We start from the raw sequence: 57,359 nt of genomic DNA, 5'->3' as shown, positions 1-57,359 counted from the left end.
CGTGCAGGTCTGGGGTGCGGTGCCGACGATGGCAGTGCGGGTCCTGCAACACCCCGCGTTCGGCACCTACGACCTGAGCAGTCTGCGGTCATGGCCGCTGGGCGGCGCCCCGGTCAGCGCCGAACTGCTCGACCGCATCCGCACCGCACTCCCCAATCTGCGGGACCGCGGATTGAGCAACACCTGGGGGATGACGGAGGCCGGGGGTTTCCTCACCGTCGCCGACAGCCGCGATCTGCGCGACCGGCCGGGCACCGTCGGCAGGCCCTATCCGGTCGTCGAGCTGCGTATCGACCGCGCCGACCCCGCCGGCCGCGGCGAGGTGCTGGTCCGGTCCCCCACCGTCATGCTCGGTTACGCGGGACGCCCACCCGGCGACGGCACCGTCGACGCCGACGGCTGGCTGCGCACCGGGGACCTCGGACACCTCGACGACGAGGGGTATCTGTTCGTCGACGGCCGCAGCAAGGACATCGTGATCCGCGGCGGCGAGAACATCGCCTGCCCGCATGTGGAGGCCGCCCTGAGCAGCCATCCCGCCGTCGTCGAGGCGGCCGCGTTCGGTGTGCCGCACCCAGATCTCGGCGAGGAACTGGTGGCGGTCGTCGTCTACCGGGATGGCGCGGAGCCACCCACGGTCGAGGAGCTGCGAGGCCATCTGACGTCGGCCGTATCGTCGTTCGCGATCCCCTCGGACTGGCGGCTGACTGCCGAACCGCTGCCGACCCTGGCCGGCGAGAAGGTGGACAAGCGGGCGCTGGCGGCGGCCTTCACCGCCGAAAGGGAGCCACTTACCCATACCCCCTAGAGGTATAGGATGGGTGTCATGAGTCTACGTCTGAATGTCGACGGAATGAGTTGCGAGCACTGCGTCGCGAGCATCACCAAGGCCGTCACCGCGATCCCCGGGGTCACCGACGTGCGCGTGGATCTGGCGGACAAGTCCGTCACCGTCGGCGGTGACGCCGACGAGGCCCGCGTCGTCGACGCCATCGAGGACTGCGGATACGACGTGCACCGCGCGGCATGACCTCGGTCACGCTCACCGTCGGCGGGATGACGTGTGCGTCCTGCGCGGCGCGCGTGGAGAAGAAGCTGAACCGGATCGACGGCGTCACCGCGGCGGTCAACTACGCCACCGAACAGGCCACCGTCTCTTATCCCGACAACGTGAGCCCCGAGGAGCTGGTGGCCGCGGTCGAGGCCACCGGCTACACCGCCACCCTGCCGTCCGAGGAATCGGAACCCGACTCCGCCCGCGACGACGAGGCCGCGCAGTGGCGGCAACGGTTGCTGATCTCGGCGGCGCTCAGCCTGCCAGTAGTAGTGCTGTCGATGGTGCCCCTGCTGCAGTTCGACAACTGGCAGTGGTTGACGCTGACGCTGGCCTCGCCGGTCGTCGTGTGGGGCGCCTGGCCGTTCCACCGCGCGGCCGTGGCCAATCTGCGCCACCGCGCGGCCACGATGGACACCCTGATCTCGGTCGGCGTCACCGCGGCATACCTGTGGTCGCTGTGGGCGCTGTTCTTCACCCATGCCGGGATGACCGGTATGAGAATGCCCTTCGAGCTGCTGCCGTCCGGCACTGCGGAGCCGCACCTCTATCTCGAGGTGGCCGCGGCGGTGACGACGTTCATCCTCGCCGGGCGGTACTTCGAGGCGCGAGCCAAACGGCGGTCCGGCGCCGCCCTGCGGGCGTTGCTCGACATGGGAGCCAAAGACGTTGCGGTGCTTCGCGACTCCCACGAGGTGCGTATCCCGGTCGACCAGCTCGCGGTGGGCGACGAATTCGTGGTGCGACCGGGCGAGAAGATCGCCACCGACGGGGTGGTGATCACCGGCTCCTCGGCGGTCGACGCCGCGATGCTGACCGGTGAGTCGGTGCCGGAGGAGAAGGCGCCCGGCGACACCGTGGTGGGCGCCACCGTGAACGTCGGTGGCCGCCTGACTGTGCGCGCCACCCGGGTCGGCGCCGACACCCAGTTGGCGCAGATGGCTCGAATGGTGACCGAGGCGCAGAGCGGTAAAGCCGACGTGTCGCGGCTGGCCGACCGGGTCTCGGCGGTGTTCGTCCCCGTGGTGATCGCGCTGGCCCTGCTGACGCTGGTCGGCTGGCTGATCACCGGCGCGGCGCCGAGTACGGCGTTCACCGCGGCGGTCGCCGTGCTGATCATCGCGTGTCCGTGCGCGCTCGGTCTGGCCACTCCGACAGCCCTGCTGGTCGGCACCGGACGGGGGGCGCAACTCGGCATCCTCATCAAGGGCCCGCAGATCCTCGAGTCGACACGACGGGTCGACACCGTCGTGCTCGACAAGACCGGGACGGTGACCACCGGCCGGATGTCGGTCGTGGTGGTCCACCCCGCGGACGACGACGCGCTCCGGTTGGTCGGTGCGCTCGAGAATGCCTCCGAACACCCGATCGCCCGCGCGATCGCCGACCACGCCGCCGCGGTGACGACCCTGCCCCCGGTGCAGGAGTTCGAGAACCACGGCGGCCGCGGGGTCAGCGGTGTGGTCGAAGGACGCCGCGTGGCCGCCGGCCGGCTGGGCTGGCTCGGCGAGACTGCGCCCGACGCGCTGTTGGCCGTGGCCGATGCCGCCGAGGAGCGTGGCCAGACCCCGGTGTGGTTCGCGGCCGACGGCAGGATCGCGGGGGTGGTCATCGTCGCCGACACCGTCAAGGACGGCGCCGCCGACGCGATCGGCGACCTGCGTCAGCTCGGGTTGACGCCGGTCCTGCTCACCGGCGACAACCGGCGCGCCGCGCAGACCGTCGCCGCCGCGGTCGGAATCGAAATCGCACCCGACACAGTGATCGCCGAGGTGCTGCCGGAGGGCAAGGTCGACGCGATTCGCCGGCTGCAGGACGAGGGCAAGGTCGTGGCGATGGTGGGCGACGGGGTGAACGACGCACCGGCGCTGGCCCAGGCGGATCTGGGGCTGGCGATGGGCACCGGCACCGACGTGGCGATCGAGGCCGCCGACCTCACCCTGGTGACCGGCGATCTGCGCGCGGTGCCCGACGCGATCCGGTTGTCGCGGGCCACCCTGCGCACGATCAAAGGCAACCTGTTCTGGGCGTTCGCCTACAACGTCGCCGCATTGCCGCTGGCCGCCGCCGGCTTGCTCAACCCGATGATCGCCGGCGCGGCGATGGCCGCCAGCTCGGTGTTCGTGGTGACCAACAGCCTTCGGCTGCGACGGTTCCGGCCCACGCGCTGACGGTTCGGTCAGGGCCGTCGCGCGCGGAACAGCTTGGTGTCCCCCTTGAGCCCTTTGAGATGACGGGCGCCGGCGAACGACCAGCTGAACCGGTCGTCGTCGCCGACGGCCTCCCGGGTCGACTCGGCCACCAGCACCGTGCCGGGGCGGGCCGCGCCCGTGACGCGGCTGGCCAGGTTCACCGGGCTGCCGAACCAGTCGCCCACGCGGCTGACCGCCTCACCGGTGGCGATCCCGATGCGCAGCCGCGGAAAGTCCTGCACGGTGTCGGTGGCGTCGAGCATGTTCAACGCCAGCTCCAACAGGGCCGCCGGTTCGGTGCTGACCAGCATGACGGCGTCGCCGATCGTCTTGACGAAGTGAACGGGAGCCACGGCCAGTTCGCGGGCCAGATCGCCGAGGCGGCGGGCCAGCTGTTCGAGCTCCTCGGGCGGCACCGCCTCACCCAGCCGGGTGAACCCGACCAGATCGGCGAACAGCACCGACACCATGCGGGCCCCCGGCAGCGGAACGCCCTCCGCGCGTTCGGCCGCAGTGACCGCCTCGGTCTCCATCGAATGGCGCAGCTGGAGCAGCAGCATCTCGCTGATCATCGGGCTGAGCATGGGCGCGATCTCGCGAACCAGCGCCTCAGAGGCCTGCGCCAGCTCGAGCTCCGTCGCCCCGGGCGTGAGGATCGCGGCGAAGGCGGTGTAGCGCATCACCTCAGCAGTCTTGGCCAACCCTTCGGAGAGCACCCGCAACACCTGGATCACCTGATCGGCGTCGAGTCCGTACCGGATGAACCGCTGCGCCCCCGCGGCGGCCTCGACGTCCGCGCGCAGATGCACCGCGGCATCGGGATCGTCGACTCGCGACAGCCCCATGGCCCGTTGGAAGCGTTGCAACAGTTCCAGGTCGACGCCGTACTTCTCACTGATCTCACGCGCCGACACGTACACCCCGTCGTCACCGATGAGGCGACGTGACGCGAGAAGCATGGGCGCGACGGCCTCACGGATCTCCTCGGCGGTGATCCCGCGCTGCATCAGCCACTGGATCAACTCGGCGCGCTCGTCGCGCGCCTTGCCGGACAATCCGTCGAGCAACCCGGCCGACTCGATGTTCTCGACTTCGGTCACGTCGTCACGGTATACCGGTTCGGGTGCGCAGAATCGACGATGGTGAGGCGCCGCTGCTGCACGGATTCCCACCGATCGTCGGAGCCGACCCGCGGGTGCTCATTCTCGGCAATGCACCGAGCGTGCTTGCGCTGGCCCGAGTTCAGTACTACGGCAACCCGCAGAACGCGTTCTGGCGCATCACCGGTGAGCTCTACGGCTTCGACCCCGCCGACCCCTACGAACAGCGCACCGCAGCGCTGATCGCCCACGGTGTCGCGGTGTGGGATGTCCTCGCCTCGTGCAGGCGCAAAGGCAGCCTGGACTCCGCGGTGGAACCGAAGAGCATGGTGGCCAACGACTTCCACACGTTCTTCGAGGCGCATCCGACGATTCGTCGGGTGCTGTTCAACGGCGCGGCGGCGGAGAAGAACTTCCATCGCCTGGTCAGGGGTGACTTCGGTGTGCCGTTCGAGCGGCTGCCGTCGACGAGTCCGGCGCAGACGATGCGCTACGCGGCGAAACTCGCGGCGTGGCGCGCCGCGCTGGCACGGTGAGACCTCAGCTCACCGATGGCCGGTGTTGCGTCCAGGGCCGGGCCCGCTCGATCTGCCCGCTGAGGGAGAGCAGCGTCGCCTCCCCGAAGGGCCGGCCGACAAGTTGCACCGAGGTGGGCAGACCCGCGCCGTCGAAACCCCACGGCACCACCGCGGCGGGCTGACCCGTGGCGTTGAACAGCACCTGGAACGGCACCCGCGCCGACACCAGCGCCAGCGTGGACACCCCGCCGCGGCGGCGGTAGGCGTCGATCCGCGACGGACCCATCGCCGCGCCCGGCGTGATCACCACGTCGACGTCATCGAAGATCCGCATGATCCGGTCCGCGACCGTCTTCTCCGCCTCCCGGATCCGGGCCATCCGCCGGTCGGAGAACAGGCCGCCGATGCGGGCCATGGTCTTGGTGCGCGGATCCAGACGGTCGGGGCGCGGCAGGGCGGCCGCGGAGTCGGCGACTCCGCGCAGCATCCGCGGCAGTGCGTGGCCATAGACGGCCGTCACCGGATACTCCGGGTCGCGGTGCACCACCTCGTGTCCGAGATCGCGCAGCACCTCACCGGCCTGTTCGACCGCGGCGCGCTGAGCGCGACCCACCCGGGCCGTCAGTGTCGGCGGCACCTTCCAGCTCAGCGCGATGCGCAACCGGCCCGGCAACCGGGTGGCGGCGGTGACGAACCCGCCCGCAGGCACCGGCTCGTTGGCCGTGACGTCGAGGAACAGTGCCGCGTCCTCGACGGTGCGGGTGATCGGCCCGTTCACACTCATCCCGCACCACGTCCCGTCCTGCGGCGCGAGCGGCACACGGTCACGCTGCGGTTTGAGGCCGAACACCCCGCACCACGTCGACGGGATGCGGATGGACCCCGCACCGTCCGAGCCCAGTGCCATCGCGGCCAGACCGGCGGCCACCGCCGCCGCACTGCCCCCGCTGCTGCCGCCCGGGGTGTAGTCGGTGTTCCAGGGGTTGCGGGTTGCGCCGAACGTGACGGATTCGGTGAACGGCCACACCATCAGCTCGGGAACGGCCGTCTTGCCCACGATGACCGCGCCCGCCGCCCTCAGCCGGCGCACCACCTCGGCGTCCTCATCGGATGCCGAGCCGTGCGCGCTGCTGCCCAGCGTGGTGAGCTCGCCGGCGACGTCGACGTCGTCCTTGACGGCAATCGGCACGCCGAGCAGTGGCAGCCGCTCACCGGCGTCCAGCCGGGTCTGCGCCTCCGCGGCGTCCGCGCGGGCGCGTTCGGCCAGCACCACGCGGTAGGACCGCAACTCCGGGTCCAGGCGGGCGATCCGGTCGAGGTAGAGGTCGAGCAGCGCGGGGGCCGATACGTTCCCGGCGGCGAGTCGCCGGGCCTGTTCGGCCGCGCCGGCGAAGGCCAGGTCTGACGCGGTCACCTCGGCCAGCGTAATACGGTGGCGGGGTGTCCTGTGTGTTCTGCGAGATCGTCGCCGGGGAGGCGCCCGCCATCCGAATCTACGAGGACGACGGGTACCTGGGCATCCTCGACATCCGTCCGTTCGCCCGCGGCCACACGCTGGTGATCCCCAAGCGCCACAGCGTGGACATGACCGACACCCCGCCCGAGACGGTCGCCGACATGGCCCGCATCGGTCAGCGCATCGCCCGCGCGGCGCGACGATCCGGGCTGCATGCCGACGGCAACAACATCGTGATCAACGACGGCAAGGCCGCGTTCCAGACGGTGTTCCACATCCATCTGCACGTGCTGCCTCGCCGCAGCGGCGACAAACTGTCGTTCGCCAAGAACATGATGCTGCGGCGCGATCCGGACCGCGAGGAGTCCGGCCGGCTGCTCCGGGAGGCGCTGGCCGACCTCGATCGCACGCCGTAGCTACCAGGCGGGGCCGTGCAGGCCGAACCGGTTCGCGGGGTCGGCCGGGTCCCAGCTGCAGGACACCTGCGAGCGGGCGGCCATCTCCCTGGCCCGGGTGAACAACTGCCGGGCCAGCGCCAGCTGCGCGGGCTCCCACCGCCCCAGCGCGGTGCCGATGTCGGTGGTCTCGGCCAGTGCGTCGTGCAGGGCCCATGCGTCGGCCGCCGCCTTGGCGGTGGCCGCGGCGGGATGCGGTCGCACCGCGCAGGCGGCGTCGCCGAGGAGTACTGCCCGGCCCAGCACCATCCGGTCGGCCGCGACGTCGAAAACCGCCTGCACGAACGGGAACTCGGTGCGGGCCACCAGCTCCGCGACGGCCGGTGCGAGCAGTTGCGCTGCCGCCGAGCGCATTTCGTCGACGTAGCGGTCCTGGACCGCGCCCGGGTGCAGCGACACCTTCGCCGGCACGCCGCGCCGGTCGGTCATCAGTTCGTCGAGCTGATACCCGTCGGCCACGTTGCGGTACCAGACGTAATTCATCAGCCGGTCGCCGATTTCGAGGCCGCCCCCGGGCGCCGGGATCGGGTAGGCGACCAGGTGGGTGTGCGGGGCGAAGCTGTAGGTGATCGCATCGTGCAGCCGAGCGAACGTGTCCGGTGAGAGCCGCTTCTCGGGGACGGTGCCGCGCCAGCCGACGTAGCCGGCGTAGGTCAGCTCGGTGGCCGGGGAGATGCGCCGGCGCGCCGCCGAGGTGACGCCGTCGGCGAACACCACCAGATCGGCGCGTTCCCGCCGACCCGAGGCGAACCGCACCTCGACGCCGTCGGCGTCCTGGTCGAATCCGGCGGCGTACTCGCCGAGGTGGTAGTCGCCGTCACCGAAGTCGGCCAGCAGAGCGTGATGGAAGGTGCCCCACGATGTGAAGGTCCACGCCAGCGGCTCGGTGTGCACCACCGCGTCGCCCTCGCCGAGGTATTGCACGCACCGCGCCGAGGTGCTCACCCGTTCGGGGCGCTGGCTGCTGCACTCGGCGAACCAGCGCACCGTCTCCGGATGCAGCGCGATGCCGCCGCCGCGGCCGTCGAGACCCTCGAGGGTGCGCTCGAAGACGGAGACGTCGAACCCCAGCCGACGCAACAGCAACGCGGTGGTCAGACCGCCGATGGAGCCCCCCACCACCACCGCGCGGTGGCCGGTCCAGTCGTGCATGCGGGACACCCTACGGTCGCTGCGGCTGACAGACTGGGGCGATGGATCATCTGTCCCCGCTCGAAAAGATCGGTATCCGGTTGCTGCGGATGCACGATCTCATCTACAAGAAGTCGGGCGGCCGCATCGGCCATCACATCCCCGGCGCGCCGCCAAGCCTGTTGCTGCACACCACCGGCGCCAAGACCGGCATCGCCCGCAGCAACACCCTCACCTACGCGGAGGACGGCGGGAAGTACTACATCGTCGCGTCGCTGGGCGGTGCGCCGAAGGCACCCGGCTGGTACCACAACCTCAAGGCGAACCCGCAGGTCGAGATCAACATCGGCCCGCGCCGGCTCGCGGCGACGGCGCGGCCGATCCTGCCCGAGGACCCCGACTATGCGCGGCTGTGGCGGTTGGTCAACGACAACAACTCCGGCCGCTACGACGCCTACCAGAAGCGGACGACGCGGGCGATCCCGATCGTCGAGCTGCTCCCGCGTTGACGCCCTAGAACAGTTCCTTGGCCAGCAGCTCGAGGGTGGTGTCGCGGCCGGGGGCGGTCGCGGGATCGGTGCCGCGGCGGGCGGAGGCCACCGGGTTGATCATCACCTCGTCGACGTCGAACTCCGCGGCCAGCGCCCGCACCTGATCGGCCGCCTCGGCAGGCGCACCCACCACCGCGCGCTGCAGACCGCTCTGCACCACGGCCTGGGCCTGCGGGCTGAGCTCCTTGGCCTCGGCATCCTCGACGAGGTCGAGTGCGGTGAGCGGCTGACCGGTGCGTAGCTGGGCCATCATGTGCAGATTCGGCAGCATCAGCGCCATCGCCTCGTCCCGGGTGTCGGCGACGACGGCGTTGACCGTGAGGAAGGTGACCGGTTCGGTGGCCAGATCGCTGGGCCGGAACTCCGAGCGGTAGACCTCCAGCGCCTCCCTGGTGCCCTGTCCGGAGAAGTGGTGGGCGAATACGTACGGCAGCCCCTTGGCCGCCGCGAGGTGCGCCGAGTACATCGACGACCCGAGCAGCCACAGCCGCGGTTCGGTGGCCGCTGCTGGTGTCGCCTTGAGGATGTAGTTCTCCCGCATCAGGTTCCGCGGCAGCGAGACCCGTACGCCGTGGGTGCTCATCAGCGCGGCGACGTCGTCGAGGTACTGGGGGAAACGTTCGATGTCGGTGTCGTCGCGGCCCGCCGCCCCGCGCAGTGCCATCGACGTCACCGGATCCGAACCCGGCGCCCGGCCGATGCCGAGGTCGATGCGGCCGGGGTGGGCGGCCTCGAGGAGGGCGAACTGCTCGGCCACCGCGAGAGGCGCGTGGTTGGGCAGCATGACGCCGCCCGAACCCAGCCGCAGCTGCGAGGTCTGCGCGGCGAGGTGGGCGATCACCACCGGCGGGCTGGTGGCCGCGACGGCTGGCATGTTGTGGTGCTCGGCGATCCAGAAGCGGGTGTAGCCCAGGCGGTCGGCGGTCTGCGCGAGGCGCGTGGTCGCGGCCAGCGCGTCCGACGTGGTCTGATCGCTGCGCACGGGAACGAGATCGAGGACGGATAGGCGCATAGGAGGCACAACGCCGTCCGGGCGCCGGACGTTCCCGTCAGCGCACCTCGAATGCGTTGATCACCGGATAGAAGCGGTCCCACCAGGTGGCGTCGTCGCTGCTGTCCTCGAACGCCAGCGCCTGGTTGTCCACGACGTACTGCCGCAGGGCGGCCTCGTACGCGGCGAATCCGCCGTCGTGATCGCCCGCGTCGAACAGTTCGGTGGCCAACGTGTGGGCGCCGAGCAGCGCCAGACTGGTCCCCTGTCCGGACAGCGGTGACGCGCAGTGCGCGGCGTCGCCGACCAGCACGACCCGGCCGCGGGACCAGGAGTCCATGACGATCTGTGCCGACTCGTCGCAGTAGAAGTCCGAGGCTCGGCGCGCCTCCGCGAGCAGCGACTCGGGAAAGGCACCGGCCTCGCCGAACCGCCGCCCGAGCTCATCCCACTGAGCGTCCTCGTCGCGGTGATCGAGCCGTAGCTGCGAATCGGTGAACCCGAACATCACCCGCGCCTCGCTGTTGCCCCGGGCGCTGTAGACCCCGCAGAACAGTTCGGGCTCGTGCTCGCTGAACCACACCTGCCAGCGGTCCAGTTCGAGGAAGTTCCGCGTCGTGCACACGGCGAGGAACATGCCCATGCGTCTGACGTAGCGATCCTCGGGGCCGAACGCCAAGCGGCGGACCGCCGAGTGCAGACCGTCGGCCCCCACCACGAAGTCGAAATCGCGTACGGAACCGCCACGGAACTCGACCCGCACGGCGTCGCCGATGTCGTCGATGGCGGCGGCGCTGTCATCGAATACGAACTCGACATCCTCGGTCGCGGTGAACAACACGTCGACCAGATCGTCCCGCAGGATCTCGACATCGGGGTTGCCGAGGAGCCCCCCGGTCGCCGTCTTCTCGGTGTCCCTGGATGTTTCAGTCCCGTCCGCGTCGACGGTGGACATACCGCGGAAGACGATGGCCCGGGCGCGGACCGTCTCCAGCAGGCCCATCCGGTCGAGCACCGTCAGGGCCGGCCCACGGACGTCGACGGCCTGACCACCCGGTCGCAGTTCCGGATACCGTTCCACGACGGTGACCGAATCACCCTGTCGGGCAAGCAAGTACGCTGTCGCCATCCCTGCCACGCTCGCGCCGGAGACCAGCACGGTGGCCATCAGGTACCCGCCCTTCGCTTCGCTTCGGAAAAGACGGCGTCCATCATGTCGGGAGTCAGCCTGCCGGTAAAGGTATTTTGCTGGCTCGGATGGAAGCAGCCGAGCAGCGTGACGTCCCCGATCTCGACGGCTGCGAGATGGCCGAACTTCGGCGCCGGGACCGGAATGTCGGCGCCGCCGCGGCGCAGCATGTCCAGCGCCGCCTTCCACGCGAACCCGCCCAGCGCGATGACGACCCGCATCTGTGGGGCGAGCAGCCGCCACTCGGCGTCCAGCCACGGCGCACACGTCGTCCGCTCGGCGGGCGTGGGCGCATTGGCCGGCGGTGCGCACCGGACCGCGGCCGCCACCCGGGCGCCGGACAGGACCAGACCGTCGGCCGCGTCGACGCACAGCGCCTGATTGGCCAGCCCGGCCCGGTGCAGCGCGGCGAACAGGAAGTCCCCCGAGCGGTCGCCGGTGAACACCCGGCCGGTGCGGTTGGCGCCGTGCGCGGCGGGGGCCAATCCGACGATCATGATGCGGGCGTGGGCGGCACCGAGCCCGGGAGCGGGCCGGCCCCAGTACGGTTGATCGGCGAAGGCCTTACGGCGGGCCACCGTCTTGCGGGCCACGTCTTCGCGCCACTCGACCAGGCGGGGGCAGGCACGACACACGGACACCAGCGCGTCGAGTTCGTCGAGCGTCTCGACAGCTGCGGCCAACGACTGCACGGTCGCCGCCGACGTGGCGACCGCGGTGTGCGGCGTCGCGGGCTCCGAGGGCCAGCCGGAGCCCGGCGGGACGGGCGATGCGAACCGCGCGCCGGTGCGCGGATGGGGCAACTGCACCGCTCCACTGTGCCCTCCGGGCTGCGCCGCTGCTACATTCGGCGCGATATCCCATGATCACCGGCAAGCGCGGTCCGCTGTTCCTCATCCTGTTCTCGGCGTTGACCGCGGGCGCGGGCAACGGCATCTCGCTGGTCGCCTTTCCGTGGCTGGTGTTGCAGCGCAACGGATCCGCGGTGGACGCGTCGATCGTGGCGATGGCGGGCACGCTGCCGCTGCTGGTGGCGACCCTGATCGCGGGCGCCGCCGTGGACTATCTGGGCCGACGTCGGGTCTCGATGATCGCTGATGGTCTATCCGCGCTGTCCGTCTTCGCCGTACCGGTGCTGGCGCTGACGTTCGGTGTGCAGGTGATCGACGTGGCCGTACTCGCCGCGCTCGCCGCCCTGGGCGCGTTCTTCGACCCGGCGGGGATGACGGCGCGCGAGACCATGCTGCCCGAGGCGGCCTTGCGCGCCGGCTGGACGCTCGACCGCGCCAACAGCGTGTACGAGGCGGTGTTCAACCTGGCCTACATCGTCGGGCCGGGAATCGGCGGGCTGCTGATCGCGACGCTGGGCGGGGTGGACACCATGTGGGTGACCGCGGGCGCGTTCACGCTGTCGATCGCGGCGATATCGGTGCTGCGGCTCGAGGGCACGGGCGCTCCGGACCGCAGCCAGATTCCCGAGCGGGTGTGGGCGGGCATCGTCGAGGGTCTGGCGTTCGTCTGGCGCACACCGGTATTGCGCACGCTGGCGCTGGTCGACCTCATCGTCACCGGGCTGTACATGCCGATGGAAAGCGTGCTGTTCCCGAAATACTTCACCGATCGGGATGAACCCGTCCAACTGGGCTGGGTGCTGATGGCGCTGTCGATCGGCGGACTGATCGGCGCCCTGGGCTACGCCGTGCTGTCGAAATACACCAACCGTCGAGCGGTGATGCTCACCGCGGTGCTCACGCTGGGCGTCGCGATGACCGTCATCGCGTTCCTTCCACCCCTGCCGGTGATCCTGCTCCTGTCGGTGATCGTGGGGTTGGTCTACGGCCCGATCGCACCCATCTACAACTACGTCATGCAGACCCGTGCACCGTCGCATCTGCGGGGCCGGGTCGTGGGAGTCATGGGTTCGCTCGCCTACGCCGCGGGCCCGCTCGGGCTGGTGGTCGCCGGTCCACTCGCCGACAACGCCGGCCTGCGCGTCACGTTCTTCGCGCTGGCGCTGCCCATGCTGCTGTTGGGCCTGGCCGCGATCGCCATGCCCGCGTTGAGGGAGCTGGATCGTCCGTAGCATCGGATCATGGACGCACTGGCCGAGCTGATCGCAGAACTGCCCGACGGTGTTGTGGTCACCGATCCGGACATCGTCAGCTCCTACCGGCAGGACCGCGCGGCCGACCCGGCGGCAGGCACCGCGTTGGCCGTCGTCAGACCGACCCGCACCGAGGAGGTGCAGACCGTCCTGCGCTGGGCGTCGACCCACCGCATCGCCGTGGTGCCGCGCGGCATGGGCACCGGGTTGTCCGGCGGGGCAACGGCGCTCGACGGTGCGGTGGTGCTGACGACGGAGAAGATGCGCGACATCGCCGTCGACCCCGTGACCCGTACCGCGGTGGTGCAGCCCGGTCTGCTCAACGCGGAGGTCAAGAAGGCGGTGGCCCAGCATGGCCTCTGGTATCCGCCGGATCCGTCGTCGTACGAGATCTGCAGCATCGGCGGCAACGTCGCCACCAACGCCGGCGGCCTGTGCTGCGTGAAATACGGCGTGACGACCGACTACGTACTCGGGCTGCAGGTGGTCCTCGCCGACGGCACCGCGGTGCGCCTGGGCGGCCCCCGCCTCAAAGATGTCGCCGGCCTCTCGCTGACGAAGCTGTTCGTCGGCAGCGAGGGCACTCTCGGGGTGATCACCGAGGTGACGCTGCGGCTGCTGCCCCCGCAGCATTCGCCCTGCACCGTGGTCGCCACCTTCGACTCGGTGGAGGCCGCCGCTGGCGCGGTGGTCACCATCACCGGCCGGATCCGGCCCTCGATGCTCGAGTTCATGGACAAGGTGGCCATCAACGCCGTCGAGGACAAACTCCGCATGGGCCTGGACCGGGACGCCGCCGCGATGATGGTGGCCGCCTCCGACGATCGCGGCGCGGCCGGTGCCCAGGACGCCGAGTACATGGCGCAGGTGTTCGCCGAGGCCGGCGCCAAGGAGGTGTTCTCCACCGCCGATCCCGACGAGGGTGAGGCGTTCGTCGCGGCGCGGCGGTTCGCGATCCCGGCCGTGGAGGCGAAGGGCGCGCTGCTACTCGAGGACGTCGGTGTGCCACTGCCCGCCCTGGCCGAGCTCGTCGCCGGCGTGGAGAAGATCGCCGCCGACCGCGACGTGATGATCTCGGTGATCGCGCACGCCGGAGACGGAAACACCCATCCGCTGATCGTGTTCGATCCCGCCGACGCCGCGATGGCCGAACGCGCCGAGACGGCGTTCGGCGAGATCATGGATCTGGCCGTCAGCCTGGGCGGCACCATCACCGGCGAGCACGGGGTCGGGCGGTTGAAGCGACCATGGCTGGCCGGGCAGATCGGGCCGGAGGCCATGGAGCTCAACCGCCGGATCAAGGCCGCGCTCGACCCGGAGGCGATCCTCAACCCCGGTGCGGCGTTCTGATCCGGACCGTCAACGGCCGGTGGTCAGCATCGCCCGCACCGTCAGCGCGACGGCCATCGGGAGCAATTGCTGCGCATCGTCGAGGTTGCACCCGGTGAGCCGCTGGATCTGGTCCAGCCGGTAGTACAGCGACTGCCGCCGGATGTGGAGTCGGCGGGCGGCTTCGACCTTATTGCCCGCGCACGCCACCAGCATTTCGAGGGTGGGCAGGAGCTGGCCGCTGCGGCGCCGGTCTGCGTCATCGAGCACCCCGATCTGTTCGTCGACGAACTGGCGCAACGCTTCCCGGTCGCTGTATCCGTCGAGCAGCCGTTGCAGCGCCAATTGCTGCACCTCGATGACCGGTTCAGCCTGGTGCAGTTCCCGCGCCAGCTCGAGGGTGGCGTGCGCGTCCGCCATCGCGCGGGGCAGATCGGCCACGTCACTGACCCGACGGCCCACCACCGCGCGGACACGTTTCTCTCGCGCCAGCTCCCGGTGCACCACCCGCCGCACCACATCGCCGAACGCCTCACCCTCGACATCCCGACTGCGGGCCACCACCGCGCACAGCGCGCCCTGCACCAGACCGAAGATCCCGTGCCCGCACTGCCGGATGACCTTATCGACCACATGCTCGGCCGACGGGATGCGGTGCACGTCGGCGATCAGGCAGACGTACTCGTGTCCGTCGACGGCCACGCCTGCGGCCTGCATCCGGGCCGCGAGCAGTCCGCGCGCCACCGACCGATTGCCCACGAGTTGCTCGAGCAGGAGCTGCTGAGTGCGCACCGCGTCGGCGACGTCCTTGTGCTCGCGGATGAGGCACAGGCCCAGCACCACCGGCGCGCGGTCCAGGACCGCTTCGCCGAGCAGCTGGGGTGCACCGTCCGTACCGATCAACAACCGTCCCCATGCGGCGCCGTCGACCAGGACCGGGGCCTCGGCACTCGGTGCGTCCGGGCCGTGCGGGGCGCCGGCCTGTTCGACCAGCCGGCCCGTCCGGTCGTGCAGTTGCGCCCAGGTGCCCAGGGTGGCCGCGACCTGACCGACGAGTTCGCGCAACGACGCGCCCCGCGCCAACGCCACCGACAGCGCGCGTGACGTCTCGTCGGCATGGCGCAGCCGGATCACCGACCGGTCGATGAGCTCGCTGTTCACCGTCTCGGCCACCTCGGTGAACCGCAGCACCGGTTGCACCTGCACGACCGTCAGCCCCGCCTCCGCGGCCTCGTCGACCATCTCCTCCGGTACGGCGACGAAGGTGCGGCCCACCTCGAAAAGCAGTGCGGCAACGCCGATCTCGGCGAGACTGCGGATGTAATGCCGCCGCGTCGGCTGATCCACCCCGACCAGGCCGACGCCGTTGGTCAGCAGCACCTCGCCACCACGCAGCAACGGTGCGATGTCGAGTAGGTCGGCCGAGTGCACCCACCGCACGGGGTGGCCGAGGTTGCCGTGGCCGCTGAGGATGACGGGTTCGGCAACCTGTAGCAACGGATGCTCGAGCACCTCGCCCAGGATCAAGCTCATAGGACAGTATGTCCCACGGACGGGCCCCTGATTGCTGACACCGCGCCCGTTGCCGTGGCGACTGAACCAGACGATCGTTGGCGTCAACATCAGACAGGAGCCCGATGACCGCCGAACAACATCGCGACTGGCGCAACGGGGCTGCGGCGGTGGCCATGCTGACCTTCGCCGTGGACGGCGTGACCCCGGTGCTGGCCGCAGGCCGGCGGCACGCCGACAACGCGATGGCGATCACCCATCAGCAGTTCGACGCCCGGCGCGGTGTTCCCCGCCTGCTCGGCATCCTGGACGAATTCGACATCAAGGCCACGTTCTTCGTGCCGGGCATCTCCGCCGAACTGTGGCCCGCCCTGGTCACCGACATCGTCGAACGGGGCCACGACGTCGCCCACCACAGCTATTCGCACCGCCCTGCCACCCAGCTCTCCGCCGCCGAAGAACGCGAAGAGTTCGAGCGTGGGTGTGAAGCCCTTGCGGCCCTGGACATCACGCCCAGCGGCTACCGCTCCCCCATGTGGGCCGCCACGTGGAACAGTGCCGAGCTGGCCACCGAGTACGGGCTGAGCTACGACACCAGCCTGATGGACGACGACCGGCCGTACGTCATCGAGACCGCCCGCGGCCCGCTGGTGGAGCTTCCGCCGCACTGGTCCCTCGACGACTGGGAACAGTATGCGTTCCTGCCCGAACCACACCTCGGCTATGTCATCGAACCCCCGGAGAAGGCGCTGGCCGTGTGGACCGCCGAACTCGACGGGTTACGCGAGTTCGGCGGACTCTTCCAGCTGACCGCGCACTCCTTCCTGTCCGGACGCGCAGGTCGGGCACGCAATCTGCGCCGGATGATCGAGATCATCTGCGAGCGGGGAGATGTCACCTTCATGACCGGCACCCAGCTGCGCGACGCCGTGCTCGCCGACCCGTCCGTCGAGCACCGCCGGCTCGAACCGCTGACCGTCGATCCCGCCGTCTACCGCCACTGGTGATTGGAGTACCACATGACCACGCTCGTGACGGGCGGCCGCGGATTCGTCGGCAGACACCTCGTCGACCAGTTGATCGGCACCGGCGAACCGGTGATCAGCTACAACCGTGACTTCGCCGTCGATGCACGCGACGGGCTCACGATGGTGCAAGGGGAACTGTTCGACATCCCCCGGCTGGTGCAGACCCTGCGCGACCACGGCGTGGAGCGCATCATCCACACCGCCGGACAGAGCCATCCGGGACTGTCCATCGAGCTGCCGACGACGACATTCGCCGCCAATGCCGAGGGCACCTTCTCGGTGCTCGAAGCCGCCCGGATGGCCGGGGTGGGCCGAGTGGTCAACTTCTCCTCGGAGTGCGCGCTAGGCAACGTCGGTGCGGGCACAGTCATCGGGGAGGCCGTCACCCCGGCACCCACCACGGTCTACGGCGTCACGAAGGTCACCGGTGAGTTGCTCGGCGAGGTCTACACCTCCCTGTACGCGGTGCACGTGGTGTCGCTGCGCATCACCGAGGTGTACGGCCCGGGGTTGTGGATGCCGAGCCTGCTCGGCGACATGATCCGCGCGGCCCTGCGCGACGAGCCGTTCCACCGCGCCCAGGGGGGAGACCATCCGTTCCAGTTCGTCCACGTCGAGGATGTCGCCACCGCGGCGCGGCTGGCGGCGACGGCGCCGGCCCCGTCCCAGCCGGCCTACAACATCTCCGGCGGCAGGCAGGTCACCGTCAGGGAGACCGCGGCGCTACTCGCGGATCTCCTTCCGGACGCGAAGTTCGACATCGGTCCCGGCCTGCTGCCGGCTTGGGATCACATGGGCGCCTTCGACATCACCGCGGCCGAGCGTGATCTCGGCTACCGGCCACAGTGGGATCTCGACCGCGGTCTGCGGAGCCAGATCGAGTGGTTGCGCTCATGACGTCGGCGAAGCGACGGGTCGCACTGGTGACCGGTGCCGCATCGGGTATCGGGCTGGCCACGGCCGCCGCGCTCGCCCGCGACGGCGCCGACGTGGCGCTGCTGTCGCGTGCCGAGGACGACTTCGGTGCTGCTGTCGATCTCGTCGAACGCCACGGCGGACGCGCGCTGACCGTCGGGGTCGATGTCGGTGACGCGCAGGGGGTCCGGGACGCCTTCGAGCGCGTCGAGCGCGACCTCGGCGCCGTGGACGCGGTGTACAACAACGCAGGCATCTCGATCGTGGCGCCGCTGGTCGACACCACCGACGAGATCTTCGACCGGCTGATCCGCACCAACCTGGCAGGCAGCTTCCACACGCTGCGCGAGGCCGCCCGTGTCATGCAACCCCGCCGCCGTGGCGCGATCGTCAACACCGCCTCGGAACTCGCGCTGATCGGCCAGACCGGTTACGTCGCGTACACCGCGACCAAAGGGGCCATCCTGGCGATGACCCGTAGCGCGGCCGCCGAACTGGCCTCGTGGGGTATCCGGGTGAACTCGGTGTGCCCCGGCACCACCAAGACCCCGATGTTCCTCGCCGAGTTCGACGGCGTCGAGGACCCCGAAGCCGAACTCGCTGACAACGCGGCGAGCGTGGCGTTGCAGCGCATCGCCGAACCCGAGGAGATCGCCGAGGTCGTCGCGTTCCTGCTCTCCGATCGCGCCAGCTATGTCACCGGCGCTCACATGGTCGCTGACGGCGGCCGCACCAACTGCGTACCCGTGGGCACCATCGGCGTTGCCGCCCAATAGAAGCCGATTCAGGAGAGCGAGACCACGACGATGACCCAACAGGAACGGGGCGGTGCCCCGACACGACTGGAGCAGCTGGGCTACACCCAGGATCTGCGTCGGCGGCTGAATGTGGCCGAGGTGGTCGGCCTGGCCATGGCCGACGTCTCCCCCACGATGGCCGTGCTGTTCCTCTCCGCCGGCGTATTCGTCGTCGGCGGCACCTTCTCGATCGGCGCGGGCCTGCTGCTGTCGGTCGTGGTGGTGCTGATCTCGTTGTGCCTGGCCGAACTGGCCGGCATGTTCCCCATCGCGGGCGGGATGTACTCGCTCGTCCGGAAGGTCCTGCCCGGGCCGCTGTCGTGGATCACGATGTTCAACTACCTGATCCAGGGCGTTGTCATCCCCGCGAGCATCGCGCTGGGCATCGGGGCGTTCCTCAAACACCTGATCCCGGCGATCACGCTGTCCGATGGCGTCATCGCCATCATTCTGCTGGCGCTGGCCACCGCGCTCGCTTTGACCACCGTCGAGATCGGTGCGTGGTCGACGGCGCTGATGGTCGTCGTCGAACTCGTCGTGCTGGGCATCATCACCGTCGCCGCGTTCGCCAATCCGCATCAGTCCTTCACCGAGGTGACCTTCCATCCCACCGTGCTGAACAACGGCGAACTCGTCGCGGTGGGGTTCGCGGTGATGCTGGCGACGCTGGCTCCGGCGTTCAACGTCATCAACGGCTACGACGCATCACTCGGATTCTCCGAGGAACTCAAAGGCGGGGAGCGCAACATCGGTAAGGCCGTGATCATCTCGGCCGTGCTCGCCTGCGTGTTCATCATGGTTCCGCTCATCGCAGCCGTCATCGCAGCGCCGGACCTCAAGGAGTTCTTCAGCGCCCCTGCGCCGGTGGTGTATTCAGTGGAGGCGTCGCTCGGCTCGAAGGCCAGCGCCATCGTCGACATCGGCGCCATCGTCGCGCTGTTCAACGCCATGCTCTCGCTGCTGATGTATTTCGGCCGCGGTGTCTACACCACGGGACGCGACGGCGCCTGGCCGGCAGCGGTCAACCGCAGGGTCGGCAGCCTGAACCGGTTCCGCGCGCCGGGCGTGGGTGTGCTCGTGCTGGCCGTGCCTGCCGCAGTGCTGGTGTTCACCTCCGCGCTGAACTTCCTGATCATCTTCGCCGGCACCGTGATCGCCGCCGTCTACCTGTGCATCGGGCTGGCCGCACTGCGCAGCCGCCGGTCCATGCCGGATGAGCCGCGGCCGTTCAAGATGCCGCTGTGGCCGCTGCCGCCGCTGGTGGTTGTGGCGTTCACCGCTGTCGCTCTGGCCATGCAGGAGACGCCCTACCTGATCGCCGAAGTGGTCCTGATCGCGCTGGCGCTGCTGGCCTGGGCCGGATCGAAGGTGTGGTCGCGAACCGAACCGAACACCCCCACGGCCGTCGAGAACGTGGACCTGGAGCCCACGCCGTGACCAGTGTTCTCTATCAACACATGACGTGGCCGGAGATCGCCGAGGCCGCCGCGGCAGACGTGCCGGTGGTGATCCCCATCGGAGCCACCGAACAACACGGCCACCACCTGCCGGTGTGCACCGATTGGGTCCTGCCGGAACGGATTCTGGTCGAGGCGGCGGCTCAGCGCCGCATCGTCGTCGGGCCCTTCATCCCGTTCGGATACCGGAGCAGGCCCGGCAGCGGTGGCGGACAGCACTTTCCGGGCACCGTGTCGCTGCGGGCAACGACGTTGATCAGCGTGCTGGAGGACGTCCTCGACGAACTCGCGCGGGCCGGGTTCCGCAATATCGTGTTGTACAACTGGCACTTCGAGAACAGCGGCTTCGTCTACGAACCGGCGTTCCTGGTCAGCGAGCGGCGTCCCGAGGTGAAGATCGTCGTGATCGAGGACGTCAACCCGGAATACACCGAGCAACGCCGCCAGACTCTGTGGCCCGACGCGTTTCCCGGGCTGGCGCTCGAACACGCCGCGGTGATCGAGACCTCGCTGTGGTTGCACCACCAGCCCGATATGGTGCGCGTCGAGCGCATCGCCGCCGATCACCCCGAGCGGGTGGTCAATCACGACGTCCTGCCCATCGACACGCGGTTGTCCACTGCCAGTGGAGCGCTCTCCTCACCGGTACCGGCCAGCGCCGAGAAAGGCCGCATCCTGACCGGGTGGTTCGTCGAGCGGGTGCTCGACGTGCTCGACGAGGAGTTCCCGCGAACGGACACCGACCGATGAGCGGGCCCGAGCCGATCGGCGCGGTGCCGGCCGTCGAGGTGCCGCGGTACGCCGGTAAGGGCACGTTCGCCCGTATCGCCGACATCCATGAGGTGGGCGACTACGGCATCGCCATCCTCGGGGTGCCGTTCGACGGCGGCACCTCCTACCGGCCCGGGGCGCGGTTCGGCCCGATGGCCGTCCGTCAGGCCGCACGCACCCTGCGGCCGGGTTACCACGTCGAACTCGGCGTCGCCCCACTGGAAGTCGTGCAGGTCGTCGATGCCGGCGATGTCACGGTCACGCCGTTCGACATCGAGGAGGCGTGCCGTCAGATTCAACACCACGCGGCCGACGTGCTGGGCGGGGGCGGGCGCCGCCGGATCGTCTCGATCGGCGGAGACCACACCATCGCGTTGCCCAATCTGCGTGCCCTGCGCGAGGTGCACGGGCCCGTCGCGCTGGTGCACTTCGACGCCCACCTCGACACCTGGGACACGTATTTCAACGCCCCGGTCACCCACGGCACCATCTTCCGGCGCGCCTTCGAGGAAGGCCTGCTGATCGAGGACCATTCGATTCACATCGGCATCCGCGGACCCATCTACGACCGCGCGGACCTCGACGACGATGCCGCGATGGGATTCCGCATCATCCGGGCCGGCGACCTCGACGTCATGGGCATCGATGCCGCCGTCGACGTCATCCGGCGGCGCGTGGGCGACGAACCGGTGTATCTGTCGGTGGACATCGACGTCCTCGACCCGGCCTTCGCGCCGGGGACGGGCACTCCCGAGTCCGGCGGGCTGACGGCGCGAGAGTTGCTGCGGATGCTGCGGCGGCTCACCGGCCTGAACCTCGTCGGCGCAGACGTGGTCGAGGTGGCGCCGGCCTACGACCACGCCGAGATCACCTCGATCGCTGCGGCAACGGTCGTCTTCGATCTGGTGTCGCTGATGGTGGATTGACATACTTACTCGAGTGTCGTACACATGAGACATGTCGGTCGATATGTCTCGTGCAGTGCCTGCCCGGTTCGAGCCGGCCTCGGCCGGCACCTGGGCTGAGCCGTGGCCGATGTACGCCGCACTGCGTGAGCACGATCCGGTGCACCACGTGGTCCCGGCCGACGATCCGGAGCTCGACTACTACGTGCTGTCCCGGCATGCCGACGTCTGGCGCGCGGCCCGCGACCACGAGACGTTCTCGTCAGCGCAGGGTCTGACCGTCAACTACGGCGAGCTGGAGATGATCGGGCTGGCGGACAACCCGCCGTTCGTCATGCAGGACCCGCCGACGCACACGGCGTTCCGCAAGCTGGTGTCCCGCGGATTCACGCCGCGCCAGGTTGAAGCCGTCGAACCCGCGGTCCGCGCCTTCGTCATCGAGCGCATCGAGGGGTTGCGGTCGAACGGTGGGGGCGACATCGTCACCGAGCTGTTCAAACCACTGCCCTCGATGGTGGTCGCGCACTACCTCGGGGTGCCCGAGGCCGACCGAGACCAGTTCGACGGCTGGACCGAGGCGATCGTCGCGGCCAATACCCAAACCGGTGGAGTGGCCGCCGCCGGCGAGGCGATCGGCGCGATGGCCGGCTACTTCGCCGAGCTGATCGAGCGGCGCCGCCGCGAACCCGGTGACGATACGATCAGCCACCTGGTCGCGGCAGGCGTCGACGTGCTCCCGGTGCTGGCCTTCACGTTCACGATGGTCACCGGCGGAAACGACACCACCACCGGAATGCTCGGCGGCACCGTGCAATTGCTGCATCAACGTCCCGATCAACGGCAACTGCTGGTCGACCGGCCGGAGCTCGTCGCCGACGCGATCGACGAATTCCTCCGACTCACCTCCCCGGTGCAGGGGTTGGCCCGCACCACGACGCGTGACGTCACCATCGGTGGCACCACCATCCCGGCCGGCCGCAAGGTGCTGCTGCTCTACGGCTCCGCGAACCGCGATGAGCGCGAATTCGGCTCCGATGCGGGCGAACTCGATGTCACCCGACGGCCGCGCAACATCCTCACGTTCAGCCACGGCGCCCACTTCTGCCTCGGGGCGGCTGCGGCCCGGATGCAGTCGCGGGTCGCGCTGAGCGAACTCCTCGCCCGGATCCCCGAGTTCAGCGTCGACGAGAGCGGAATCGTCTGGGCCGGTGGCAGTTACGTGCGGCGCCCGCTGTCCGTCCCGGTGACGGTACCGGGCTGATGCCGGCCGACTGGCTGGCCGACCGGCGCACCGAGGCGGCCGCCGACCGCATCCTCGACGCCGCGGAGGACCTGTTCCGCCAGCGCGACGCCGCCGACGTCGGGATGAACGAGATCGCCAGGGCCGCAGGGTGTTCACGCGCCACGCTGTACCGGTACTTCGAGAACCGCGACGCGCTGCACACCGCGTACGTCCACCGCGAGGCGCAGCGGCTCTACGGGACCCTCACCGACCGCGTCGCCGCGATCCCCGACCCGGCCGAGCGACTCGTCGAAGGCATGCTCACCGCCGTCGCCAGTGTGCGCGCGAACCCGGCACTGTCCTCGTGGTTCGCGCCGACGGCCCGTCCGATCGGCGGTGAGATGGCCGAACGATCCGAGGTGGTCCCGGCGATGGTCGCGGCGTTCGTCCGGTCCCTCGGTGCCGCGGACGACGACTCCGCCGATCGGCAGGCCCGCTGGTTGGTGCGGGTCCTGACGTCGCTGCTGATGTTCCCGGGACGCAATGCTTCCGAGGAGCGGGCGATGCTCGAGGAATTCGTCGCCCCGGTGGTGCTCAGGCTTCCCAGTACCCCTGGGCCTTGATCGACTTCTTCGGGATCTTGTAGTCCTCGCGGAAGATCTTGGCCACCGCGCGTGTGGTCCGGTTGTCGCACGCGACCCAGCCGAAGTGGTCGGCGGCGTCGAACGCGGCGGCGGCAACCGTCTCGATCAGGGCTTCGCCGTTGTTCTTGCGATCGACCCAGTTCACCTCGGCCGAACGCAGTACCGGCAGTTGCTTGTCCTCCTCGTGCTGGGACTCGAGGAAGATGCGCGCCGGAGCGTCACCGATCGCGGCGAGCAGCGAGTTGATCGCCGGCAGCGATGCGGTGTCGCCGACGATGACGTAACCGGCGGGACGCGGATCGGGCAGGTTGAAGTTGCTGCCCAGTACCGTCACCTCGATGGTGTCCCCGGGCTGGGCGGCCTGCGCCCAGCGGGCGGCGGGACCGTCGTGCAGCGCGAATTCGATGTCGACCGTGTCGGCCGCCGGATCCGGGTTGACGAGCGTGTAACCGCGCTGGTGCAGTTTCTCGCCGTCGTTGAACCACATCCGGATCCACTGCGTGGGATGGAGCGGTTTGTCACCGAGCATGCCGCCCGCGGAAAAGCTCAATCGCAGGTAGTACGGCCCGATCTCACGACGACCGGTGACGGTCATCTCGTAATCGCCGGCCCGCATCAACTTGAGCACCGCGCCGGAGAACCCGCGCGACGGCTTCCTGTCGGACATGTATGTCCACACCCTTCGTCGCAGAACTTAGGGCAGCGTAACCTAATGCGCCGGTGGTGTGCGGGCCCTCATCTCAGCCGCGCACGCGCGTGAACCGGTGCAGCAACCAGGCCAGCGGCAGCGTCACGATCATGGTGACGACGAACAGCGCGGCGAACGATCCCGTGTAGATGGGGTAGCGGAGGATCTCGACCATCACCACCTCCATGGTGATGAGGTGGATCAGAAAGATCTCGTAGGAGATCTCACCGAGAAACACCATCGGACGGGTCGCCAGCAACCGCGAATACCAACCCCGGTTGCCCAACGCCAGGGGCGTCACCACCAACGTCGCGATCACTGCGTAGAACCCCGTCTTGGTCAGGGCCTCCCCCAGTCCGGCCGGTGAGGTGGTCGGTGCGCCCGCGATCGGTGTCGACGCGATGAGGTAACACACCACCGCGAGCGGGATACAGGCCAGCGCGTACGCCCGCACACCCATCGCCTGCAGCACCGCCAACAGCATTCCGCCCAGGAACCACACCAGATACGTCGGCAGCCACAACCGGGCACCGTCGGGCAACGAGGCGGTGTAGTGCACCAGCCACAGCCACAGCGGCGAGATCGTCGCCAGCGCCGCCAGCCCGGCCAGCAGCAACCCCGGCCGCCAGCGTCGCCGGCACAACACCACCAGCAGCACGTACGCCAGCAGCGGCAGCACCACGTAGAAGGCGACCTCGACCGCCAGGCTCCACATCTGCGTCAAGCCTTGGTGCAGAAAGGAATACAGGTAGCTGTCGGTGTAGATCTGCGTCAGCGTGAGGTTGCGGAACAACCCCTCCCAGGTGTGCCCGGGATTGGGACCGGCCGTCCGGAAGTGGTAGACGAGGTACGCCACCAGCACGGTCACCACGTACGCCGGCATGATGCGACGCACCCGGTGCCAGGCGTACCGGCGCACCGACGGCGCCGGCCTGTCGTGCGCGGCCGCCTGCACCCACGGCCGGAACAGCAGAAAACCCGAGAGCACGAAGAAGATCGGCACGCCGATCTCCATCCGCGAATACACCAGACCGGCGAAACCCTGCGGATACTTGCCGGTGGTGTAGGCGGCGTGGGTGAGCACCACCAGAATCGCCGCGACGGCGCGCACCCCGGTCAGCGACGCGACCCGCTCGGCCGTCGAGACCGACTCCAGACCGCCCTGGACGACGGGCTCCTGCACGCCGCGCTGTGCGGTCACTTGCCGTTCTGTCACTTACCTTTGTGGCGTGCCTTGGGCCCGCGGTCGGGCTCCAGGTTGATCAGCTGTCCCTGGATGCGGGTGCGCTCGAGCTTCTTGAGCGTCTCTTTGGACAGGTTCGCGGGCAGCTCCACCAGGGAGTACTCCGGCTTGATCGCGATATGGCCGAAATCGCTGCGGTTCAGGCCGCCCTCATTGGCGATCGCCCCCACGATCGCGCCCGGCATCACCTTGTGCCGCTTGCCCACCGCGATGCGGTAGGTGGCGAGGTCACCCCGGTTTCGGTCGCGGGGTTTGCGCGGGCCGCTGTCGTCGCGCACGGGACGTTCCCGCCGCTTCTCCGGCGGCGGCTCGGTCATCAGGAATTCCTCGCCGTTGCGCGACTGCACCGCCAGCGCGGCGGCGATATCGGCCAGCGGCACGTTGTGGTCGCGCTCGTAGTCCTCGATGAGCCGGCGGAACAGGTCGATGCCCGGCGCGTTGAGCGCCTCGCCGATCGAATCGCGGAACTTCTCGACACGCTGGGCGTTGACGTCCTCGACCGAGGGCAGCTGGGATTCGACGAGCTTCTGGCGGGTGACCCGTTCGATCGCGTTCAGCAGATGCCGTTCGCGCGGGGTGACGAACAACAGCGCGGTGCCGGAGCGGCCGGCACGCCCCGTGCGCCCGATGCGGTGCACGTAGGACTCCGGATCGTGCGGGATGTCGAAGTTCACGACGTGCGAGATGCGCTCGACATCAAGGCCGCGCGCGGCCACGTCGGTCGCCACCAGAATGTCGATCGAGCCGTCTTTGAGCTGGGCGATGGTGCGCTCGCGTACTGCCTGCGCGATGTCACCGTTGATGGCCGCCGCGGCGAATCCGCGGGCGCGCAGCTTCTCGGCGACCTCCTCGGTGGCCTGTTTGGTACGGACGAACACGATCATCGCGTCGCCCTGCTCCACCTCGAGCAGGCGGGTCAGCGCATCCATCTTTCGGGGATACGACACCAGGAAGTACCGCTGCGTGATGTTCTCGGCGGTCTGGGTCTTGGCCTTGACGGTGACCTCGACCGGGTCGTGCAGATACTTGGCGGTGATCTTCTTGATCGCCGGCGGCATGGTCGCCGAGAACAGCGCGACCTGCTTGTACTCGGGGGTGTCGGACAGGATGCGCTCGACGTCCTCGGCGAAACCCATCTGCAGCATCTCGTCGGCCTCGTCGAGCACCATGTAGTCCAGGTGCGAGAGGTCGAGGCTGCCCTTGTCCAGGTGGTCGATGACGCGGCCGGGGGTGCCGACGACGATCTGCGCGCCGCGTTTGAGCCCCGCCAGCTGCGGTCCGTACGACGAGCCGCCGTAGACGGGCAGCACGTTCACCGCCAGCCGGGCGCCGTAGCGGCCGAACGCCTCCGCGACCTGCAGTGCCAACTCGCGGGTGGGCGCCAGCACCAGCGCCTGGGTGTGGCGGCTGTTCGGGTCGATCTTGGACAGGATCGGGATTGCGAACGCCGCGGTCTTACCCGTACCGGTCTGTGCGAGACCGACGACGTCGGAGCCTGCGAGCATCGCCGGGATGGTGGCAGCCTGGATCGCCGAGGGCGTCTCATACCCGACATCGGACACCGCGCGCAGCACGTCCGGGTGAATTTGCAGTTCAGCGAACGTGGGATCGGCGCGGGGGGCGTCCGGTTCAGGCGTCGTCATAGCGGTTCGAGTCTAGTGCCCGATCGGGCGGATGACGCCCAGCGCGCCTGTTGGGCACCGACCGGGGCTGCCGGTACGGTGCGCTGTTGTGAAGCGGTTGGTCATGGCGTCTGTCGCGGTTGCGGCCCTGACGGCCGCACCGACCGCACTCGCCGGCTGCGGATCGGGCGATTCGACCGTGTCGAAAACGCCGGAAGCCACCGCACCCGCGCCCGTCACCGCCGCCCCCGTCCCGGCGCCGGCGCCCACCGTCGGACCGCCGCCGGCCGCCGCGCCCGCCACGGATCCATGTGCGGTCAACCTCGCCGCACCCGAGATCGCCAAGGCGGTCTCCGAGTTGCCCCGCGACCCGCGCAGCAACCAGGGCTGGAGCCCCGAGCCGATCGCGGGCAACTACAACGTCTGCGCGCAGTTGTCGGCGGTCATCGTCCGCGCCAACACCAACGCCGACAATCCGACCACCAGGGCCGTGATGTTCCATCTCGGCAAGTTCATCCCCACCGGCGTCCCGGACACCTACGGCTTCAACGGAATCGACAACGCCGCCACCACCGGCGACACCGTCGCGCTGAAGTACTCCGGCGACGTCGCCACGCTGGCCAGCGTCGTGCGCTTCCGGTGGAACGGCAACGGCGTCGAGCTCATCGGCAACACCGGCTGACCTGTCGGACCCCTGCCCTACAGTGGCGAGCGTGTTCGTCACCGACGGCGAGGCCTCCGGGGTCAGGGTCATCTACAGCGCCTCGGACCTCGCCGCGGCGGCGCGCTGCGAGTACGCCCTGCTGCGGGCGTTCGACGCGAAACTGGGCCGCGGTGCGCAGGTCGCCGTGGCCGACGAACTGCTCGCCCGCACCGCTTCGCTCGGCGACGATCACGAGCGCCGCACCCTGGCCGAACTGCGCACCGAATTCGGCGACGAGGTCACCGTCATCGGCCGGCCGCCCTACACCGACGCCGGGTTGCGGGCGGCCGCCGCGCAGACCAGAGCCGCGGTCGAGCGGCGCTCACCGGTCATCTACCAGGCTGCGATGTTCGACGGCCGGTTCGCCGGTTTCGCCGACTTCCTGATCCTCACCGACGACGGTTACCGGGTCACCGACACCAAGCTGGCGCGTTCGGCGAAGGTCGAGGCGCTGCTGCAGCTGGCCGCGTACGCCGACACCCTGTCCGACTCCGGGGTGCCGGTCGCCCCGGAGGCCGAGATCGTGCTGGGCGACGGCGTGACCGCCCGCTACGGGCTCGGGGAGTTGCTGCCGGTGTACCGGCCCCGGCGGGCCGCGCTGGAGCGGCTGCTCGACGGCCATCTCGCCGGCGGGGTTCCGGTGCGCTGGGAGGACGAGGACGTCCGCGCTTGTTTCCGCTGCCCGGAGTGCAGCGTCGAGGTGCGGGCACAGGACGATCTGCTGCTCGTCGCGGGCATGCGGGTGAGTCAGCGGGCCCGGTTCCTCGAAGCGGGCATCACCACCGTCGCCGAACTCGCCGCGCACCGCGGCCCGGTGCCGGAACTGCCCACGCGCACCGTCACCGCGTTGAGTGCGCAGGCCCGGCTACAGATCGCCCCGCGCGACGACGGGAAACCGCCGTATGAGGTCGCCGATCCGCAGCCGCTGATGCAGCTGCCCGAACCCGACAGGGGCGACCTGTTCTTCGACTTCGAAGGCGACCCGCTGTGGACCGACGACGGCCACGAGTGGGGGCTGGAGTATCTGTTCGGCGTACTGGACACCGCCGACGGGTTCCACCCGCTGTGGGCGCACGACCGGCCGCAGGAACGGCAAGCCCTCCAGGACTTCCTCGAGTTGGTGCGCAAGCGGCGCAAGCGCCACCCCAACATGCACATCTACCACTACGCCGCCTACGAGAAGACCGCGCTGCTGCGGCTCGCCGGGCGCTACGGCGTAGGCGAGGACGCAGTCGACGACCTGCTGCGCAGCGGTGTGCTGGTCGACCTCTACCCGTTGGTGCGCAAGACATTTCGCATCGGCACCGAGAACTACAGCCTCAAGTCGCTCGAACCGCTGTACATGGGTGACCAGCTGCGCACCGGCGATGTGACCACCGCCGCGGCGTCGATCACCGAGTACGCCCGCTACTGCGAACTGCGCGCCGACGGCCGTGACGACGAGGCCGCCGTCGTCCTCAAGGACATCGAGGACTACAACCGCTACGACTGCACTTCGACGCGCAAACTGCGCGACTGGCTGGTGTGCCGCGCCATCGACTGCGAGGTGCCGCCCCGCGGGCCGCAGCCGGTGCGCGACGGCGCCGAGCCCGAACCCGTCGACGCCCTGGACCGCACGCTGTGCCGCTACGCCGGCGACGAGCTCGACGGCCGCACCGCCGAACAGTCGGCGGTCGCGATGGTCGCCGCCGCCCGCGGCTACCACCGTCGCGAGGACAAGCCGTTCTGGTGGGCGCACTTCGACCGGCTCAACAACCCGGTCGAAGAATGGTCCGACAGCACCGACGTCTTCCTCGTCGACACTGCCCAGGTCGACACGGACTGGCACATGCCGCCGCGGGCCCGTAAACCGCAGCGCCGGGTCCGGCTGACCGGTGCGATGGCCGCCGGCGGGCTGAGCCGCGAGATGTACGCCCTCTACGAGCCGCCCGCCCCGGCCGGCCTCGTGGACGACCCGGACCGCCGGGCCGCGGGCAATGTCAACGTCGTCGAGTACGACGATGCCGACGCGCCCACCGAGGTGGTGATCATCGAACGCACCCCACGCGACGGCGAGCAGTTCGACCAGCTGCCGTTCGCGCTGGCGCCGGGGCCCCCCATTCGCACCACGGCGTTGAAGGATTCCATCGAGGAAACCGCCGCCGAGGTCGCCGCGAGCCTGCCACGACTACCGGCCACGGCGGTCACCGACGTCCTGCTGCGCCGCCCGCCGCGCACCCGCAGTGGCGCACCGCTGCCCGCCGCGACCGATATGCCGGCGACGATCACCGCGGCCCTGCTCGACCTCGACTCGTCGTATCTGGCGGTGCACGGCCCACCGGGTACCGGCAAGACGTTCACCGCGGCGGCCATCATCGCCGCGCTGGTCGACGCGCACCGCTGGCGGATCGGGGTGGTGGCGCAGTCCCATGCCGTGGTGGAGAACCTGCTGCGCGGTGTCATCGCGGCCGGGGTGGATGCCGCGCGGGTGGCCAAGAAGCGAGGGTACGGCGACGACGCGTGCTGGACCGTGCTCGACGAGGCGGCGTTCCCGGCGTTCGTCAGCGACAACGACGGCTGCGTCATCGGCGGCACCGCATGGGATTTCGCGAACGGCAACCGGATTCCGCGCGGCTGCCTCGACCTGCTCGTCATCGAGGAGGCCGGCCAGTTCTGCCTGGCCAACACCATCGCGGTCGCACCGGCTGCGGCGAACCTGCTGCTGCTCGGCGACCCGCAGCAGTTGCCACAGGTCAGTCAGGGCACCCACCCCGAACCCGTCGACACCTCAGCGCTCGGCTGGCTCGTCGACGGGGCGCACACGCTGCCCGCCGAACGCGGCTACTTCCTCGATGTGTCGTATCGGATGCACCCGCAGGTGTGCGCGGCGGTGTCCCGGCTGTCCTACGACGGGCGCCTGCAGTCGTTCGACGCGGTGACGGCGGCACGCACGCTGGAAGGCTGGTCGCCCGGGGTGCACGAGGTGAGCGTTCCGCACGACGGCAACGCCACCGAGAGCCCCGAAGAGGCCGACGCGATCGTCACGCGGATCCGGCCCCTGCTCGGGTCGCTCTGGACCGACGAGGATGGACCGCGGCCGATGACCCACAACGACGTGATGGTGGTGACGCCGTACAACGCACAGGTGGTGCTGCTGCGTCAGCGGCTCGACGCCGCCGGGCTGACCGGGGTGCGGGTGGGCACCGTGGACAAGTTCCAGGGCCAGCAGGCGCCGGTGGTGTTCATCTCGATGGTCGCGTCCTCGATAGACGATGTGCCGCGCGGAATCTCATTCCTGCTCAATCGGAATCGGCTCAACGTGGCGATCAGCCGAGCCAAGTACGCCGCGGTGATCGTGCATTCCGACGGGCTCACCGAGTATCTGCCGTCGACGCCGAGGGGTCTGGTCGAGCTCGGGGCGTTCCTCGCGTTGACCGGCGGAGCCGACTAGGGCCGACTGTGCCGGCCCCGAGACCGGGGTTCTTGGGGCTCGAGTTCGGATCCGTTGCGGATGAACGCGATGGGGTCGGGATCATGGCGTGGGGACGGCGCAGGCAGCAGCTCGTCGAGGACCCGGCGCCAGGCGTCGTCTTCCGGTGGCGGCGGTGCGGCGGCGCCGATCGGTTCGGTGACGGGTGTGTCATCCCAGTCGACGGTGAATTCGACGTACTCGTCGTCGTCCGGGATCTCATCCTCGGGCAGCTCCGACGCGGTGCGCTCCGGCACGGTGCGCTCCGACGCGGATGCCGGCTCCGGACGGAACCCCAGCAGGAAGATCGCGGCCACCACGCCGAACAGCGCCGCGAAGCCCGGCAGCAGCATCGACTGCGACATCGCCGCCGCGAACGACCCCTGCAGGAAATCCGGGAGCGCCGAGACTGCGCCCTCCCCCTCCTGCGCACCGCCCTGCGGCGCGGGCATCTCCGCGCTGATACGTGCCGTCATGAACGCCGCCATCCCGGCGCTGCCCAGCACGGACCCGACCTGCCGGGTCGCGTTGTAGACCCCGGATCCGGCGCCTGCGAGGTGCGGTGGCAGATCCCGGGTGGCGGTGGCCGCGAGCGGCGACCAGATGAACGCCATCCCGGTGCCCATGACGATGAACGGCAGCACCAGCCGCCAGATCGGGGTGTCGGGCTGCATCTCGAACGACAACCAGGTCAACCCGATCGCCAGGGCGGAGAACCCGCTGCCGACGATCGGGCCCGGGTGGGCGCGGTCGACGAGGCGGCCCACGAACGGCGCCAGCACCCCGGAGGCGACGGCCATCGGCGCGGTGAGCAGCGCGGCCTGCGTCGGGCTCAGTCCGCAGACGGCCTGCGCGTAGAACATGACCGGCACGATCATCCCGGTCACCACGAATCCGATGGTGGCGATGCCGAGGTTGGCCAACGAGAAGTTGCGGTCGGCGAACAGGCGCAGCGGGATGAGGGGCTCATGCGGCGTGACGGCCTGCCAGTAGAGGAATGCCGAGAACACCGCCAGCCCCGCGGCGATGAGGCACCAGATCCACCATGCCCAGCCGTGGGACTGTCCCTCCTGCAGCGCGAACACCACCAGGAACATGCCGACGCCCGACAACGCGACGCCCGGCAGGTCCAGACCCTTCACCGACGTTGGCAGGGCCGGGACGTATCGCCAGGCCAGCGCAACCCCGACCACCCCGATCGGCACGTTGACGATGAAGATCCACTGCCACCCGAGGTGATCGACCAGCACCCCGCCGGCCAGCGGGCCGACCAGGGTCGCCACCCCGGCCGTCGCACCCCAGAGGCTCAGGGCCACGCCCCGCCGCTCGGGCGGGAAGATGCGCGTGATCGTCGACAGGGTCTGCGGCGTCAGCAGCGCCGCGCCGACGCCCTGCACGACCCGCGCCGCGATCAGCATCTCGATCGATCCGGACAGCCCACACCACAGCGACGCGGCGGTGAACACCACCAGCCCGAGCAGATAGAGGTTCTTCGGACCGAACCGGTCGCCGAGCCGGCCGGCGATCAACAGCGGCACGGCGTACGCCAACAGATAGGCGCTGGTCACCCAGATCACCGCGTCGTAGTCGGCGCCCAGGTGCTCCATGATGCTGGGATTGGCGACGGCCACGATGGTCGCGTCGACCAGGATCATGAAGAACCCGAACAGCAGGGTCCAGAGCGCCTTCCAGGGCTCACCCGTACCGCGGGCAGCGGGAGTGGAAGTCATATCGAGTGGAGTCGCCTCACGAAAACGAACGGCCTGTCGGGACAAGCGAACGAGCCGACGCTACGGACCCACCGCGAACGGGACAACCCGGGGTGTGTCGTATCGGTCAGACCAGGACCGGCTCGCCGGCGGCGACCGTCTCCTCGGAGCGGCCGACGGTGAGCAACGCCACCAGCGCCACCGCCATCCCGGCCAGCATCACCGCCGCCAACGCCATCTCGTCGTTGCCCAGGACGCCGACCAGCGGCGCCACCACGGCGCCGAGACCGAACTGCCCCGCGCCCAGCAGCGCGGCCGCGGTGCCGGCCGCCTCGTTGTGCCGGGTCAGCGCGACCGCGGGGGCGTTGGGCAGCACCAGGCCCATCCCGGCCAGCACGACCCACACCGGGATCACGAATCCGGCGATGCCGCCGACCCCGGCGACGGTGATGCCGACGAAGACGATCCCGGCCACTGTCGAGAACGCCAGCGCGCACGACATGATCCGCTGCGGTGAGAACCGCCGCAGCAGCACCACGTTGTACTGCGTCGACCCGATCAGCGCGACGGCGCCGACTCCGAAGAGCAGGGCGAAGCTCTGCTGGTCGAGGCCGTAGCGGCCCTGCAACACGTACGGCGCCGCGGAGATGTACGCGAACAGACCCGACATACCGAGCGCCGCGACGAGCACGAGGGTCACGAAACGGGCGTCCCGCAGCAGCCGCCAGTACGTGCTCGCGATCCCGCGGATCTTCAGCGGCCGGCGATGACCGACGGGCAGCGTCTCGGGCAGCGCCGCGGCGGCCACGATCAGCAGCAGACCGGCCAGCACGACGAGCGCGACGAACACCCAGTGCCAGGAGGCCTTGAGCAGGACCGCGGCGCCGAGCGACGGCGCCAGCACGGGCGCCACCCCCAGGACGAGGATCAGCCGCGACATCACCGTGGCCGCAACCTTGCCCGAGTAGAGGTCGCCGACGACCGCCATCGCCACGACGGCGGCGGAGGCAGCGCCCATCCCCTGCAACCCGCGCGCCACGCCGAGGAGGGCGATGTTCGGGGCGAACACGCACAGCAGCGACGCGAGCATGTGCAGCCCGATGCCGGCCATCAGCGGCCGGCGCCGCCCGAGCGAATCCGACAGCGGACCGACGAGCAACTGCCCGAGCGCCAGACCGGCCAGCGTGCCCGTCAGCGTGAGCTGCGCAACGGAAGAGGACACGCCGAGTTCTTCCCCGATACCGGGCAGGGCCGGCAGGTACATGTCGATGGTGAGGGGACCGAGCGCGACCAGGGCGCCGAGCACCAGGATCATCCGCACCCGTCCGGGGGCCACTGCTGTCACGGAAGGGGCTGTCACGGAAGGGGATGTTGCCACGCAAATGGTTAGCAAGTCATATCAATATTTTCTTCCACCGTCGGCAGAACAGTGACGGCCGTCACGGCGACGCACCCCGATCTCGCGGGCATCCGGGGACGAGACGTTAGCCTGGTGAGACAGCCTGAGGAGGCCTGCGATGAGTGCTCGGTCGAACCGCAAGAAGCAGCTGAAGGCCGCCGAGGCGGGTGTCGACGAGAATCCGGGCGCCGCCGCCAAGGTGTTGTCGCAGATCCTGGAGCGCAGCTCGCGCGCGCAGGCGCCCGCCGTGCGCTCCTACGTCGACCGGCTGCGAGCGGCTGATCCTGGCGCCTCACCCGCCGAGATCATGACGAAACTGGAGAAGCACTACCTGGCCGCGGTGATGGCCAGCGGTGCAGCCGTGGGGTCGGCGGCGGCCTTCCCCGGGATCGGCACGCTGGCCGCGATGTCGGCGGTGGCCGGCGAGACGGTGGTGTTCCTGGAGGCGACGTCGGTGTTCGCGCTGGCCGTCGCCGAGGTGCACGGCATCCCCGCCCACGAACGCGAACGCCGCCGCGCGATGGTGCTCTCGGTGCTCGTCGGCGACGACGGCAAGCACGCGGTGGCCGACCTGCTCGGCCGTGGTCGCACCGCCGGCGGCTGGATCGGTGAGAGCGCGGCGACGCTCCCCCTGCCCGCGGTCTCCCAGTTGAACTCCCGGCTGCTGCGCTACTTCGTCAAGCGCTACACGCTCAAGCGCGGCGCGCTGGCGTTCGGCAAGGTGCTGCCCGTCGGCATCGGCGCCGTCGTCGGCGGCGTCGGCAACCGGATGATGGCCCGGCGGATCATCGACAACGCCCGCCTGGCGTTCGGCGCACCACCCCACCGGTGGCCCGCGACCCTGCACATCCTGCCGTCCGCGCGCACCGATCGGTGACCGATCCCGCGACCATTACGACCAGAACGAGTGGTCCCGGCGTTGCCGTGGTCCGGCCGGTTCCGTAGCGCTAGCCTTAAGCGGTGAAAAAGCGGGTAACCGCTGACAACGAGCGGCGAGCGCTTGTGGCTACCGGATGCGCTCGCCCGAGTCGAAGGAATCGAGGCGAGCAGCTGCCGTGAGCAGTTCACCTTCACCATTCGGTCAGAACGAGTGGTTGGTCGAGGAGATGTACCGCAAGTTCCGCGAGGATCCCTCCTCGGTCGACCCGAGCTGGCATGAGTTCCTCGTGGACTACAACCCGGAACCCACGAGCGACAACGGTTCGTCGGCCGGGAACGGGACGTCCGCCCGCAGCAATGCCGCAGCGCCGAAGGCTCCGCCGGAACCCGCTCCCGCGCCCGCCCCGAAAGCCCAGCCGGCCGAGCAGAAGTCGGTCGACAAGAAGCCCGCCGAGAAGGCCGACACGAAGAAGTCGGACGACTCGAAGAAGGCCGACACCAAGAAGCCCGACGCCAAGAAGCCCGAACCCGCCGCGAAGCCCAAAGCGGCCGCCGCGTCATCCGACAGCGGCGGCGACGAGAACCAGGTTCTTCGCGGCGCCGCCGCGGCCGTCGCGAAGAACATGTCGGCCTCGCTGGAGGTGCCGACCGCGACCAGCGTGCGCGCCATCCCGGCGAAGTTGATGATCGACAACCGGATCGTCATCAACAACCACCTCAAGCGCACGCGCGGCGGCAAGATCAGCTTCACCCACCTGATCGGGTACGCGATCGTCCAGGCGGTCAAGAAGTTCCCGAACATGAACCGGCACTTCGCCGAGGTCGACGGGAAGCCCAACGCGGTCACCCCCGCGAACACGAACCTCGGCCTGGCCATCGACCTGCCCGGCAGGGACGGCAACCGGCAGCTGGTCGTGGCGGCCATCAAGAAGTCCGACACCTTGCGGTTCGGCCAGTTCATCGCCGCCTACGAGGACATCGTGCGGCGCGCACGCGACGGCAAGCTCACCGCCGAAGACTTCTCCGGTGTCACGATCTCGCTGACCAACCCCGGCACGATCGGCACCGTGCACTCCGTGCCGCGGCTGATGCGCGGTCAGGGCGCGATCATCGGCGTCGGCGCCATGGAGTACCCGGCGGAGTTCCAGGGCGCCAGCGAGGAGCGCATCGCCGATATCGGTATCGGCAAGCTGATCACGCTGACCTCCACCTACGACCACCGCATCATCCAGGGCGCCGAGTCCGGTGACTTCCTGCGCACCGTGCACAACCTGCTGCTGTCGGATGACTTCTTCGACGAGATCTTCCGCGAGCTGGGCATCCCGTACGAGCCGGTGCGCTGGCGCACCGACAACCCGGACCCGATCGAGGACAAGAACGCCCGCGTCATCGAGCTCATCGCGGCGTACCGCAACCGCGGCCATCTGATGGCCGACATCGATCCGCTGCGCCTGGACAACAACCGGTTCCGCAGCCACCCCGACCTCGACGTCCTCTCGCACGGCCTGACGCTGTGGGATCTGGATCGCGAGTTCAAGGTCAACGGCTTCGCCGGTTCCGAGCGCAAGAAGCTGCGCGACGTGCTCGGTCTGCTGCGGGACTCGTACTGCCGGCACGTCGGCGTCGAGTACACCCACATCCTCGAACCCGAGCAGCAGCAGTGGATCGAGGAGCGCATCGAGGTCAAGCACGAGAAGCCGACGGTCGCCGAGCAGAAGTACATCCTGTCCCGCCTCAACGCCGCCGAGGCGTTCGAGACGTTCCTGCAGACCAAGTACGTCGGCCAGAAGCGGTTCTCGCTGGAGGGCGCCGAGACCGTCATCCCGATGATGGACGCGGTCATCGACCAGTGCGCCGAACACGCGCTGCAGGAAGTCGTCATCGCGATGCCGCACCGCGGCCGGCTCAACGTGCTGGCCAACATCGTCGGCAAGCCGTACAGCCAGATCTTCAGCGAGTTCGAGGGCAACCTGAACCCGTCGCAGGCCCACGGCTCCGGTGACGTGAAATACCACCTCGGCTCGACCGGCACCTACATCCAGATGTTCGGCGACAACGACATCGCGGTGTCGCTGACCGCCAATCCCAGCCACCTCGAGGCGGTGGACCCGGTGCTGGAGGGTCTGGTGCGCGCCAAGCAGGATCTGCTCGACGAGAACCGGGACGCCGACGAGTCCGCGGTGTTCCCCGTCGTTCCCCTGATGCTGCACGGCGACGCCGCGTTCGCCGGTCAGGGCGTGGTGGCCGAGACGCTGAACCTGGCGCTGCTGAAGGGCTACCGCACCGGCGGAACGATCCACATCATCGTCAACAACCAGATCGGCTTCACCACCTCGCCGCACGCCGCGAAGTCCTCGGAGTACTGCACCGACGTGGCGAAGATGATCGGCGCCCCGATCTTCCACGTCAACGGTGACGATCCCGAGGCCGCGGTCTGGGTGGCCAAGCTGGCCGTCGACTTCCGGCAGAAGTTCAAGAAGGACGTCGTCATCGACATGCTGTGCTACCGCCGCCGCGGGCACAACGAGGGCGACGACCCGTCGATGACCCAGCCGTCGATGTATGACGTGATCGACACCAAGCGCGGGGTCCGCAAGACCTACACCGAGGCGCTCATCGGCCGCGGCGACATCTCCATGAAGGAGGCCGAGGACGCGCTGCGCGACTACCAGGGCCAGCTCGAACGGGTCTTCAACGAGGTGCGCGACGTCGAGAAGCACGAGATCGCGCCCAGCGAGTCGGTGGAGTCCGATCAGCAGATCCCGACCAAGCTGGCCACCGCCGTCGACAAATCGCTGCTGGCCCGCATCGGTGACGCGTTCCTGTCCGTGCCCGAGGGTTTCACCGTCCACCCCCGCGTCAAGCCGGTGCTGGAGAAGCGTCGCGAGATGGCCTACGAGGGCAAGGTGGACTGGGCGTTCGCCGAGCTGCTCGCGCTCGGCACGATGATCGCCGAAGGCAAGCTGATCCGGTTCTCCGGCCAGGACACCCGTCGCGGCACGTTCACCCAGCGGCATTCGGTGATCATCGACCGCAAGACCGGTCAGGAGTTCACGCCGCTGCAGCTGCTGGCCACCGACGCCGACGGCAATCCGACCGGCGGCAAGTTCCTGGTGTACGACTCCCCGCTCTCGGAGTTCGCCGCGGTGGGCTTCGAATACGGCTACTCGGTCGGCAACCCGGACGCGATGGTGCTGTGGGAGGCGCAGTTCGGCGACTTCATCAACGGCGCGCAGTCGATCATCGACGAGTTCATCAGCTCCGGTGAGGCCAAGTGGGGGCAGACCTCCGACGTCGTGCTGCTGTTGCCGCACGGCCACGAGGGTCAGGGCCCTGACCACACGTCGGGCCGCATCGAACGGTTCCTGACGCTGTGGGCCGAGGGCTCGATGACGATCGCCGTCCCGTCGACGCCGGCCAACTACTTCCATCTGCTGCGCCGGCACGCCCTCGACGGGATCCAGCGACCGCTGATCGTGTTCACGCCGAAGTCGATGCTGCGCAACAAAGCCGCGGTCAGCGACATCCGTGACTTCACCGAGAACAAGTTCCGCTCGGTGATCGAGGAGCCGACGTTCACCGACGGCGACGGCGACCGCGACAAGGTCACCCGCATCCTGCTCACCAGCGGCAAGCTCTACTACGAGCTGGCGGCACGCAAGGCCAAGGAGAAGCGCGACGACATCGCGATCGTGCGGGTCGAGCAGCTGGCGCCGCTGCCCAAGCGGCGGCTGGCCGAGACCCTGGAGCGCTACCCGAACGTCGAGGAGAAGTTCTGGGTGCAGGAGGAGCCGGCCAACCAGGGGGCGTGGCCGTCGTTCGGGCTGACGCTGCCCGAGATGCTGCCGGACCACTTCACCGGCATCCGGCGCATCTCGCGGCGCGCGATGTCGGCGCCGTCATCGGGTTCGTCGAAGGTGCACGCCGTCGAACAGCAGGAGATCCTGGACGAGGCGTTCGCGCCGTAGTCCCCGCGTCGAGGCGCTCCTAGAACAGGCCGGGGATCGGCAGCGGGATCGGCGAGTTGCCGGTGGCCAGAGCCGAGACCGCGCCCGGGCAGAAGATCTGGATCGCCAGGCCGGTGAACATCGTCGCCGGGCCGAGCGGCCTGCCGATCGAATCCGAGACGTCCGCGGCGACGTTCGCCAGGTTCTGGCCGGGTTCGGCCAGCATCGGGCACACCTGCTGGCCGACCCGCACCGCCGTGCCCTGGTCGAGGCCGACCAACCCGGATCCGTCCAGCACGGACAGGAACACGTCGGCGGCCGTATCGGCGTGGGCCGGAGCGGCCGCCAGCCCCGCAGAGACAGTCAGCGCCGCCATCACGGGGAGCGAGGCGGCGGCGATGCGGTGAGTGCGCTTCATGCCTGGGAGATCGCGGCGGCTCGGGCGATCGTTACCCCGGTACAGACTGGTACCGCGGGTACCGGCTAACCTCGACTCTCGAGCAACCGACCAGAAGGAGTGCACATGCAGGGCTTCGCGGGGAAGGTGGCGGTGGTGACCGGTGCCGGTTCGGGTATCGGACAGGCCCTGGCGGTCGAACTGGCCCGCTCGGGCGCCAGCGTGGCCATCAGCGACGTCGACACCGACGGACTGGCCGAGACCGAGCAGCGGCTCAAGGCGATCGGCGCGTCGGTCAAGGCCGACCGCATCGACGTCACCGAACGGGAAGCGTTCCTGCTCTACGCCGACGAGGTCCGCAACCACTTCGGCAAGGTCAACCAGATCTACAACAACGCCGGTATCGCGTTCACCGGCGACATCGAGGTCACGCAGTTCAAGGACATCGAACGCGTGATGGACGTCGACTTCTGGGGTGTCGTCAACGGCACCAAGGCGTTCCTGCCGCATCTGATCGAGTCCGGCGACGGCCACGTCATCAACGTCTCCAGCGTCTTCGGGCTGTTCTCGGTGCCCGGTCAGGCCGCCTACAACGCGGCCAAGTTCGCGGTCCGCGGGTTCACCGAGGCGCTGAACCAGGAGATGGCGGCCGCGGGACGTCCGGTGAAGGTGACCACCGTGCACCCCGGCGGCATCAAGACCGCGATCGCACGCAATGCGACGGCCGCGGAGGGCCTCGAGCCCGAACAGCTCGCCAAACTCTTCGACAAGAAGCTCGCCAAGACCTCGCCCGAGACGGCGGCCAAGGTGATTCTCGACGGCGTCCGCAAGAACAAGTCCCGCGTGCTGATCGGCAACGACGCCAAGGCCCTCGACGCGGTCATCCGGATCGTCGGCCCGCACTACCAGCGGCTGTTCTCCAGAGTCACCGGCAAGCTGCTGCCCCGGCCGCACTAGGAATCGCGCGCGATCAATCGCGCAGCGGGTGGGCGATGAGCCATTCGTCGGCGACCACCGCCGGATCGGCGCCGTCGCGCACCCGCGCCCGCATCTCCGCGAGCGCGGCGGTGTCGAGCACCCCGGCCACCTCGTTGACGGCCAGGACCTGCGCCTCATCGAGGGTGTTGCGCCGGTAGATCGGTACGACGTTCTCCGCGCGGATCAACGCGGTCGGATCGGCCAGGATCACCAACTCGGTCGGCACCTTTGGCGCGGCCGTCGTCGTCCAGGCCGCGTTGACGTCACCGCTGCGCAGGGCGGCGAACAGCGTCTCCGCATCCGGATACACCCGCGCCGCGTCGGGGCGGCACGGCCCGATCGCCGCGGGTACCCGCACGCCGCGCACCGCACCGGGGCGCACGTCGGTGCAGTTCCGCACCAGTGCCGACAGATCCTTGCCGCCCCAGTCCTCGGCGGTCGCGTCGGTGACGGCCAGCGCCGGTTTGTCCTCCGCCGCGGTGGCGTAGTCGCCGGCGGCCAGACCCTCGGGCAGCGCCGCGACCATCTGCCGGTAGACCTGCTCGTCGGCGCGCGCCGAGGCATCGGGCACGGACCGCGTCAGCAGTCGACCGGTGAAGCTCGGAACCACCGCGATGTCACCGGCGTCCAGCGCGGTCAGCGGATCCTCGGACTCCTCGATGCGGGTGCCGGTGCCGTAGTGACGCAGCGCCGCCGCGTACAGGTGCGCGATGACGGCAGACTCGTCGTCGGGATGGGTGCCGATGGTCAGCGTCGGACCGGGCGGCGGGGAACCGCATGCGACCAGCAGCGCAGCCAAGGCGGCCACTGCCAGTCCCCCAGCCCATCCGCGCACGGTCATCGGACGGGTCAGGAGGAGACCGGTTGCGCCCCGGACGCCGCCGCGACCGCACGGGCGACCGCCGGGCCGACCCGCGGATCGAGTGCGCTGGGCACGATGTGATCGACGGCCAGATCGTCGCCGACGACCGAGAAGATCGCCTCGGCCGCGGCGACCTTCATCTCCTCGGTGATCCGGCGGGCACCCGCGTCGAGCGCGCCGCGGAACACCCCGGGGAAGGCCAGCACGTTGTTGATCTGATTCGGGAAGTCGCTGCGACCGGTCGCCACGATGGCCGCGTACTTGCGCGCGACGTCGGGGTGGATCTCCGGATCGGGGTTGGACATCGCGAACACGATGCCGCCGGGCGCCATGGTGGCGATCAGCTCTTCGGGCACCAGCCCTGCCGACACCCCCATGAATGCGTCGGCGCCGTCGAGCGCCTCGGCGATCCCGCCTGTCAGCCCGCGTGGGTTGCACCGCGCCGCGAGCTCGGCCTTGAACGGGTTGAGGTCGTCGCGGCCGGTGTGCACGATGCCCTTGCTGTCGAGCACGGTGATGTCGCTGACGCCGGCGGCGAGCAGGATGTTCGCGCAGGCCACGCCCGCCGCCCCCGCACCGGAGATGACGACCTTCAACGTCGACATGTCACGGTCGAGCACCTTGACCGCACCGTGCAGTGCGGCCAGCACCACGATGGCGGTGCCGTGCTGATCGTCGTGCATGACGGGGCAGTCGAGCGCCTCGATGACGCGGCGCTCGATCTCGAAGCAGCGCGGCGCCGAAATGTCCTCGAGGTTCACCGCGCCGAAGGTCGGCCGCAACCGGATCAGCGTCTCGACGATCTCGTCGGGATCCTTGGTCGCCAGCACGATCGGGATCGAGTCGAGCCCGCCGAACGTCTTGAACAGCGCGCTCTTACCCTCCATCACCGGCAGGGATGCGGCGGGCCCGATGTCGCCGAGGCCGAGGACGGCGCTGCCGTCGCTGACCACCGCCACCAGGCGGTTGGCCCAGGTGTAGCGGGCGGCCAGCGTCTCGTCGGCCGCGATGGCGCGGCTGACCTGCGCCACCCCGGGCGTGTAGGCGATCGAGAGTGCGCGCTGCGTATCCAGCGGCGAGTTCAGCTCGATCGAGAGTTTCCCGCCCTCGTGAGCGGCGAAAATCTCCGCGTCATCGATGACGACTTGCGGCGTACGCACATCGGTCACGGCGTCAGGGTAACGAACCCGGGATCTCACCGACCGAGGTTCCCCCACGGTGGGGAGCCGACGCCGGATCGCGCGTACCATCGTGCGATGCCCGAGTCGGCAAGGACCGACACCACCCGCGCCCGCGTCCCGGTGTCCCGCGTGATGGTCGACTGCGGCATCTACTGCGACGGCGAGCGGCTACCCGGTGACTACACCCACGCCGCCGCCATGGACCGGGTGCGCGAACTCCGGGCCGAGGGCCGCACCGCGTTCGTGTGGGTCGGTCTCCACGAACCCGACGAACAGCAGATGCAGTCGGTCGCCTCGGTGTTCGGGCTGCACCGTCTGGCCGTCGAGGACGCCGTGCACGCCCACCAGCGGCCGAAGCTCGAGCGCTACGACGACATGCTGTTCCTGGTCCTCAAGACCGTGAACTACATCGACCACGAGTCGATGGCCAACGTGCGCGACATCGTCGAGACCGGTGAGGTGATGGTGTTCGCCGGACCCGACTTCGTGGTGACCGTGCGCCACGGCGATCACAGCGGGCTGGCCAGTGTCCGGAGCCGCCTCGACGCCACGCCCGCGCTGATGGAACTCGGCCCGTACGCGGTGATGCACGCGATCGCCGATCAGATCGTGGACTCCTATCTGGAGGTCACCGAGATGGTGGAGGTCGACGTCGATGCGATGGAGGAGGACATCTTCTCGCCGGGGTCGCGCACCAACATCGAGAACATCTATCTGCTCAAACGCGAGGTGGTGGAGTTGCGCCGCGCGGTCTCACCGCTGGCCGCCGAGTTGGAGCGCATCAACGACTACGAGGATCTGATCTCGGTCGAGGTGCGCCGCTATCTGCGTGACGTCCTGGACCACACCATCCGCGCCGCCGACCGCATCAACACCTACGACGACCTGTTGAACTCGCTCGTGCAGGCCGCGCTCGGCAAGGTCGCGATGCAGCAGAACATCGACATGCGCAAGATCTCGGCGTGGGTGGCGATCGCCGCGGTGCCGACGGCGATGGCCGGGATCTACGGCATGAACTTCGACGCGATGCCCGAATTGCACTGGACCTACGGATATCCGGCGGTGCTGCTGACGATGCTGACGATCTGCCTGGTGCTGCACCGGGTGTTCCGCCACAACGGGTGGCTCTGACCGCCGCCGATCAGCTGGGGCTGGCGGCGCGCCGCCGCGGGTCGAGCACGTCGACCCCGTCGGTGCGCCACGCCTCCCGCATCGCGTCGGCACCCTTGAGCCGCACCCACGCCGCTTCGGTCGGGGTGATGGGCGTGGCCTGCAGGATCGTCACCTCCGGCATCGGGTCCGGCAGCTCAACGTCGTCGATATCGCTGGGACTCAACAGGAATGCAGTGAACGGGGCACCCTCCCACAGCGGCGACTCGAGGTCGATCAACGCGTCGGCGGCCAGCACCAGGCCCTCGACGGCGGGCGCGGCGGCCACCACCGCCACCGACCGGGCCAGCCCCTGCGGGGTCGCACCGCGCAGCGACACCACGATCTCCGCGCGCGGACCACTCACCGGGTCGGTCACCATCTCGGTGGGGTCGACCATCGGGTGGCGCGAACACCCCAGGGACACATAGTGTCCGACGTCCTGCGGATCGGGCCCGAACCGCAACACCTCGATGCGTTCGGTGCCGAGGAACGTGACACTGGCCGAGATGGGTTCGGCGGTTATGCCGCCCCGGCGGAAGTGCTCGCCCACCCGGGCGCGCACTGCGGCCAGGACGTCGGTCACTCGGCCTGGGCCGGCGGTTCGCTGACCTCGACGGCCCTGCCGCCCGCACCGTCGGGGATGGTGAGGTTGTCGCCGCTGTCCGCGTCGAAGATGACGATCTTCGACGTGTCGATCGCGAGCGTCACCCTATCCCCTTGGCGCACCGGCGATTCGGTCGAGACCCGCGCGACGAACTCGTTCTCGCCGGCGCCCGACTCGAGGGCCAGCTGGGCCAGCTGATCGGACTGCGCGCCTTTGCCCTCGGTGCGGAAGTGCACGTACTTCTCGGCACCGAGCGATTCGACCATCTCGGCCTTGACCTCGAAGCTCAGCGCCCGGATCCGGGCGTACCCGTCGAGAATCGACGCGTCCTCGAGATGCTCGGGCCGCACGCCGACGATGAGGTTCTTGGGCGAACCGCGCCGAGCCAGCAGCTCGCTCATCTCCTGGGTGAGGGTGATCTCGCCGAACGGCAGCTCGACGCCGACGTCGGTCAGCGTGGCGGGGAAGAAGTTCATCGCGGGTGAGCCGATGAAGCCGGCGACGAACAGGTTCGCGGGCCGGTTGTAGAGCTCCTCCGGCGAGCCGATCTGCTGGGCCACCCCGGCCAGCATCACCACCACCCGGTCCCCCAGCGTCATGGCCTCGGTCTGATCGTGGGTGACGTACACCGTCGTCGTGCCCAGCCGGTTCTGCAGCCGGGCGATCTCCGAACGCATTTGCACGCGCAGCTTGGCGTCCAGGTTGCTCAGCGGCTCGTCCATCAGGAAGGCCTTGGGATTGCGCACGATTGCGCGTCCCATCGCCACCCGCTGGCGCTGACCGCCCGAGAGCTGACCGGGTTTGCGGTCCAGCAGCTCGGTCAGATCGAGGATCTTCGCGGTCTCCTCCACCTTGGCGTCGATCTCGGATTTGGAGACCTTGGCCAGCGTCAGCGGAAACCCGATGTTCTGCCGCACCGACATGTGCGGGTAGAGCGCGTAGGACTGGAACACCATGGCGATGTCGCGGTCCTTGGGCGCCTTGTCGTTGACCCGCTCACCGCCGATGCGCAGCTCACCGGAGGTGATGTCCTCGAGCCCGGCGATCATGTTCAGCGTCGTGGACTTCCCGCATCCCGACGGGCCGACCAGGATGATGAACTCGCCGTCGGCGATGGTGATCGAGAGATCCTTCACGGCCGTCGAGCCGTTCGGATAGCTCTTCGACACCCGGTCCAAGACGATTTCAGCCATCGAACTACCCCTTCACCGCGCCGGACGTCAGCCCGGCGACGATCCGTCGCTGGAAGATGAGAACAAAGATGATGATCGGGATCGTGATGACCATGGCGCCCGCCGCGATCGACCCCGTCGGCTCCTCGAACTGGGAACTGCCGGTGAAGTTCGCGATCGCCACCGGCGCGGTGATCGCCCGTTCGGTCGCGGTCAGCGACAGCGCCAGCAGCAGGTCGTTCCACGCGAAGATGAACACCAGGATCGCCGCGGTGACGATGCCGGGCGCGGCCAGCGGTGCGATCACCTTGCGGAACGCCTGCGCGGGCGTCGCGCCGTCCATCTTGGCCGCCTTCTCCAGATCCCAGGGGATCTCCCGGAAGAACGCGGAGAGCGTGTAGATCGCCAGCGGCAGCGCGAACGTGATGTAGGGAATGATCAGACCCGGCCACGTATCGAACAGCCCGAGGCTGCGTTCGATGTTGAACAGCGGGGTCACCAACGAGATCTGCGGGAACATCGCGATCAGCAACGCGACGCCGACGAGCAGCTTCTTACCCGGAAAGTCCAGTCGCGCAACGGCATACGCGGCCATCCCACCGAACAGCACGGCGATCACGGTGGTGATCAGACCGATTCCGATGGAGTTGAACAGTGCCGAGGAGAAGCCGCTGCCGGAGAAGATGCCCTTGTAGTTGTCGAAGGTGATCTCCGTCGGGATCAGCTTGCCGTCCTTGACACTCGACGTCGGCTTGAGCGACAGCGACAGGATCCAGAGCACCGGGAACAGCGCATAGAGCACCACGAGGACGTTGACGACGGTCCATCCGACCGCACGGCCGGACTTCGCCTGCTGATCGCTCATCGCCTCTCCTCCGCGTCCGACCCGGGAGCCGACGCCCCGAAGAGTTTGATGTAGATGAACGCGATGATCGCCACGCACACGAAGATCAGCACGCTGATCGCCGACCCCAGGCCCAGATTGAACGCCTTGAACAGGTTGTTGTAGCCCAGGATCGACACCGATCCGGTGTTGTTGGAGCCTTGGGTGAGCACATAGATGTTGTCGAACACCCGGAACGCGTCGAGCGTGCGGAACAGCAGCGCGACCAGGATGGCCGGTTTGATCAGCGGCAGAATGACTTTCACGAGCCGCTTCCACGCCCCGGCGCCGTCCATCTGGGCGGCGTTGAGCAGATCCTGCGGCACCAGGGCCAAGCCGGCGAGCAGCAGCAGCGCCATGAACGGCGTCGTCTTCCACACCTCGGCCAGCACCACGATCGCCAACGACGGCAGCTGCTCGGTCAGCGGCGCACTGCCTTCCGGCAGCAGATTGGCCAGATATCCGGTGCCGGGCGTCCACGCGTAGTACCAGCTGTACGACGCCGCCACGGTGACGATCCCGTAGGGCACCAGCACCGCGGTGCGCACCACACCCTTGCCGAAGATCGTCCGGTGCATCACCAGCGCCAGCGCCATACCGAGCACGAATTCGATGGCCACCGACACGACGGTGATGCCGAGCGTCACCGCGAGTGCCGTCCACCAGTAGCCGTCGGTGAGTACGGTGACGTAGTTCTGCAGCCCGACGAACTCGACGTCGTCCGGGGTGGCCAGGTTGTAGCGCTGCAGGCTCAGCCACACCGAGTACAGAATCGGATAGCCGGTGACCGCGATCATCAGGATCACCGCGGGTGCGATCAGCAGGAACGCCAACCGCCGCTCGGAGCGCTTGTCGTCGGTGGCGCCCAGCGTGGCCGTCACGGGATCAGCCCCTTACCTTCGATCGCCTTCTGCACCTGCTCGGTCAGCTCGTCGGCCATCCGCTCCGGATCGATCTGATTGATCGGCGCCAGTGCCGCCGAGATGCGCGTCGACACCGCCTGATACTGCGGACTGGCCGGGCGCACGGCGGCGTCGATCAGCTGCTGACGGATGATCTCGTACTGCGGATAGCGCGTCTGGAACGCCGGATCGTCGTAGAGCGACGACCGCACCGCGGGCAGACCGCCCTCGACCGATGTGGTGCGCTGGTTCTCCGGGCTGCGCAGGCACCGGATGACCTCGAACGCCTCGGCCTTGTGCTGGCTGGTCTCGGCGACCGCCAGATTCAGACCGCCGAGCGTGACCTTGGCGGGCGTACCCGGATTCACCTCGGGAAAGGGGGCGAAGCCGAACACCTCGCGGCTGGCGTCATAGGCGGCTCTGAACTGCTCGTCGCTGGGCGAGAACGTGCCCGCGTCGTTGATGGCGTCGGCCAGGTCGGGGCGCTGGTTGAGCGGCAGGAACTCGACGCCGCCCTTGACCGCGTTCTCCAGCATCGAGGGCAGCACGAACGGCCAGTTGACCTCGAGTGCGGCCTTACCCGCTTCGAGGGCCAGGCGCGCGGTGCTCTCGTCGGACTGAGTGATCGACGGGTCGGCGCCGGGCGCGGTGGCGACGGACTTGATGACCTGCAGCGCCTTGACGGTGGCCGCACGGTGCTCGGGGGTGTCGGTCAGCGTCACCTTGGTGCCGTCGTCGGAGAGCACCTGCCCGCCCGCGCTCTCCAGCAGCGTGTTGAACCACACCACGAGGCCCTCGTACTGCTTGGCCTGCACGGCGATCCAGCTCGGCTGGCCGGCCGCGTGCAGGCGGGTGGCCTCGGCGACCATTCCGTCCCAGGTGGTGGGCGGCGCCGGCATCAGGTCGGCCCGGTACCAGAGCACCTGGGTGTTGGTGGTGACGGGTGCGGCGTAGAGCCGGTCGTGCCAGGTGGCCGTCTCGAGCGGTCCCGGCAGGGTGTCGGTTCGGGCGTCGTTCTCGGCCAGCCCCTTGGGGTCTTCGTCGAGCGGGACGATCCAGCCCGCCTCGGCGAACTCCGGCGTCCACACGACGTCCATCGCCATCACGTCGAGGGTCTTGTCGTTGCCGGTGAGCCGCCGCGCCAGCTGCAGCCGCTGTTCGTCGGCGCTCTTGGGCAAACTGACCTGCCGCACCGTGAACCCGTTGTCGAGCTCTTCGGTACACCGCTCGGCCAGCGCCGTGAACGTGGCCATCTCATTGGCCGAGGTGTAGAGATTGATGACTTTGCCGTCGCCGCCGGATCCGCATGCCGACAAGGTCGACACGGCCGTCAGCGCGGCGAGTGCTGCAGCACATTGCCGCCGAGCGCGCACCGCCAGCCTCCCGTCAGGCACCCGGTTGGCCGCCCCAGGCGGCTCCGGGCGGGAACCTCCCGCGGGCAAACCGTAGAGCCAGACGCGCGTGAAGTGCAACACCTCGGCGCCGACGCCGCGCGATTAGCGCCCGATCGTGACCTGCGGGATTACCCCGATCCGGCGGTCAGATGGTCAAGCGCGCCAACATGTCCCGGCCGCGTTCGGCGCTGGACGGATCACAGAGGACGTCGTAGCGGCCGGCCACCAGTTGCATGGTCGAGCTGAAATCCCTTGTGCCGCGCGCCATCGCGTAGGGGATGGCCGAAGTGATGAGACCGAAGAACACGCCGGCGATCAGGCCGGTGAGCAGGGCGCTCCACGGGTTCGGGCTGAAGAAGCCCAGGATCAGGCCGATGAACAGGCCGAGCCAGGCGCCGGTGAGCACCCCACCGCCCAGCACCTTCGGCCAGCTGAGCCTGCCGGTGACCCGCTCGACCTGCATCAGGTCGACCCCGACGATGGTCACCTGCTGCACCGGGAACTCCTGATCGGACAGGTAGTCCACGGCGCGCTGCGCCTCGGCGTAGGTGGGATAGGAACCGATCGGCCAGCCGCGTGGGGGCGTCGGCAACGGTGCGGCGCCGGGCCGCACACCGGAGGGGTTGGCAGGTGTCGCACCCGGGGTGGCGCCCGGTTGAAAAGGACTCGTCATCTGTCACATTCTCCTCTCTGCACCAGGTGATCGGCAGGGTTGGCCATCTGGTCAACGTCTGAGTGTCCGATTCCGTGCCCGGTGCGCTGCCCGCGTGAAGGGACCGTCGGCAGTCGCCGGTGCGCGCTAGGTTGATGGTCATGACGAACTCGGACCCGACGCCTGCGTCACCCTCCGGTTCCGGATCATCCGCCGAGCCGTCCGATCCGCCCGCGTATCTGCCGCCACCGGCCTACGACTATCCGCCCCCACCGCCGGCGTATCCGCCACCGCCGTATCCGTCTCAGTCATATCCGTCTCCGCCCGGATATCTGCCGCCGCCGGTGTATCCGGGCTACAGCTATCCGGGTGGCTATCCCGGCGGCTACCCGGGGGCCTATCCCGGCGGCTATGCCCAGGCCCCGACGAATCAACTCGCGATCTGGTCGCTGGTTGCCTCCGCACTCGGCTTCATCTGCTGCATCGGCTCGGCGGTCGGCGTCGGGCTGGGCTTCATGGCGCTCAACCAGATCAACGAGCGGCAGGAGGGCGGCCGGGGCCTGGCGATCGCCGGTATCGCCGTCGGCGGGGTGTCCCTGCTGCTGGCGGTCGCGTTCTGGGTACTCGTGCTGAGCGCCTGACCGTCAGGCGGGCGGCCGGAACGGCTCGGCCCGGCGGGTCATCCCGGCCGCGCGGCCCTTTCCGGCGATCACCAGCGCCATCTTGCGGCTGGCCTCGTCGATCATCTCGTCGCCGAGCATCACCGCGCCGCGCGCACCCCCGGCGCGGGAGGTGTGCCACTCGTAGGCCTCGAGCACCAGCTCGGCGTGGTCGTACTCCTCCTGGCGCGGGCTGAAGATCTCGTTGCCCGCGGCGATCTGGTCGGGGTGCAGCACCCACTTGCCGTCGTAACCCAGCGCCGCCGACCGTCCCGCCACCCGACGGAAGCCGTCGACGTCGCGCACCTTGACAAACGGGCCGTCGATGGCGAGCACGCCGTGTGTGCGGGCCGCGATCAAGATGCGCATCAGCACATGGTGATAGGCGTCGCCGACGTCGTAGCCCTGGGGTTGTTCGCCGATCACCTGGGTGCGCATGTTGAGGCTGGCGATCATGTCGCCGGGGCCGAGCACGAGGGCCTGCACCCGTGGCCCGGCCGCGATGGCGTCGACGTTCGACAGCCCTGACGCGGTCTCGATCTGCGCCTCGACGCCGATCCGCCCGACGGGCAGATCGTGGGTCGTCTCGAGTTGGGTCAGCAGCAGGTCCAGCGCCTGCAGGTGGGATACGTCGGTGACTTTGGGCAGCACGATGACGTCCAGGTGGGCGCCCGCGGTGGCGACCACCTCGATGACGTCGGCGTACGTCCACGGCGTGGTCCAGTCGTTGACCCGCACCCCCCGCAGCTGTCCTTCGGCCCAGCCGTCGTCGGCCAGCGCCTCCGCCACCCGGGTGCGCGCCTCCCCCTTCGCATCCGGCGCGACGGCGTCCTCCAGGTCCAGGAACACCTCGTCGGCGGCCAGGCTCTTCGCCTTCTCGATCATCTTGGCGCTGCTGCCGGGAACCGACAGGCAGGTCCGGCGGGGTGGGATCACGTTCGTCACGGTTTCACTCTCTACCCTTTGACCCATGGCGGCGGTGAACAGGGTCTATGCGGCCCGACTGGCGGGGATGGTGGTACTGGGCCCCGACGGGGAGTCGATCGGCCGCGTCCGCGACGTGGTGATCAGCATCAGCATCGTGCGCCGACAGCCGCGCGTGCTGGGTCTGGTGGTCGAACTGCTGACGCGCAAGCGGATCTTCGTGCCGATCCTGCGGGTTACCGCGATCGAACCGAACGCCGTCACGTTGACGACGGCCAACGTCTCGTTGCGGAAGTTCGCGCAGCGCCCGGGTGAGGCACTGGTGCTGGGCCAGGTGCTCGAGACGAGTGTGCGGGTCGACGATCCGGATCTGCCCGAGCTGGCCGGCGTCGACGTCATCGTGGTCGATCTGGGCATCGAACAGGTGCGCACACGCGACTGGATGGTCACCCGCGTCGCGGTGCGCCGCCACCGCAGGCTGGGCCGGCGCTCCAACGTCCACACCGTGGAGTGGCACCAGGTACACGGGCTCACCCCGTCCGGTCTGGCGATGCCCGACCAGGGGGTGGCCTCGCTGCTCGAACAGTTCGAGGGTCAGCGCCCGGTCGAGGTGGCCGAGGCGATCCGTGAGCTGCCGCCCAAGCGGCGCTACGAGGTGTTCAGCGCACTGGACGACGAACGCCTCGCCGATGTGCTGCAGGAGCTGCCCGAGGACGATCAGGCCGACGTGCTGCGCCAGCTCAAGACCGACCGGGCCGCCGATGTGCTCGAGGCGATGGACCCGGACGACGCCGCCGACCTGCTGGGCTCGATGACCCCGGCCGACGCGGAGACCCTGCTGCGGCGCATGGATCCGGAGGACTCCGAGGACGTGCGCAGACTGCTCGCCCACTCGCCCGACACCGCGGGCGGTCTGATGACCTCCGAACCGGTGGTGCTCGCCCCCGACACCACCGTCGCCGAAGCGCTGGCCCGGGTGCGCGATCCGGATCTGACGCCGGCGCTGGCGTCGATGGCGTTCGTGGCGCGCCCGCCCACCGCCACGCCGACCGGCCGCTATCTGGGCTGTGTGCACCTGCAGCGGCTGCTGCGGGAACCACCCGCGGCCCTGGTCAGCGGCATTCTCGACATGGACCTGCCGAGCCTGAGCCCCGAGGATTCGCTCGGCGCGGTGACCCGGTACTTCGCGGCCTACAATCTGGTCTGCGGTCCGGTCGTCGACGAGGAGAACCACCTGTTGGGCGCGGTGTCCGTCGACGACGTCCTCGATCACCTGCTTCCCGACGACTGGCGGGAACGGGTCGATGAACCCGAGATGAGCGCAGCGGAAAGGAAGCCGTGAGCGACGGGTCGATGCGGGGCCGCCTGGACACGCCCCGCGCTTCGCGTCGATCCCGCTTCGCCATCAATTTCGATCGCGAGATGGTGGGGCAGTACGGGGAGCGCCTCGCGCGGTTCCTCGGCACCGGCCGGTATCTCGCGGTGCAGACCATCATCGTGATCGTCTGGATCGCCCTCAATCTGTTCGCGGTGTCGCTGCAGTGGGATCCCTATCCCTTCATCCTGTTGAACCTGGCGTTCTCCACGCAGGCGGCCTATGCGGCGCCGCTGATCCTGCTGGCGCAGAACCGTCAGGAGAACCGCGACCGGGTCGCTCTCGAAGAGGATCGGCGCCGCGCCACCCAGACCAAGGCCGACACCGAATACCTGGCCCGCGAGCTCGCCGCGCTGCGATTGGCGGTCGGCGAGGTCGCCACCCGTGACTATCTGCGCCGGGAGCTCGAGGAGCTGCGCGACATGATCGCTGCCCTCCCGCAGGCCGAGGACGCAGAGTCCGGCGAACACGCGGACGGATCCGACCGCCGGCACCGGCGGCCGAACTGATCACGTTTCTGCAACGCACGTGACGCAAGGTATGTATGGTGACTTGGTTCACAGACCTCGGGTCGGGGTAGACGCTAGGACGGTTGGGTGCGCATAGGGGGAGTTGCCGCTCTCGGAGCGGCGCGGCGCCGGGCGGGGCATGTGCTGCGCACCCCGGCCGCCACCGGTATCGCGATCATCGCCCCGCTGGTGCTTGCGGGAGCAGTCGGCGCATCCGCACCCACTCCGGTGCGCGACAACGCCGTCACCCCATTGGCCGCGGTGGCGCCCACCGCGCCGAAGGACACGGGCGCGTCGGTGGTTGCCGTGAAGAAGGCGCCCGACCACTTCCAGATCGCCGCGTCCACGGTGTCCGCACCGCCGCCCGCGGTCGTGGTGAACTCCCCCGGCAACATGAAGATCCCGGCGATGGCCCTCAGCGCCTACCGCAACGCGGAGCGCATCATGGCCACCGCGGCCCCGAAGTGCGGGGTGAGCTGGAACCTGCTCGCCGGCATCGGACGTATCGAGTCGGGGCACGCCAACGGCGGCGCGACCGATGCCAGCGGCACCCCGGTCAACCCCATCTACGGCCCCGCCCTCGACGGCACCCTGCCTGGCAACGAGGTCATCGAGCTCAGCCGCAGCGCGGGTCGGGTCACCTACGCCCGGGCGATGGGCCCCATGCAGTTCCTGCCCGGCACCTGGGCGCGCTACGCCTCCGACGGCGACGGCGACGGCGAGGCCGACGTGCAGAACCTCTACGACTCGACGCTGGCGGCCGCGCGCTACCTGTGCAGCGGCGGGCTCAACCTGCGCGACTCGTCACAGGTGATGACCGCGATCCTGCGCTACAACAACTCCGTGGCCTACGCCCGCAACGTGCTCAGCTGGGCGGGCGGATACGCCACCGGGGTGGTTCCGGTCGACCTGCCGCCGATCACCGGTTCGGTTCCGCAGCTCGGCGACGCGCATCTGGACAGTTACCAGGGACTCGGCCCCGAGCTGGCGATGGCCACCGGCGATCCGATGGCGCTCCTCCCGCTGATGTCCCGTAATGACGCCGGTCAGCTGCCGACCGGCAACGTGCACGGCACCCCCGGCCCGCTGCTGGGACCGCTGCCCGGCCCGGCCCCCGAGGCCACTCTGCAGCCGGCCGCGCCGCCCGCACCCTGGACGCCGCCGTGGCTGGCTCCTCCGCCGGCACCGGCACCGGCGGGGCCGCCGCCGTGCGTGGTGTTCTGCCCGGGTGCACCCGCTCCGGCGCCGGCCCCCGGCCCGGCCCCGGTCCTCGCGGGACCTGCGCCTCTGGGACCGCCCCCCGGACCGGTGGCCTGACCGGCAGCAGTACGTCGTCGTTCTGACGGTCGGCCGCATCGGCCTAGACTCGCGGTGATGTCTGCGAACCCCGATGAGCGCGACGGCGCGATCCGCGCCGCACTGGCGAAGGTGATCGATCCGGAACTGCGCCGCCCGATCACCGAGCTCGGCATGGTCAAGAGCGTCACGATCGCCCCCGACGCCGGCGTGCATGTCGAGATCTACCTGACCACCTCCGCCTGCCCGAAGAAGACCGAGATCACCGAGCAGGTGCAGCAGGCTGTCGCCGACGTGCCCGGCACCGGCGCGGTCCGCGTCACCCTCGACGTGATGAACGACGAGCAACGCGCCGAACTGCGCAAGCAACTGCGCGGCGACTCCCGGGAACCGGTGATCCCGTTCGCGCAGCCCGGATCGCTCACCCGCGTCTACGCCGTCGCCTCCGGTAAGGGCGGCGTCGGCAAGTCGAGCGTGACCGTCAACCTGGCCGCGGCGATGGCCGCGCGTGGTCTGTCCGTCGGTGTCCTCGACGCCGACATCTACGGCCACTCCGTCCCCCGCATGATGGGCGTCACCGACCGGCCCACGCAGGTCGACTCGATGATCGTGCCGCCGCTGGCCCACGACGTGAAGGTCATCTCGATCGCGATGTTCACCCAGGGCAACACGCCCGTGGTGTGGCGCGGTCCGATGCTGCACCGGGCGCTGCAGCAGTTCCTGGCCGACGTGTACTGGGGCGATCTCGACGTGCTGCTGCTCGATCTGCCCCCCGGCACCGGTGACGTGGCGATCTCCGTCGCGCAGTTGATCCCCGGCGCCGAGATCCTGGTGGTGACCACTCCGCAGGCGGCCGCTGCGGAGGTGGCCGAGCGGGCCGGCGCCATCGCGCTGCAGACCCGGCAGCGCATCGTCGGCGTGGTGGAGAACATGGCGGGTCTGCAGCTGCCGGACGGTTCGACGCTGCAGCTGTTCGGCGAGGGCGGCGGCCGCCAGGTGGCCGACAGCCTGTCCCGCGCGGTCGGCGCCGACGTGCCGCTGCTCGGACAGGTGCCGATCGACAAGGCGATCGTGGACGCCGGCGACAGCGGAGTGCCGCTGGTGCTGTCGGATCCGGACTCCCCGGCGGGTAAGGAACTACGCGGTGTCGCCGATGCGCTGTCGGCTCGCAAACGAGGTCTGGCCGGGATGTCGCTGGGCCTGGATCCCGCCGGCCGCTGAAACACCGCGAACCGCACGCGAAGTCGGCCACGTCCGAGGCGTTGCGGGGCTAATCTGCTGAACGTGGGCAAGGGACTGTTCGCCGGCGGCCGGGGCAGGCTGCTGGCCGTCGTGGCGTCGGTCGCGCTGTCCGGCGCCCTGCTCTACGCCCAGTCCGGCACCCCGGCCGACAACCATGCCGTCGCCGCAGTTCCGGCCCAATCCGCTGCGCCGGCCGCGGCGCCGCCGGTCGTCAGCCCGCCTGCGGCGCTGCTGGCGGCGAACGCGCCCGATCTCCCGGCCGCCGCCCTGCCCTTCGAACTGCCCGCGGGCGTCGCCCCGGAGGGCGGGCTGCAGGTGCGCACCATCTGGGCGGCCCGCGCGATCAGCGCGATGTACCCGGAGATCACCACCATCGGCGGCTACCGGCAGGACCCGCTGAAATGGCATCCCAACGGGCTGGCGATCGACGTGATGATCCCGGACCACCACAGCGAGAAGGGCATCGAGCTCGGGAACCAGATCGCGGGGCTGGCTCTCGCGAACGCCGAGCGGTGGGGCGTGCTGCACGTGATCTGGCGGCAGGGCTACTACCCCGGCGTCGGCGCACCGAGCTGGACGGCGGACTACGGCTCGGAGACCCTCAACCACTTCGACCACGTGCACATCGCCACCATCGGCGGCGGCTACCCGACCGGCGAGGAGACCTACATGGTCGGGTCGATGAGCCCCGAGCCGAAGCGTTAGGTCGCGTCGCTGTCGAACGGGGTGACCCCCGGTGGCGGCGCCGGTGGGGCGCTCGGCGGGGCCGGCGGTCCGGGCTGAGTCACAGGCTTCTCGGGCGTCTTGTCGAAGTTGCCCGTCAGGAACGAGTCGTCGCCGTCGAGCAGGTGTTTGGTCAGCGCGGCGCGCGGCGTCATCCCCCGCAGTTTCTGCAGTTCGCTGATCGGCTCCCGCAGATCGTCGAACTCGGGTCCGAGATCCTGCCGGAGCTGGCTGGTGGCGCCGCTGATGTAGTCACGCGCCTGGCGCAGCGAGGTCGACGTCCAGCGGATCGCGCCGGGCAGCCGTTCCGGTCCCAGGATCACCAGCCCGGCGATGACCAGGATGAGCATCTCGCCCCAGCCGACGTTGGCGAACATCAGTCCGCGCTGTTGTCGGCCGCGGGAGTCACGATGAGCGTCACCGGACGCCCGTCGCGCATCACCTCGATCGGTGCCGGTTCGCCGACCTTGAGCTGACGGACCGCGACGACGAACTCGTCGGCGTCGGCGACCTCCCGGTTGCCGACCTTGACGACGACGTCGTTCTCCAGGATTCCGCCCCGTTCGGCCGGACTCCCCGCCACGACGTTGGCGACCTGCGCGCCGGACGCGACGTCGTTGCTGACCGACTTCGCGGTGAGCCCCAGCGTCGGATGCGAGATCCGGCCGTCGCGGATCAGCGCGTCGGCCACTGTCTTGACCTCGTTGACCGGGATCGCGAAGCCGAGACCGCTGGCGCTGTCGGACAGCGACTTACCCGCGGTGTTGATGCCGATGACGTTGGCGTCCATGTCGATGAGCGGGCCGCCGGAGTTGCCGTGGTTGATCGAGGCGTCGGTCTGCACACCGTCGATCACGGTGTCGGTGTCGGTCCCGTCGCCTGAAAGCGGCACCGGTCGGTGCAACGCGCTGATGATGCCGGAGGTGACGGTGCTGCGCAGACCGAGCGGCGCGCCCGCGGCGATGACTTCCTGGCCGACGCGCAGTTTGTCGGAGTCGCCCAGCTTGGCGACCTTGAGGTTCTCGACGTTGTCGACCTTGAGCACCGCGAGGTCGGTCTTGGGGTCACGACCCACGAGGTTGGCCGGCACCTCCTTGCCGTCGTTGAAGACGATGGAGATCTTGAACTTCGCCGGGTTGTTGGCCGCCTCGGAGATCACGTGGTTGTTGGTGACGATGTAGCCGCGCTCGTCGATCACCACCCCGGAGCCCTGCGACCCTTCCGGACCGTTCTTCGCCTCGACGGTGACCACGGAGTCGGCCACCTCGTCGGCGACCTTGGTGATGCGGTTCTCGGGGGGATCGCCGCTGTCCCCGGTCTCCAGCGTGACCTTCGACGTGGTGAATGCCGACACCTGGTCGGCGGTCTTGTTGCCGATCCAGCCGCCGAGGCCGCCGATGATCAGCGCGGTCAGCACCAGCACGGCCAGCGCGACATACGAAACCCGGCCGCCGAACAGCACCTGACGGACGCCGAGTTTGCCCTTATACACATC

General features: G+C 69.3%; 52 protein-coding genes (1 of these 52 running past the window's edge). 28 read left to right on the top strand and 24 right to left on the bottom strand.

Annotation, left to right across the window (positions count from 1 at the left end):
* The 3 genes in view from A5757_RS03915 to A5757_RS03905 are tightly spaced (at most 18 nt apart) and all read left to right on the top strand, a layout consistent with a single transcriptional unit that may run on beyond the window.
* A protein-coding gene (locus tag A5757_RS03915) for a class I adenylate-forming enzyme family protein (RefSeq protein WP_066828828.1) crosses the window boundary here: on the top strand, positions 1-808 show its 3' portion. 794 nt of this gene lie to the left of the window's left edge; only the last 808 of its 1,602 coding nucleotides appear in the window; the start codon falls outside the window, past its left edge; its stop codon occupies positions 806-808.
* A gap of 18 nt (positions 809-826) precedes the next feature.
* Complete coding sequence (locus A5757_RS03910) at positions 827-1,030, top strand: heavy-metal-associated domain-containing protein (RefSeq protein WP_066828827.1); 204 nt, start codon at positions 827-829, stop codon at positions 1,028-1,030.
* Positions 1,027-3,225 carry a cation-translocating P-type ATPase gene (locus A5757_RS03905; RefSeq protein ID WP_066828825.1) on the top strand — a complete coding sequence of 733 codons (2,199 nt, stop codon included), beginning with the start codon at positions 1,027-1,029 and terminating at the stop codon, positions 3,223-3,225. The genes A5757_RS03910 and A5757_RS03905 overlap by 4 nt, the downstream gene beginning before the upstream one ends.
* A gap of 8 nt (positions 3,226-3,233) precedes the next feature.
* Here the strand turns inward: A5757_RS03905 and A5757_RS03900 are convergent, their stop codons facing one another.
* On the bottom strand, positions 3,234-4,346 hold the full coding sequence (locus A5757_RS03900) for an adenylate/guanylate cyclase domain-containing protein (protein WP_066828823.1): 1,113 nt from the start codon (positions 4,344-4,346) through the stop codon (positions 3,234-3,236).
* A 23-nt stretch (positions 4,347-4,369) separates the two neighbouring features.
* On the opposite strand from A5757_RS03900, the gene A5757_RS03895 reads away from it, so the two are divergent.
* Entirely contained in the window at positions 4,370-4,882 is a 513-nt protein-coding gene (locus A5757_RS03895; protein ID WP_231983877.1) for a DNA-deoxyinosine glycosylase, read from the top strand.
* A gap of 4 nt (positions 4,883-4,886) precedes the next feature.
* On the opposite strand, the gene A5757_RS03890 is transcribed toward A5757_RS03895, so the two are convergent.
* Complete coding sequence (locus A5757_RS03890) at positions 4,887-6,278, bottom strand: amidase (protein WP_066828821.1); 1,392 nt, start codon at positions 6,276-6,278, stop codon at positions 4,887-4,889.
* A 26-nt stretch (positions 6,279-6,304) separates the two neighbouring features.
* Between A5757_RS03890 and A5757_RS03885 the strand changes: the two genes are divergently transcribed.
* Complete coding sequence (locus A5757_RS03885; protein WP_066828819.1) at positions 6,305-6,736, top strand: HIT family protein; 432 nt, start codon at positions 6,305-6,307, stop codon at positions 6,734-6,736.
* On the opposite strand, the gene A5757_RS03880 is transcribed toward A5757_RS03885, so the two are convergent.
* Entirely contained in the window at positions 6,737-7,927 is a 1,191-nt protein-coding gene (locus tag A5757_RS03880) for an FAD-dependent monooxygenase (RefSeq protein ID WP_066828817.1), read from the bottom strand. It lies immediately after the preceding gene.
* 41 nt (positions 7,928-7,968) lie between these two features.
* Between A5757_RS03880 and A5757_RS03875 the strand changes: the two genes are divergently transcribed.
* Positions 7,969-8,415, top strand: coding sequence for a nitroreductase family deazaflavin-dependent oxidoreductase (locus tag A5757_RS03875; RefSeq protein WP_066828814.1), 447 nt, complete (start codon positions 7,969-7,971; stop codon positions 8,413-8,415).
* A 4-nt stretch (positions 8,416-8,419) separates the two neighbouring features.
* On the opposite strand, the gene A5757_RS03870 is transcribed toward A5757_RS03875, so the two are convergent.
* Genes A5757_RS03870 through A5757_RS03860 form a run of 3 tightly spaced genes read right to left on the bottom strand, consistent with a single transcriptional unit; the run spans position 8,420 to position 11,446 of the window.
* Complete coding sequence (locus A5757_RS03870) at positions 8,420-9,469, bottom strand: LLM class flavin-dependent oxidoreductase (protein WP_066828812.1); 1,050 nt, start codon at positions 9,467-9,469, stop codon at positions 8,420-8,422.
* Between the two features lie 37 nt (positions 9,470-9,506).
* Positions 9,507-10,616: an FAD-dependent monooxygenase gene (locus A5757_RS03865; RefSeq protein ID WP_066828811.1), complete on the bottom strand. Its 1,110-nt coding sequence runs from the start codon at positions 10,614-10,616 to the stop codon at positions 9,507-9,509.
* Complete coding sequence (locus A5757_RS03860; protein ID WP_066828809.1) at positions 10,616-11,446, bottom strand: uracil-DNA glycosylase; 831 nt, start codon at positions 11,444-11,446, stop codon at positions 10,616-10,618. Before A5757_RS03860 ends, A5757_RS03865 begins: the two co-directional genes overlap by 1 nt.
* Positions 11,447-11,499: 53 nt before the next feature.
* On the opposite strand from A5757_RS03860, the gene A5757_RS03855 reads away from it, so the two are divergent.
* Together A5757_RS03855 and A5757_RS03850 are read left to right on the top strand one after the other, a co-directional pair.
* Complete coding sequence (locus A5757_RS03855) at positions 11,500-12,720, top strand: MFS transporter (RefSeq protein WP_066828808.1); 1,221 nt, start codon at positions 11,500-11,502, stop codon at positions 12,718-12,720.
* Between the two features lie 9 nt (positions 12,721-12,729).
* On the top strand, positions 12,730-14,091 hold the full coding sequence (locus A5757_RS03850; protein ID WP_066828806.1) for an FAD-binding oxidoreductase: 1,362 nt from the start codon (positions 12,730-12,732) through the stop codon (positions 14,089-14,091).
* Positions 14,092-14,100: 9 nt separating this feature from the next.
* Here the strand turns inward: A5757_RS03850 and A5757_RS03845 are convergent, their stop codons facing one another.
* On the bottom strand, positions 14,101-15,603 hold the full coding sequence (locus tag A5757_RS03845) for a PucR family transcriptional regulator (protein WP_066828804.1): 1,503 nt from the start codon (positions 15,601-15,603) through the stop codon (positions 14,101-14,103).
* Between the two features lie 104 nt (positions 15,604-15,707).
* On the opposite strand from A5757_RS03845, the gene A5757_RS03840 reads away from it, so the two are divergent.
* From A5757_RS03840 to A5757_RS03805, 8 genes are read left to right on the top strand one after another with little or no spacing between them, the layout of a single operon-like run.
* Positions 15,708-16,589 carry a polysaccharide deacetylase family protein gene (locus tag A5757_RS03840; RefSeq protein WP_066828802.1) on the top strand — a complete coding sequence of 294 codons (882 nt, stop codon included), beginning with the start codon at positions 15,708-15,710 and terminating at the stop codon, positions 16,587-16,589.
* A gap of 12 nt (positions 16,590-16,601) precedes the next feature.
* On the top strand, positions 16,602-17,507 hold the full coding sequence (locus A5757_RS03835) for an NAD(P)-dependent oxidoreductase (RefSeq protein WP_066828979.1): 906 nt from the start codon (positions 16,602-16,604) through the stop codon (positions 17,505-17,507).
* Positions 17,504-18,301, top strand: a complete 798-nt coding sequence (locus A5757_RS03830; protein ID WP_066828978.1) for an SDR family NAD(P)-dependent oxidoreductase — start codon at positions 17,504-17,506, stop codon at positions 18,299-18,301. Before A5757_RS03835 ends, A5757_RS03830 begins: the two co-directional genes overlap by 4 nt.
* Positions 18,302-18,331: 30 nt before the next feature.
* Positions 18,332-19,759 (top strand): APC family permease, encoded by a 1,428-nt coding sequence (locus tag A5757_RS03825; protein ID WP_066828800.1) that lies wholly within the window; start codon positions 18,332-18,334, stop codon positions 19,757-19,759.
* Positions 19,756-20,529: a creatininase gene (locus A5757_RS03820; protein WP_231983876.1), complete on the top strand. Its 774-nt coding sequence runs from the start codon at positions 19,756-19,758 to the stop codon at positions 20,527-20,529. The genes A5757_RS03825 and A5757_RS03820 overlap by 4 nt, the downstream gene beginning before the upstream one ends.
* Positions 20,526-21,476, top strand: a complete 951-nt coding sequence (gene speB, locus A5757_RS03815; protein ID WP_066828798.1) for an agmatinase — start codon at positions 20,526-20,528, stop codon at positions 21,474-21,476. The genes A5757_RS03820 and speB overlap by 4 nt, the downstream gene beginning before the upstream one ends.
* Before the next feature lie 43 nt (positions 21,477-21,519).
* Complete coding sequence (locus A5757_RS03810) at positions 21,520-22,716, top strand: cytochrome P450 (protein WP_197497245.1); 1,197 nt, start codon at positions 21,520-21,522, stop codon at positions 22,714-22,716.
* Positions 22,716-23,300 carry a TetR/AcrR family transcriptional regulator gene (locus A5757_RS03805; RefSeq protein WP_066828791.1) on the top strand — a complete coding sequence of 195 codons (585 nt, stop codon included), beginning with the start codon at positions 22,716-22,718 and terminating at the stop codon, positions 23,298-23,300. The genes A5757_RS03810 and A5757_RS03805 overlap by 1 nt, the downstream gene beginning before the upstream one ends.
* On the opposite strand, the gene A5757_RS03800 is transcribed toward A5757_RS03805, so the two are convergent.
* The 3 genes from A5757_RS03800 to A5757_RS03790 all read right to left on the bottom strand — a co-directional run bounded on the left by A5757_RS03800 (position 23,272) and on the right by A5757_RS03790 (position 26,895).
* Positions 23,272-23,988 (bottom strand): siderophore-interacting protein, encoded by a 717-nt coding sequence (locus A5757_RS03800; RefSeq protein WP_066828790.1) that lies wholly within the window; start codon positions 23,986-23,988, stop codon positions 23,272-23,274. The two genes, A5757_RS03805 and A5757_RS03800, sit on opposite strands and share 29 nt — an antisense overlap.
* A 73-nt stretch (positions 23,989-24,061) precedes the next feature.
* On the bottom strand, positions 24,062-25,210 hold the full coding sequence (locus tag A5757_RS03795; protein ID WP_066828789.1) for an acyltransferase: 1,149 nt from the start codon (positions 25,208-25,210) through the stop codon (positions 24,062-24,064).
* A gap of 11 nt (positions 25,211-25,221) precedes the next feature.
* Positions 25,222-26,895 carry a DEAD/DEAH box helicase gene (locus tag A5757_RS03790; protein ID WP_066828787.1) on the bottom strand — a complete coding sequence of 558 codons (1,674 nt, stop codon included), beginning with the start codon at positions 26,893-26,895 and terminating at the stop codon, positions 25,222-25,224.
* A gap of 103 nt (positions 26,896-26,998) precedes the next feature.
* On the opposite strand from A5757_RS03790, the gene A5757_RS03785 reads away from it, so the two are divergent.
* Together A5757_RS03785 and A5757_RS03780 are read left to right on the top strand one after the other, a co-directional pair.
* On the top strand, positions 26,999-27,556 hold the full coding sequence (locus A5757_RS03785; RefSeq protein WP_066828976.1) for an LppP/LprE family lipoprotein: 558 nt from the start codon (positions 26,999-27,001) through the stop codon (positions 27,554-27,556).
* Positions 27,557-27,587: 31 nt separating this feature from the next.
* Positions 27,588-31,007, top strand: a complete 3,420-nt coding sequence (locus tag A5757_RS03780) for a TM0106 family RecB-like putative nuclease (RefSeq protein WP_066828975.1) — start codon at positions 27,588-27,590, stop codon at positions 31,005-31,007.
* Here A5757_RS03780 and A5757_RS03775 read toward each other — a convergent pair.
* Positions 31,004-32,755 carry an MFS transporter gene (locus tag A5757_RS03775; RefSeq protein WP_066828785.1) on the bottom strand — a complete coding sequence of 584 codons (1,752 nt, stop codon included), beginning with the start codon at positions 32,753-32,755 and terminating at the stop codon, positions 31,004-31,006. The genes A5757_RS03780 and A5757_RS03775 overlap by 4 nt on opposite strands.
* Before the next feature lie 106 nt (positions 32,756-32,861).
* A complete protein-coding gene (locus A5757_RS03770) occupies positions 32,862-34,112 on the bottom strand; it encodes a multidrug effflux MFS transporter (protein ID WP_066828783.1) in 1,251 nt (416 codons plus the stop codon).
* A gap of 139 nt (positions 34,113-34,251) precedes the next feature.
* Between A5757_RS03770 and A5757_RS03765 the strand changes: the two genes are divergently transcribed.
* Complete coding sequence (locus tag A5757_RS03765; protein ID WP_066828782.1) at positions 34,252-35,010, top strand: hypothetical protein; 759 nt, start codon at positions 34,252-34,254, stop codon at positions 35,008-35,010.
* A gap of 178 nt (positions 35,011-35,188) precedes the next feature.
* Positions 35,189-38,980: a multifunctional oxoglutarate decarboxylase/oxoglutarate dehydrogenase thiamine pyrophosphate-binding subunit/dihydrolipoyllysine-residue succinyltransferase subunit gene (locus A5757_RS03760; RefSeq protein ID WP_066828780.1), complete on the top strand. Its 3,792-nt coding sequence runs from the start codon at positions 35,189-35,191 to the stop codon at positions 38,978-38,980.
* A 19-nt stretch (positions 38,981-38,999) separates the two neighbouring features.
* On the opposite strand, the gene A5757_RS03755 is transcribed toward A5757_RS03760, so the two are convergent.
* Entirely contained in the window at positions 39,000-39,377 is a 378-nt protein-coding gene (locus tag A5757_RS03755; protein WP_066828778.1) for a DUF732 domain-containing protein, read from the bottom strand.
* Positions 39,378-39,482: 105 nt separating this feature from the next.
* Here A5757_RS03755 and A5757_RS03750 point away from each other — a divergent pair, with 105 nt between their 5' ends.
* Positions 39,483-40,313, top strand: a complete 831-nt coding sequence (locus A5757_RS03750; RefSeq protein ID WP_066828776.1) for an SDR family oxidoreductase — start codon at positions 39,483-39,485, stop codon at positions 40,311-40,313.
* A 13-nt stretch (positions 40,314-40,326) separates the two neighbouring features.
* On the opposite strand, the gene A5757_RS03745 is transcribed toward A5757_RS03750, so the two are convergent.
* Both A5757_RS03745 and A5757_RS03740 read right to left on the bottom strand, forming a co-directional pair.
* Entirely contained in the window at positions 40,327-41,175 is an 849-nt protein-coding gene (locus A5757_RS03745) for a glycine betaine ABC transporter substrate-binding protein (protein ID WP_066828774.1), read from the bottom strand.
* Positions 41,176-41,183: 8 nt separating this feature from the next.
* A complete protein-coding gene (locus A5757_RS03740; RefSeq protein ID WP_369815910.1) occupies positions 41,184-42,356 on the bottom strand; it encodes an NADP-dependent malic enzyme in 1,173 nt (390 codons plus the stop codon).
* A gap of 96 nt (positions 42,357-42,452) precedes the next feature.
* Here A5757_RS03740 and corA point away from each other — a divergent pair, with 96 nt between their 5' ends.
* Complete coding sequence (corA, locus tag A5757_RS03735) at positions 42,453-43,508, top strand: magnesium/cobalt transporter CorA (protein WP_066828771.1); 1,056 nt, start codon at positions 42,453-42,455, stop codon at positions 43,506-43,508.
* 10 nt (positions 43,509-43,518) lie between these two features.
* Here corA and A5757_RS03730 read toward each other — a convergent pair whose 3' ends face one another.
* The 6 genes from A5757_RS03730 to A5757_RS03705 form a co-directional block, all read right to left on the bottom strand.
* Positions 43,519-44,112 carry a suppressor of fused domain protein gene (locus tag A5757_RS03730; protein ID WP_066828770.1) on the bottom strand — a complete coding sequence of 198 codons (594 nt, stop codon included), beginning with the start codon at positions 44,110-44,112 and terminating at the stop codon, positions 43,519-43,521.
* Positions 44,109-45,326, bottom strand: coding sequence for an ABC transporter ATP-binding protein (locus A5757_RS03725; protein ID WP_066828769.1), 1,218 nt, complete (start codon positions 45,324-45,326; stop codon positions 44,109-44,111). Before A5757_RS03725 ends, A5757_RS03730 begins: the two co-directional genes overlap by 4 nt.
* Before the next feature lie 4 nt (positions 45,327-45,330).
* Positions 45,331-46,170, bottom strand: coding sequence for a carbohydrate ABC transporter permease (locus tag A5757_RS03720; RefSeq protein WP_066828765.1), 840 nt, complete (start codon positions 46,168-46,170; stop codon positions 45,331-45,333).
* The gene (locus tag A5757_RS03715; protein ID WP_066828763.1) at positions 46,167-47,069 is read right to left on the bottom strand and encodes a carbohydrate ABC transporter permease; all 903 of its coding nucleotides are present in this window, start codon (positions 47,067-47,069) and stop codon (positions 46,167-46,169) included. The genes A5757_RS03720 and A5757_RS03715 overlap by 4 nt, the downstream gene beginning before the upstream one ends.
* The gene (locus A5757_RS03710) at positions 47,066-48,463 is read right to left on the bottom strand and encodes an ABC transporter substrate-binding protein (protein WP_066828761.1); all 1,398 of its coding nucleotides are present in this window, start codon (positions 48,461-48,463) and stop codon (positions 47,066-47,068) included. The genes A5757_RS03715 and A5757_RS03710 overlap by 4 nt, the downstream gene beginning before the upstream one ends.
* Before the next feature lie 166 nt (positions 48,464-48,629).
* The gene (locus tag A5757_RS03705) at positions 48,630-49,157 is read right to left on the bottom strand and encodes a general stress protein (RefSeq protein WP_066828760.1); all 528 of its coding nucleotides are present in this window, start codon (positions 49,155-49,157) and stop codon (positions 48,630-48,632) included.
* Between the two features lie 140 nt (positions 49,158-49,297).
* Between A5757_RS03705 and A5757_RS23930 the strand changes: the two genes are divergently transcribed.
* A complete protein-coding gene (locus A5757_RS23930; protein ID WP_066828971.1) occupies positions 49,298-49,777 on the top strand; it encodes a DUF4190 domain-containing protein in 480 nt (159 codons plus the stop codon).
* A gap of 3 nt (positions 49,778-49,780) precedes the next feature.
* Here A5757_RS23930 and A5757_RS03695 read toward each other — a convergent pair whose 3' ends face one another.
* The gene (locus tag A5757_RS03695) at positions 49,781-50,767 is read right to left on the bottom strand and encodes a CoA ester lyase (protein WP_066828758.1); all 987 of its coding nucleotides are present in this window, start codon (positions 50,765-50,767) and stop codon (positions 49,781-49,783) included.
* On the opposite strand from A5757_RS03695, the gene A5757_RS03690 reads away from it, so the two are divergent.
* From A5757_RS03690 to A5757_RS03670, 5 genes are all read left to right on the top strand, one after another.
* Complete coding sequence (locus A5757_RS03690) at positions 50,766-52,061, top strand: magnesium transporter MgtE N-terminal domain-containing protein (RefSeq protein WP_066828757.1); 1,296 nt, start codon at positions 50,766-50,768, stop codon at positions 52,059-52,061. The two genes, A5757_RS03695 and A5757_RS03690, sit on opposite strands and share 2 nt — an antisense overlap.
* On the top strand, positions 52,058-52,603 hold the full coding sequence (locus A5757_RS03685; RefSeq protein WP_066828756.1) for a DUF1003 domain-containing protein: 546 nt from the start codon (positions 52,058-52,060) through the stop codon (positions 52,601-52,603). Before A5757_RS03690 ends, A5757_RS03685 begins: the two co-directional genes overlap by 4 nt.
* Before the next feature lie 87 nt (positions 52,604-52,690).
* Positions 52,691-53,920, top strand: coding sequence for a lytic murein transglycosylase (locus A5757_RS03680; RefSeq protein ID WP_066828755.1), 1,230 nt, complete (start codon positions 52,691-52,693; stop codon positions 53,918-53,920).
* Positions 53,921-53,977: 57 nt separating this feature from the next.
* Complete coding sequence (locus A5757_RS03675) at positions 53,978-55,120, top strand: Mrp/NBP35 family ATP-binding protein (protein WP_066828753.1); 1,143 nt, start codon at positions 53,978-53,980, stop codon at positions 55,118-55,120.
* A gap of 54 nt (positions 55,121-55,174) precedes the next feature.
* Complete coding sequence (locus tag A5757_RS03670; protein WP_281498023.1) at positions 55,175-55,846, top strand: glycoside hydrolase; 672 nt, start codon at positions 55,175-55,177, stop codon at positions 55,844-55,846.
* Here A5757_RS03670 and tatB read toward each other — a convergent pair.
* Both tatB and A5757_RS03660 read right to left on the bottom strand, forming a co-directional pair.
* A complete protein-coding gene (gene tatB, locus A5757_RS03665) occupies positions 55,843-56,241 on the bottom strand; it encodes a Sec-independent protein translocase protein TatB (protein ID WP_066828749.1) in 399 nt (132 codons plus the stop codon). The two genes, A5757_RS03670 and tatB, sit on opposite strands and share 4 nt — an antisense overlap.
* A partial coding sequence (locus tag A5757_RS03660; protein ID WP_066828747.1) for a S1C family serine protease occupies positions 56,241-57,359 on the bottom strand: 1,119 nt, incomplete at its 5' end. The genes tatB and A5757_RS03660, both read right to left, overlap by 1 nt.

Origin of the sequence: Mycobacterium sp. 852013-51886_SCH5428379 (genome assembly GCF_001665575.1) — a bacterium.
Taxonomy (GTDB): domain Bacteria; phylum Actinomycetota; class Actinomycetes; order Mycobacteriales; family Mycobacteriaceae; genus Mycobacterium.
Note: the sequence above shows the minus strand (reverse complement) of the source record. Positions and strands in the feature narration are given on the sequence as shown.

Bases quoted from the DNA above. Each gene is read 5' to 3' on its own strand.
- A5757_RS03910 (WP_066828827.1), top strand. From the start codon at position 827: ATGAGTCTACGTCTGAATGTCGACGGAATGAGTTGCGAGCACTGCGTC.
- A5757_RS03905 (WP_066828825.1), top strand. From the start codon at position 1,027: ATGACCTCGGTCACGCTCACCGTCGGCGGGATGACGTGTGCGTCCTGC.
- A5757_RS03880 (WP_066828817.1), bottom strand. From the start codon at position 7,927: ATGCACGACTGGACCGGCCACCGCGCGGTGGTGGTGGGGGGCTCCATC.
- A5757_RS03875 (WP_066828814.1), top strand. From the start codon at position 7,969: ATGGATCATCTGTCCCCGCTCGAAAAGATCGGTATCCGGTTGCTGCGG.
- A5757_RS03870 (WP_066828812.1), bottom strand. From the start codon at position 9,469: ATGCGCCTATCCGTCCTCGATCTCGTTCCCGTGCGCAGCGATCAGACC.
- A5757_RS03865 (WP_066828811.1), bottom strand. From the start codon at position 10,616: ATGGCCACCGTGCTGGTCTCCGGCGCGAGCGTGGCAGGGATGGCGACA.
- A5757_RS03855 (WP_066828808.1), top strand. From the start codon at position 11,500: ATGATCACCGGCAAGCGCGGTCCGCTGTTCCTCATCCTGTTCTCGGCG.
- A5757_RS03850 (WP_066828806.1), top strand. From the start codon at position 12,730: ATGGACGCACTGGCCGAGCTGATCGCAGAACTGCCCGACGGTGTTGTG.
- A5757_RS03845 (WP_066828804.1), bottom strand. From the start codon at position 15,603: ATGAGCTTGATCCTGGGCGAGGTGCTCGAGCATCCGTTGCTACAGGTT.
- A5757_RS03840 (WP_066828802.1), top strand. From the start codon at position 15,708: ATGACCGCCGAACAACATCGCGACTGGCGCAACGGGGCTGCGGCGGTG.
- A5757_RS03835 (WP_066828979.1), top strand. From the start codon at position 16,602: ATGACCACGCTCGTGACGGGCGGCCGCGGATTCGTCGGCAGACACCTC.
- A5757_RS03830 (WP_066828978.1), top strand. From the start codon at position 17,504: ATGACGTCGGCGAAGCGACGGGTCGCACTGGTGACCGGTGCCGCATCG.
- A5757_RS03825 (WP_066828800.1), top strand. From the start codon at position 18,332: ATGACCCAACAGGAACGGGGCGGTGCCCCGACACGACTGGAGCAGCTG.
- speB (WP_066828798.1), top strand. From the start codon at position 20,526: ATGAGCGGGCCCGAGCCGATCGGCGCGGTGCCGGCCGTCGAGGTGCCG.
- A5757_RS03810 (WP_197497245.1), top strand. From the start codon at position 21,520: ATGTCTCGTGCAGTGCCTGCCCGGTTCGAGCCGGCCTCGGCCGGCACC.
- A5757_RS03805 (WP_066828791.1), top strand. From the start codon at position 22,716: ATGCCGGCCGACTGGCTGGCCGACCGGCGCACCGAGGCGGCCGCCGAC.
- A5757_RS03800 (WP_066828790.1), bottom strand. From the start codon at position 23,988: ATGTCCGACAGGAAGCCGTCGCGCGGGTTCTCCGGCGCGGTGCTCAAG.
- A5757_RS03790 (WP_066828787.1), bottom strand. From the start codon at position 26,895: ATGACGACGCCTGAACCGGACGCCCCCCGCGCCGATCCCACGTTCGCT.
- A5757_RS03785 (WP_066828976.1), top strand. From the start codon at position 26,999: ATGGCGTCTGTCGCGGTTGCGGCCCTGACGGCCGCACCGACCGCACTC.
- A5757_RS03775 (WP_066828785.1), bottom strand. From the start codon at position 32,755: ATGACTTCCACTCCCGCTGCCCGCGGTACGGGTGAGCCCTGGAAGGCG.
- A5757_RS03765 (WP_066828782.1), top strand. From the start codon at position 34,252: ATGAGTGCTCGGTCGAACCGCAAGAAGCAGCTGAAGGCCGCCGAGGCG.
- A5757_RS03755 (WP_066828778.1), bottom strand. From the start codon at position 39,377: ATGAAGCGCACTCACCGCATCGCCGCCGCCTCGCTCCCCGTGATGGCG.
- A5757_RS03750 (WP_066828776.1), top strand. From the start codon at position 39,483: ATGCAGGGCTTCGCGGGGAAGGTGGCGGTGGTGACCGGTGCCGGTTCG.
- A5757_RS03745 (WP_066828774.1), bottom strand. From the start codon at position 41,175: ATGACCGTGCGCGGATGGGCTGGGGGACTGGCAGTGGCCGCCTTGGCT.
- corA (WP_066828771.1), top strand. From the start codon at position 42,453: ATGCCCGAGTCGGCAAGGACCGACACCACCCGCGCCCGCGTCCCGGTG.
- A5757_RS03725 (WP_066828769.1), bottom strand. From the start codon at position 45,326: ATGGCTGAAATCGTCTTGGACCGGGTGTCGAAGAGCTATCCGAACGGC.
- A5757_RS03720 (WP_066828765.1), bottom strand. From the start codon at position 46,170: ATGAGCGATCAGCAGGCGAAGTCCGGCCGTGCGGTCGGATGGACCGTC.
- A5757_RS03705 (WP_066828760.1), bottom strand. From the start codon at position 49,157: ATGACGAGTCCTTTTCAACCGGGCGCCACCCCGGGTGCGACACCTGCC.
- A5757_RS23930 (WP_066828971.1), top strand. From the start codon at position 49,298: ATGACGAACTCGGACCCGACGCCTGCGTCACCCTCCGGTTCCGGATCA.
- A5757_RS03690 (WP_066828757.1), top strand. From the start codon at position 50,766: ATGGCGGCGGTGAACAGGGTCTATGCGGCCCGACTGGCGGGGATGGTG.
- A5757_RS03695 (WP_066828758.1), bottom strand. From the start codon at position 50,767: ATGGGTCAAAGGGTAGAGAGTGAAACCGTGACGAACGTGATCCCACCC.
- A5757_RS03675 (WP_066828753.1), top strand. From the start codon at position 53,978: ATGTCTGCGAACCCCGATGAGCGCGACGGCGCGATCCGCGCCGCACTG.
- tatB (WP_066828749.1), bottom strand. From the start codon at position 56,241: ATGTTCGCCAACGTCGGCTGGGGCGAGATGCTCATCCTGGTCATCGCC.